Annotated in this window: 45 protein-coding genes and 1 tRNA gene (1 of these 46 running past the window's edge); 17 read left to right on the top strand and 29 right to left on the bottom strand. The window is 70.4% G+C overall.

The features are described 5' to 3' along the window. From IFR11_RS07400 to IFR11_RS07380, 5 genes are all read right to left on the bottom strand, one after another. On the bottom strand, positions 1–791 hold the 5' portion of the coding sequence (locus IFR11_RS07400) for an FAD:protein FMN transferase (RefSeq protein ID WP_191915720.1). The gene continues 88 nt to the left of window position 1, outside the view; only the first 791 of its 879 coding nucleotides appear in the window; the start codon lies at positions 789–791; its stop codon lies beyond the left edge, outside the window. 5 nt (positions 792–796) lie between these two features. Further along, on the bottom strand, positions 797–1,291 hold the full coding sequence (locus IFR11_RS07395; protein ID WP_070409654.1) for an FMN-binding protein: 495 nt from the start codon (positions 1,289–1,291) through the stop codon (positions 797–799). 154 nt (positions 1,292–1,445) lie between these two features. Next, positions 1,446–2,480 (bottom strand): ribose-phosphate diphosphokinase, encoded by a 1,035-nt coding sequence (locus tag IFR11_RS07390; RefSeq protein ID WP_055839665.1) that lies wholly within the window; start codon positions 2,478–2,480, stop codon positions 1,446–1,448. Further along, the gene (gene glmU / locus IFR11_RS07385) at positions 2,470–3,918 is read right to left on the bottom strand and encodes a bifunctional UDP-N-acetylglucosamine diphosphorylase/glucosamine-1-phosphate N-acetyltransferase GlmU (RefSeq protein ID WP_191915719.1); all 1,449 of its coding nucleotides are present in this window, start codon (positions 3,916–3,918) and stop codon (positions 2,470–2,472) included. Before glmU ends, IFR11_RS07390 begins: the two co-directional genes overlap by 11 nt. Before the next feature lies 1 nt (position 3,919). Further along, a tRNA-Gln gene (locus IFR11_RS07380) sits at positions 3,920–3,991 on the bottom strand. A 138-nt stretch (positions 3,992–4,129) separates the two neighbouring features. On the opposite strand from IFR11_RS07380, the gene IFR11_RS07375 reads away from it, so the two are divergent. Together IFR11_RS07375 and IFR11_RS07370 are read left to right on the top strand one after the other, a co-directional pair. Next, entirely contained in the window at positions 4,130–4,582 is a 453-nt protein-coding gene (locus IFR11_RS07375) for a MarR family winged helix-turn-helix transcriptional regulator (protein ID WP_181016034.1), read from the top strand. Further along, positions 4,579–5,091 carry a hypothetical protein gene (locus IFR11_RS07370; RefSeq protein WP_055839671.1) on the top strand — a complete coding sequence of 171 codons (513 nt, stop codon included), beginning with the start codon at positions 4,579–4,581 and terminating at the stop codon, positions 5,089–5,091. Before IFR11_RS07375 ends, IFR11_RS07370 begins: the two co-directional genes overlap by 4 nt. Before the next feature lie 46 nt (positions 5,092–5,137). Here IFR11_RS07370 and IFR11_RS07365 read toward each other — a convergent pair whose 3' ends face one another. From IFR11_RS07365 to IFR11_RS07335, 7 genes are all read right to left on the bottom strand, one after another. After that, positions 5,138–6,931 (bottom strand): ABC-F family ATP-binding cassette domain-containing protein, encoded by a 1,794-nt coding sequence (locus tag IFR11_RS07365; RefSeq protein ID WP_055839674.1) that lies wholly within the window; start codon positions 6,929–6,931, stop codon positions 5,138–5,140. A 104-nt stretch (positions 6,932–7,035) separates the two neighbouring features. Then, positions 7,036–7,968, bottom strand: a complete 933-nt coding sequence (locus tag IFR11_RS07360; RefSeq protein WP_055839677.1) for an ABC transporter substrate-binding protein — start codon at positions 7,966–7,968, stop codon at positions 7,036–7,038. After that, positions 7,965–8,747, bottom strand: a complete 783-nt coding sequence (locus tag IFR11_RS07355) for an ABC transporter permease (RefSeq protein ID WP_055839680.1) — start codon at positions 8,745–8,747, stop codon at positions 7,965–7,967. Before IFR11_RS07355 ends, IFR11_RS07360 begins: the two co-directional genes overlap by 4 nt. Then, complete coding sequence (locus IFR11_RS07350) at positions 8,744–9,487, bottom strand: ABC transporter permease (RefSeq protein ID WP_055839683.1); 744 nt, start codon at positions 9,485–9,487, stop codon at positions 8,744–8,746. Before IFR11_RS07350 ends, IFR11_RS07355 begins: the two co-directional genes overlap by 4 nt. Further along, a complete protein-coding gene (locus IFR11_RS07345; RefSeq protein ID WP_191915718.1) occupies positions 9,484–10,308 on the bottom strand; it encodes an ABC transporter ATP-binding protein in 825 nt (274 codons plus the stop codon). Before IFR11_RS07345 ends, IFR11_RS07350 begins: the two co-directional genes overlap by 4 nt. Before the next feature lie 13 nt (positions 10,309–10,321). After that, positions 10,322–10,624, bottom strand: coding sequence for a DUF427 domain-containing protein (locus IFR11_RS07340; RefSeq protein ID WP_055839691.1), 303 nt, complete (start codon positions 10,622–10,624; stop codon positions 10,322–10,324). Between the two features lie 134 nt (positions 10,625–10,758). Beyond that, positions 10,759–11,691, bottom strand: coding sequence for a 4-(cytidine 5'-diphospho)-2-C-methyl-D-erythritol kinase (locus IFR11_RS07335; RefSeq protein ID WP_055839693.1), 933 nt, complete (start codon positions 11,689–11,691; stop codon positions 10,759–10,761). Positions 11,692–11,930: 239 nt separating this feature from the next. Here IFR11_RS07335 and IFR11_RS07330 point away from each other — a divergent pair, with 239 nt between their 5' ends. After that, on the top strand, positions 11,931–13,511 hold the full coding sequence (locus IFR11_RS07330; RefSeq protein WP_191915717.1) for a stealth conserved region 3 domain-containing protein: 1,581 nt from the start codon (positions 11,931–11,933) through the stop codon (positions 13,509–13,511). Here the strand turns inward: IFR11_RS07330 and IFR11_RS07325 are convergent. Together IFR11_RS07325 and rsmA are read right to left on the bottom strand one after the other, a co-directional pair. Continuing rightward, on the bottom strand, positions 13,462–14,397 hold the full coding sequence (locus IFR11_RS07325; RefSeq protein WP_055937824.1) for a phosphodiesterase: 936 nt from the start codon (positions 14,395–14,397) through the stop codon (positions 13,462–13,464). The genes IFR11_RS07330 and IFR11_RS07325 overlap by 50 nt on opposite strands. A gap of 239 nt (positions 14,398–14,636) precedes the next feature. Continuing rightward, on the bottom strand, positions 14,637–15,476 hold the full coding sequence (rsmA, locus tag IFR11_RS07320) for a 16S rRNA (adenine(1518)-N(6)/adenine(1519)-N(6))-dimethyltransferase RsmA (protein WP_191915716.1): 840 nt from the start codon (positions 15,474–15,476) through the stop codon (positions 14,637–14,639). 57 nt (positions 15,477–15,533) lie between these two features. Here rsmA and IFR11_RS07315 point away from each other — a divergent pair, with 57 nt between their 5' ends. Beyond that, the gene (locus IFR11_RS07315; RefSeq protein ID WP_055839905.1) at positions 15,534–16,994 is read left to right on the top strand and encodes a sugar porter family MFS transporter; all 1,461 of its coding nucleotides are present in this window, start codon (positions 15,534–15,536) and stop codon (positions 16,992–16,994) included. Positions 16,995–17,136: 142 nt separating this feature from the next. Here the strand turns inward: IFR11_RS07315 and IFR11_RS07310 are convergent, their stop codons facing one another. From IFR11_RS07310 to rsmI, 3 genes are all read right to left on the bottom strand, one after another. Further along, complete coding sequence (locus tag IFR11_RS07310; RefSeq protein ID WP_055839907.1) at positions 17,137–18,021, bottom strand: TatD family hydrolase; 885 nt, start codon at positions 18,019–18,021, stop codon at positions 17,137–17,139. A 74-nt stretch (positions 18,022–18,095) separates the two neighbouring features. Next, a complete protein-coding gene (metG, locus tag IFR11_RS07305; protein WP_191915715.1) occupies positions 18,096–19,688 on the bottom strand; it encodes a methionine--tRNA ligase in 1,593 nt (530 codons plus the stop codon). Between the two features lie 47 nt (positions 19,689–19,735). After that, the gene (rsmI, locus tag IFR11_RS07300) at positions 19,736–20,554 is read right to left on the bottom strand and encodes a 16S rRNA (cytidine(1402)-2'-O)-methyltransferase (protein ID WP_070409642.1); all 819 of its coding nucleotides are present in this window, start codon (positions 20,552–20,554) and stop codon (positions 19,736–19,738) included. 23 nt (positions 20,555–20,577) lie between these two features. Here rsmI and IFR11_RS07295 point away from each other — a divergent pair, with 23 nt between their 5' ends. Next, on the top strand, positions 20,578–22,149 hold the full coding sequence (locus IFR11_RS07295) for a phospholipid carrier-dependent glycosyltransferase (protein ID WP_191915714.1): 1,572 nt from the start codon (positions 20,578–20,580) through the stop codon (positions 22,147–22,149). Position 22,150: 1 nt separating this feature from the next. Then, positions 22,151–22,912 carry an AAA family ATPase gene (locus IFR11_RS07290; RefSeq protein WP_191915713.1) on the top strand — a complete coding sequence of 254 codons (762 nt, stop codon included), beginning with the start codon at positions 22,151–22,153 and terminating at the stop codon, positions 22,910–22,912. A 1,117-nt stretch (positions 22,913–24,029) separates the two neighbouring features. Here the strand turns inward: IFR11_RS07290 and IFR11_RS07285 are convergent. From IFR11_RS07285 to IFR11_RS07255, 7 genes are all read right to left on the bottom strand, one after another. Continuing rightward, positions 24,030–24,422 (bottom strand): hypothetical protein, encoded by a 393-nt coding sequence (locus IFR11_RS07285; protein WP_156459489.1) that lies wholly within the window; start codon positions 24,420–24,422, stop codon positions 24,030–24,032. Between the two features lie 70 nt (positions 24,423–24,492). Further along, entirely contained in the window at positions 24,493–31,323 is a 6,831-nt protein-coding gene (locus tag IFR11_RS07280) for a PA14 domain-containing protein (protein ID WP_192040458.1), read from the bottom strand. A 222-nt stretch (positions 31,324–31,545) separates the two neighbouring features. After that, complete coding sequence (locus IFR11_RS07275; RefSeq protein WP_191915711.1) at positions 31,546–32,514, bottom strand: NAD-dependent epimerase/dehydratase family protein; 969 nt, start codon at positions 32,512–32,514, stop codon at positions 31,546–31,548. Next, positions 32,511–33,521 (bottom strand): GDP-mannose 4,6-dehydratase, encoded by a 1,011-nt coding sequence (locus tag IFR11_RS07270; protein ID WP_191915710.1) that lies wholly within the window; start codon positions 33,519–33,521, stop codon positions 32,511–32,513. Before IFR11_RS07270 ends, IFR11_RS07275 begins: the two co-directional genes overlap by 4 nt. A gap of 284 nt (positions 33,522–33,805) precedes the next feature. Then, entirely contained in the window at positions 33,806–35,620 is a 1,815-nt protein-coding gene (locus IFR11_RS07265) for a thioredoxin domain-containing protein (RefSeq protein WP_441005411.1), read from the bottom strand. A gap of 10 nt (positions 35,621–35,630) precedes the next feature. Next, entirely contained in the window at positions 35,631–36,467 is an 837-nt protein-coding gene (locus tag IFR11_RS07260; RefSeq protein ID WP_191915709.1) for an aldo/keto reductase, read from the bottom strand. 52 nt (positions 36,468–36,519) lie between these two features. Next, the gene (locus IFR11_RS07255) at positions 36,520–37,911 is read right to left on the bottom strand and encodes an aminotransferase-like domain-containing protein (protein ID WP_191915708.1); all 1,392 of its coding nucleotides are present in this window, start codon (positions 37,909–37,911) and stop codon (positions 36,520–36,522) included. A 129-nt stretch (positions 37,912–38,040) separates the two neighbouring features. Between IFR11_RS07255 and IFR11_RS07250 the strand changes: the two genes are divergently transcribed. The 10 genes from IFR11_RS07250 to IFR11_RS07205 all read left to right on the top strand — a co-directional run bounded on the left by IFR11_RS07250 (position 38,041) and on the right by IFR11_RS07205 (position 52,144). After that, positions 38,041–38,889, top strand: coding sequence for a nitrilase-related carbon-nitrogen hydrolase (locus IFR11_RS07250; protein WP_055839742.1), 849 nt, complete (start codon positions 38,041–38,043; stop codon positions 38,887–38,889). A gap of 1 nt (position 38,890) precedes the next feature. After that, on the top strand, positions 38,891–40,327 hold the full coding sequence (gene hydA / locus IFR11_RS07245; protein ID WP_070409633.1) for a dihydropyrimidinase: 1,437 nt from the start codon (positions 38,891–38,893) through the stop codon (positions 40,325–40,327). A 10-nt stretch (positions 40,328–40,337) separates the two neighbouring features. After that, positions 40,338–41,366 carry a TIGR03842 family LLM class F420-dependent oxidoreductase gene (locus IFR11_RS07240; protein ID WP_055839749.1) on the top strand — a complete coding sequence of 343 codons (1,029 nt, stop codon included), beginning with the start codon at positions 40,338–40,340 and terminating at the stop codon, positions 41,364–41,366. Beyond that, positions 41,363–42,337 (top strand): ABC transporter permease, encoded by a 975-nt coding sequence (locus IFR11_RS07235; RefSeq protein ID WP_342030262.1) that lies wholly within the window; start codon positions 41,363–41,365, stop codon positions 42,335–42,337. The genes IFR11_RS07240 and IFR11_RS07235 overlap by 4 nt, the downstream gene beginning before the upstream one ends. Then, complete coding sequence (locus tag IFR11_RS07230; protein ID WP_191915707.1) at positions 42,334–43,140, top strand: ABC transporter ATP-binding protein; 807 nt, start codon at positions 42,334–42,336, stop codon at positions 43,138–43,140. Before IFR11_RS07235 ends, IFR11_RS07230 begins: the two co-directional genes overlap by 4 nt. Before the next feature lie 109 nt (positions 43,141–43,249). Next, positions 43,250–44,032: an ABC transporter permease gene (locus IFR11_RS07225; protein WP_191915706.1), complete on the top strand. Its 783-nt coding sequence runs from the start codon at positions 43,250–43,252 to the stop codon at positions 44,030–44,032. 68 nt (positions 44,033–44,100) lie between these two features. Continuing rightward, on the top strand, positions 44,101–45,273 hold the full coding sequence (locus IFR11_RS07220; RefSeq protein ID WP_191915705.1) for an ABC transporter substrate-binding protein: 1,173 nt from the start codon (positions 44,101–44,103) through the stop codon (positions 45,271–45,273). A gap of 148 nt (positions 45,274–45,421) precedes the next feature. Further along, positions 45,422–46,660, top strand: coding sequence for an LCP family protein (locus IFR11_RS07215; RefSeq protein WP_055839762.1), 1,239 nt, complete (start codon positions 45,422–45,424; stop codon positions 46,658–46,660). A 31-nt stretch (positions 46,661–46,691) separates the two neighbouring features. Beyond that, positions 46,692–47,879 carry a glycoside hydrolase family 3 N-terminal domain-containing protein gene (locus tag IFR11_RS07210; protein WP_055839765.1) on the top strand — a complete coding sequence of 396 codons (1,188 nt, stop codon included), beginning with the start codon at positions 46,692–46,694 and terminating at the stop codon, positions 47,877–47,879. Positions 47,880–47,956: 77 nt separating this feature from the next. After that, positions 47,957–52,144 (top strand): DUF3418 domain-containing protein, encoded by a 4,188-nt coding sequence (locus IFR11_RS07205; RefSeq protein WP_191915704.1) that lies wholly within the window; start codon positions 47,957–47,959, stop codon positions 52,142–52,144. A gap of 50 nt (positions 52,145–52,194) precedes the next feature. On the opposite strand, the gene IFR11_RS07200 is transcribed toward IFR11_RS07205, so the two are convergent. Continuing rightward, complete coding sequence (locus IFR11_RS07200; protein ID WP_055937877.1) at positions 52,195–52,686, bottom strand: MarR family winged helix-turn-helix transcriptional regulator; 492 nt, start codon at positions 52,684–52,686, stop codon at positions 52,195–52,197. A gap of 39 nt (positions 52,687–52,725) precedes the next feature. On the opposite strand from IFR11_RS07200, the gene IFR11_RS07195 reads away from it, so the two are divergent. Beyond that, a complete protein-coding gene (locus IFR11_RS07195; protein ID WP_191915703.1) occupies positions 52,726–53,580 on the top strand; it encodes a DMT family transporter in 855 nt (284 codons plus the stop codon). Positions 53,581–53,641: 61 nt separating this feature from the next. Here the strand turns inward: IFR11_RS07195 and IFR11_RS07190 are convergent, their stop codons facing one another. The 4 genes from IFR11_RS07190 to IFR11_RS07175 all read right to left on the bottom strand — a co-directional run. After that, entirely contained in the window at positions 53,642–54,475 is an 834-nt protein-coding gene (locus IFR11_RS07190) for a DUF2807 domain-containing protein (RefSeq protein WP_191915702.1), read from the bottom strand. Continuing rightward, positions 54,472–55,137 (bottom strand): LuxR C-terminal-related transcriptional regulator, encoded by a 666-nt coding sequence (locus IFR11_RS07185; protein ID WP_191915701.1) that lies wholly within the window; start codon positions 55,135–55,137, stop codon positions 54,472–54,474. Before IFR11_RS07185 ends, IFR11_RS07190 begins: the two co-directional genes overlap by 4 nt. Then, the gene (locus IFR11_RS07180) at positions 55,125–56,480 is read right to left on the bottom strand and encodes a sensor histidine kinase (protein WP_055839772.1); all 1,356 of its coding nucleotides are present in this window, start codon (positions 56,478–56,480) and stop codon (positions 55,125–55,127) included. Before IFR11_RS07180 ends, IFR11_RS07185 begins: the two co-directional genes overlap by 13 nt. A gap of 64 nt (positions 56,481–56,544) precedes the next feature. Then, positions 56,545–57,671: substrate-binding domain-containing protein (locus IFR11_RS07175; protein ID WP_199771190.1), on the bottom strand; the 1,127-nt coding region annotated here is incomplete at its 5' end.

The raw sequence follows: 57,671 nt of genomic DNA, 5'->3' as shown, positions 1-57,671 counted from the left end.
GCGAGCTCGGGCCCGCCGTCGAAGAACAGTGCCGTCGCGAGGGCGTCGGCCCGCATCGCGGTGTCGGCGAGCGCCCAGGTCGCCGCGAACGCGCGCACCGGCGCTCCCGTGCGGGCGTCGAGGACGTGATGGAGCCCGTCTCCCCACGCGCGTCGGTTGATCGCCGAGGCGCACAGCGCGCCGTCGACCACGGTGGCCACGCCGATCGCGCGCGTCGAATCGTAGGGGTGCTCGAGGGCGACGCGGATCGGGGCCCCGCTCGCGGCCAGGTCTCCCGACCCGTCGACCACGACGTCGCCGTCGACGTGACGGCGCACCGTGTCGTGCACGAGGTCGACCAGCCGCCCCTTGCCGAGGGCGCCGACGTCGATCGTCGCGGGTGCGCGCAAGGCGAGCTGATCGCTCCCCCACGTCAGGGTGTCGCGCCACGACGGTGCGGGCTGCGGCTCACCCCGGGGGGCGAGCGTGAGTCGCGCGTCGTAGCCCAGACGGGCCAGCGAGTCGCCGACCAGCGGGTTGACCGCCCCGCCCGTCGCGGCGTCGAGCTCGTCGTACATCGAGAGCATGGCGTGCGCGTCGTCGGGGGCGGGCACGGATGCCGCCCGGCCCTCGGCGAGGGCCGACACCAGCGAGTCGTCGCGGAATCGCGACCACTCCCGGTCGAAACGCTCGACGACGCCCGACACCGCGTCGCGGGCGATCGAGGGCAGGGGGTGTGCCGTCTCGATCGCCCACGACGTGCCGATCGCGTCGAAGACCCAGGTCGAGCCCGTCGCGGTCGGAGTGGACACGAGGGTCAGGCCTTCGCCTCGGTCTTGATGGTGTCGACGGCCTTCATGAATCCGCCGCTGGTCAGCGACGAACCGGCCACCTTGCTCACCGAGATCTCGTCGAGCTTCTTGCCGACGACCTCGTCCTTGATCCCGCCGATGAACTCGCCCTGGTAGCGCTGCGATTCGGCCGCCTGCGGGTCGCCCGTCACCGTGACGTCGGTGACGGTGTCACCGGCCAGGACGAGGGTGACGTCGATGGTCTCGACGCTCTCGGGGGTGGCGTACTGACCGGTGGCCTCGTACGTGCCGTCCGTGTAGGTCCCCGCGGCCGTCGAGCCGCCGGCGGCAGCGCTCGCGGTGGCGTTGGGGGCAGCGCTCGCGGCGCTGGTCTCGGCGGGGGCCGCGGCGTCGGTGGTGGTGGTACCGCCGGAGCATCCGGCGAGGGTGACGATTCCGGCGACGCCCAGCAGGGCGGTGCCGATGCGGACGGGACGGGGTACGGCTGTGGTGCGGATCATGAGGGTCCTCCTTCGGTCGTGCCTCGCGGCGCGTTCGTTCTCACGGTAGGGACACGACCTTGGTGGCGTTCCGGTTCACACCTTTGTGCGGGCTGTGAACGAGGACGCGAAAACCCCCGCCTCGAACCGCGGGCGGGGGTTTTCGAACGGTCGCTTACGCGTCGCCGCCGAACATGCTCGTGACCGAGCCGTCCTCGAAGACCTCGTGGATCGCGCGGGCCAGCAGCGGAGCGATCGGCAGCACCGTGAGCCGGTCGAAGCGGCGCTCGGGCGGCAGCGGGACGGTGTCGGTGACGACGACCTCGTCGATCGCGGCATCCTGCAGTCGCTCGGTGGCCGGGTCACTGAAGATCGCGTGGGTGGCGGCGACGATGACCTTGCGGGCACCAGCGGCCTTGAGCGCCTGCGCGGCCTTCTGGATCGTGCCGCCGGTGTCGATCATGTCGTCGACCAGCAGGCAGGTGCGGCCGTTCACGTCACCGACGATCTCGTGCACCGAGACCTGGTTGGCGACCTTCGGGTCACGGCGCTTGTGGATGATCGCGAGCGGCGCGCCCAGGCTGTCGGACCAGGTGTCGGCCACGCGCACGCGGCCCATGTCGGGCGAGACGACCGTGAGGGTCTCGCGGTCTTCGCCGGTGAGCGTGTGCTGGAAGTGCTCGAGCAGCACGGGCTTGGCGAAGAGGTGGTCGACGGGGCCGTCGAAGAAGCCCTGGATCTGCGCCGCGTGCAGGTCGACGCTCATGATGCGGTCGGCGCCGGCCGTCTTCAGCAGGTCGGCGACGAGACGGGCACTGATCGGCTCACGGCCGCGGCCCTTCTTGTCTTGCCGCGAGTACGGGAAGTACGGAGCGACGACCGTGATGCGCTTGGCCGAGGCGCGCTTGAGCGCGTCGAGCATGATGAGCAGCTCCATGAGCCACTCGTTGACCGGCGGCCCGAAGGACTGGATGACGAACACGTCGCACCCGCGGATCGACACCTCGAAGCGGGTGTAGATCTCGCCCGAGGCGAAGGTGCGGTGCTCGGTGGGGGCCAGTTCGGTGCCCAGGTGATGGGTGACCTGTGCGGCGAGGTCGAGGTGCGAGCGTCCGGACGCGACGACCAGCCGCTTCTTCGTCTTGGCGACGAGGCCGGGGGCGATGCCGTTGTCGCGGTCGAGATCTACACGATTCTTCTTACGAGCCATCGGCCGCTTCCTGTTCAGCCCGGGCCCGCGCGGCCACGTCGGCCGCCGCAGTGCCCGGTCGGTTCTTCTCGACCCACCCCTCGATGTTGCGCTGGGGTGCCACGCTGAGCGCCAACGCACCGGCGGGGACGTCCTTGCGGATGACGGCGCCGGCGCCCGTCTTGGCGCCGTCTCCAATCGTAACCGGCGCGACGAAGACGTTGTGCGAGCCGCTGTGCACCTCGTCGCCGATCACGGTGCGGTGCTTGGTGAGATCGTCGTAGTTCGCGGTGATCGCTCCCGCGCCGAGGTTGACGCCGCGACCGATGTCGGTGTCGCCGATGTACGACAGGTGGGGCACCTTGCTTCCCTCGCCGATGGAGGAGTTCTTCACCTCGACGAAGGTGCCGACCTTGCCGTTCACGCCGACGCGCGCGTTGGCGCGCAGGTAGGCGAAGGGGCCGACGGTGGCTCCCGCTTCGACGACCGCGAGCGTTCCATCGGTGCGCGTGATGGTGGCGTCCTCGCCCACCTCGCAGTCGACGAGGGTGGTGTCGGGTCCGATCGTGGCGCCCGAGGCGATCACGGTGGCACCGCGCACGTGCGTGTTGGGCAGGATCGTGACGTCGGGGGCCAGCGTCGCGGTGACGTCGATCCAGGTCGTGGCCGGGTCGACGACGGTGACGCCCTCGAGCTGCCACCGGCGCACGGTGCGGGCGTTGAGGGTGCGCCCCGCCTCCGACAGCTGCACACGGTCGTTGACGCCGAGGGCCGCGGAGGCATCGGGGGTGACGGATGCCGCGACCCCGAGCTGCGCGTCGCGGAGGAGCCCGATCACGTCGGTGAGGTACTTCTCGCCCTGGGCGTTCGCGGTCCCCACGAGCGCCAACTGCGCGCGCAGCGGCGCGGCCTGGAAGACGTAGACGCCCACGTTGATCTCGGTGACCGCGGCCTCGTCGGCCGTGGCGTCTTTCTGCTCGACGATGCGGCGGACGCCGTCGGCGTCGTCGCGGATGATGCGGCCGTAGCCGAACGGCTGGTCGACGCGGGCGCTCAGGAGGGTGACCGCCGACCCTCCCGTGCGGTGAGTGGCGAGCAGCTCGGTGAGCGTTCCGGTCTCGAGCAGCGGCACGTCGGCGCTCAGCACGAGCACGTCGCCCTCGAACCCCTCGAGCGCCTCCAGCGCGGCCTCGACCGCGCGGCCGGTGCCGGGGACCTCGTCTTGATCGACGACGACGACACCCGGGGCGAGCTCGGCGACGGTGTCGGCGACCAGCTGCCGCTCGTGTCGCACGACCACGACGATGCGCGCCGGGTCGAGGGACGCCGCGGTGTCGAGCACGTGACCGACGAGCGGACGACCACCGACGGGGTGCAGCACCTTGGGGGTGCGCGACCGCATGCGGGTGCCTTGACCCGCGGCGAGGACGACGACGGCGAGCTCGGTCGGTGTTGTCATGCTCCGCCGCCAGGATTCGAACCTGGACCTAACAGCTCCAAAGGCTGTCGTGCTGCCGTTACACCACAGCGGACCGTGCCCGCGGGCACCGGTCAAGTCTGCCAGACGACGCCGTCTCGCACGGGCGGCGCGACGCGACCGCGACGGCTCTCGACATAATGAGACGGTGAGCCGGGACAGCGACGAGGTCGACCGCATCGTCGATGCGTGGATGCATCAGCGCCCCGACCTCGATTTCTCCCCCCTCGAGGTGCTCTCGCGCGTCGCACGCTTGTCGCGTCACCTCGACATCGCGCGCAAAGAGGCGTTCCGGCGCAGCGACATCGAGTCGTGGGAGTGGGACGTGCTGTCGGCGTTGCGCCGTGCCGGCGAGCCGTATCAACTGAGCCCCAAGCAACTGCTGCAACAGACCCTGGTCTCGAGCGGCACCATGACCAATCGCATCGACCGACTCGTCGCCCGCCGTTTCGTGCGGCGCGAGGCCGATCCGCAGGACGGACGGAGCATCCTGGTGACCCTGACCGAAGACGGACGCGTACGCGTGGATGCCGCGATCACCCGGCTCGTCGATGCCGAGGCCCTGCTGCTCGAGGGACTCTCGCGCGGCGACCGCGATCGCCTCGCGACGCTGCTGCGCAAGCTCAGCCTGGGGTTCGACGCATGAGCGCCCCGGTCGAGGCGCCGTCGGCGTGGACGCGCGTGAAGGCGTGGTTCGACGTGCGCTTCCGCTCTCCCGCCGCCATCTACGGCTTGATCGTGTTCGCCGCCTTCGTCACCATCGCCGACGACCACGCCGAATCGGTGTGGGAGGTGCTGCTGACGTCGACGGGTTCGCTGTTCGTGTTCTTCATCGCCCACGTCTTCGCGCACACGCTCACCGAGCACGCCACGCACGGCCTGCGCCACGCCACACGCGAGGGCATGCGTCACGGCGCGGGCATGCTCTACGCGTCGGTGCCCGCGATGCTCGTGCTCGTGTGGGCCGGCGCCACCGGCGTCTCGGTCAGCGACGCGGCTGAGCTCTGCGGGTGGACCACGTTCCTCGTGCTCGCGCTCCTCGGGTACAGCGCCTACCGGCGCCGAGGCGCGGGTCTGCTCGGCCGCCTGCTCGGGGGCTTCGCCACGGCGTGCCTCGGCATCTTCATCGTGCTGCTCGAGCTCGTCATCCACTGAGTCCCGCGCCGCCGCGCGCGGCACGTGGCGGGACCGGTGGCCGGAGTCAGCCGATGGCTTCGGTGAGCTCGAACCACGTCATCTCGAGCTGGTCGCGCTCGCTCTCGAGCTGCGAGATGCGCTGCATCTCCGTACCGAGGCCCACGTAGTCGCCCTGGTCGTGGTCGGCCAGAGCAGCCTTCGCCTTGTCGATCTGCTGCTGCAGCTTCTCGATGCGTCGTTCGGTGGCCGAGGCCTCTTTCTGCGCGGCGCGCAGCTCGGCGCCCTGCAGCCCCGGAGCCGTCGCCACGGTGCCGGATGCCGCGGACCGCGAGGGCTCGGCATCCTGGAGCGCGCGCAGCCGCAAGTATTCGTCGACGCCCCCGGGAAGGTGGCGGAGCTTGGCGTCGAGGATCGCGAACTGCTGATCGGTGACCCGCTCGAGGAAGTAGCGGTCGTGCGAGACCACGATGAGCGTGCCCGACCAGGAGTCGAGCAGGTCTTCCATGGCCGCGAGCATGTCGGTGTCGAGGTCGTTGGTGGGCTCGTCGAGGATCAGCACGTTCGGCTGGTCGAGGATGACGAGCAGGAGCTGCAGGCGCCGCTTCTGACCACCCGAGAGGTCTTTCACGGGCGTCGAGAGCTGGGCGCTCGAGAAGCCGAGGCGCTCGAGGAGTTCTCCGGGGGTGAGCTCCTTCGCCTTCGAGCCCGTACCGAACGAGTACGTCGTGCGCAGATTCGCGATCACCACGCGGACGGGATCGTTCATGTGCTGCTCGAGCTCGTCGAGGCGCTGGGTGAGGGTGGCGACCTTGACGGTCTTGCCGCGCTTCACGCGTCCGCTCGTGGGTTCGAGCGAGCCGGTCACCAGGTTCAGCAGCGTCGACTTGCCGGCGCCGTTGACGCCCAGAATGCCGGTGCGCTCCCCCGGTGCGATGCGCCACTCGATGTCTTTCAGTACGGTGTGGTCGCCGTACGTCACCCCGACATCGAGAAGGTCGACGACGTCTTTGCCGAGGCGCGCGACGGCGAGGGACTGCAGCGCGACGCGGTCGCGGATCTCGGGCACGTCGGCGATGAGCTCGTTGGCCGCATCGATGCGGAACTTCGGCTTCGACGTGCGCGCGGGGGCACCGCGGCGCAGCCACGCGAGCTCTTTGCGCGCGAGGTTCTGCCGACGCTGTTCGATCGTCGCGGCCTGGCGGTCGCGCTCGACGCGCTGAAGGATGTAGGCCGCGTACCCGCCCTCGAAGGGCTCGACCAGGCGATCGTGCACCTCCCAGGTGGCGGTGCAGATCTCGTCGAGGAACCACCGATCGTGCGTCACGACGAGCAGGCCGCCGGCCGAGGGCGCCCACCGCCGCCGGAGGTGCCCGGCCAGCCAGGTGATGGCCTCGACGTCGAGGTGGTTCGTCGGCTCGTCGAGGAAGAGCACGTCCCAGTCGCCCGACAGCAGCTGGGCCAGTGCCACGCGACGGCGCTGCCCGCCCGAGAGGTCGCCGAGGCGCGCGTCCCACGGCAGGTCGCCCAGGAGTCCGGCGATGACGTCGCGCGTGCGCGCATCGCCCGCCCACTCGTGCTCGGCGCGCTCGCCGACGACCGCGTGGCCGATGGTCTCGTCGTCGTCGAGGGTGTCCTGTTGATCGAGCACGCCGACGGTCACACCGCCGCGCACCGTCACGCGCCCGCCGTCGGGCTCACGGATGCCGGCGAGCATACCGAGCAGGCTCGACTTGCCGTCGCCGTTGCGACCGACGATGCCGATGCGGTCGCCCTCGTTGACGCCGAGCGAGACGGAGTCGAAGACGACCTTGGTCGGGTATTCCAGGTGCAGGGCTTCGCCCCCGAGCAGATGTGCCATATCCGTCCCAGGCTACGCGGTGCGCGGGCTCGCGCGCTCTGCGCGAGGAACGACGGAGGCCGCCCCCGAGTGGGGACGGCCTCCGATGTTCGGGGTGAGCGGCCTTAGCTGAGACCGGCCTGCGAGAGCCAGTCCGCGGCGGCGGTGCTGGCCGACGCCTGCTCGCTGCCCTCGACGCGGTCGCGCAGATCGATGAGATCGTCGGTCGTGAGCTTGGCCGAGATGGCGTCGAGCGCGTCCTTCAGCTCCGGCGTGTCGATCGACGTGCTGAGCAGGGGAAGCACGTTCTGCGCGGCGATGAGGTTCTCGGGGTCCTCGAGCACGAGCAGGTTCTCGGCCTTCAGCGCCGGCGACGTCGTGTAGATGTCGGCGACCTGCACCGTGTTGTCGACGAGGGCGCGGACGGTGTCGGGGCCACCGAAGTCCTCGTAGGGCACGAAGGTCACGTTGCTGACGCCGTACACCGACGCGAGGCCCGGGAGGCCGTAGCCCAGCTCCGCGAACTGCGGGTTGGCGCCCAGGCTGAAGGGCTGGACCTTGGCGAGGTCGCCGATCGAGGTGAGACCGTTCGCCTGCGCGTACGACTGGGTGACGACGTAGGCGTCCTTGTCCTCCGCGGCGGCGGAGGCGTAGACGGTCAGGTCGTCCTTGGACACGGCATCCGTCAGCGCGGCGTCGACGTCTTCGGTCGTGCGCTGCGTGAAAGCGGTGTCGTAGTACGCCAGCAGGTTGCCGTTGTACTCGGGGATCAGGTTGATCGAACCGTCCTGCAGGGCGGGGATCGTCTGCTGGCGCGGTCCGATGTTGAACTTCGTCTGCACGTCGAAGCCCTTGGCCTTCAGGGCCTGCGCGTAGATCTCGCCGAGGATCTCGCTCTCGGGGAACGCGAACGAGCCGACGACGATGGTGCTGGAGTCTCCTCCGGCATTACCGGTTTCGGGAGCGGTGGGATCCGCCTGCGAACACCCTGCCAGGGCCACGACGGCCCCGACCGCGATGACGCCGAAGGCGACCCGGCCTTTACTGAAAATGCTCATGCTGTGACATTCCTCTCTTGGGTTGGTGTTTCCACCACCGTCTCGGGACGGGACGCCCGTCGACGGAATCTGTTGCCGCGACCCCCGGAGACTGCTCCGGGGCCGCGGGTGAGTCGTTGCACGATCGCGAACAGCGCGTCCACCACGAGCGCGAAGGCCGTCACCAGGATGGCTCCGCCCAGGATGCGGTCGTAATCGTTGAGGCCGATGCCGCTGCTGATGATGCGGCCGAGCCCACCGAGACCGGCGTACGACGCGATGACCGCGGTGGCGATCACCTGCAGCGTGCCCGCACGGAGCCCGCCGATGATCAGCGGCAGGGCCAGCGGAATCTCGACGCGCGTGAGGATCTGCATCTCGGTCATGCCGATCGAGCGCGCCGCGTCGATGGCCGGTCGCGACACCGACTCGAGACCGGCGTAGGCACCCGCGAGGATCGAGGGGATCGCCAGGAGCACGAGGGCGACGGTCGTTCCCCAGAAGATGCCGGAGTTCCCCTTCACCAGGGCGCCCAGCACCATCGTGAGGAAGAACAGCACGCCCAGGGTCGGCAGCGCGCGCATGGCGCCCGTGAAGCCGATGACGAACTGTCGGCCGCGACCGGTGTGCCCGATGTAGAACCCGAGCGGAAGGGCGATCGCCGCGGCGATGACCACCGCGACCACCGTGTACAGCAGGTGCTCGAGGAGTCGGTCTTGGATGGGCAGGGGCGACACTCCGCCGGGCTGCCAATTCTGCGGCGCGAAGATCCACGCGATCGCGTCGAGGAAGAGATTCATGCGCGGCCCCTCGGAGACACTTCGTCGGCCGCTGCGGTGGGCTCGGTGCCCCCGGCAGCAAGGGGGGCGGCCACGACGGCGCGCTTGCCACGCCGCTGGGCGGCACGGTCCACCCTCGCCCAGGGCATGAGTATCCTGCCTGCGGCGACGAGGATGAGATCGAACAGCAACGCGATGAGCAGGGTGGCGACGATACCGACGCCGACCTCCTCGAGGTTGTTGCGCTGCTTGCCGTTGGTGAACAGGTAGCCGAGGTTCTCGGAGCCGATGAGCACGCCCACCGAGACCAAAGCGATCGTCGAGACCGAGACGACGCGCAGTCCCGCCAGCATGACCGGGCCCGCCAGGGGAAACTCCACCTGCCAGAACCGCCGCCAGGCCGAGAAGCCCATCGCGGTCGCCGCCTGCTTCGTCTCGGCCGAGACCGAGAAGAACGCGTCGGAGGTGGCACGCACCATGATCGCGACGGCGTAGATGGTCAGCGCCACGATGAGGTTGGTATCGCTCAGAACGCGCGTTCCGAGGATCGCGGGCAGGATGACGAACAGCGGCAGCGACGGGATCGTGTACAGCAGGCTCATGGCCGTGATCACCGTGCCGCGGGCGAAGCGGCCCGTGAGGGTCACCCGTCCGAGCGGGATCGCGATGAGGAACCCGAGCACGATCGGGATGATGCTCAACCGGATGTGGTTGAGGGTCAGATCGACGACCAGGGGGAAGTTGCCCCAGAGCCACGTCACGACAACGGCTCGTCTCTGAGCGCACCCTGCGTGCGTCCCGAGGCATCCACCACGACGGTGCCGTTCTCCGTCTGCTTGAGGTGGAGCGCCCGCTTGCCCTTGACCGCGCCGATGAAGCTCGCGACGAAGTCGGATGCCGGATTCTCGACGATCTCGCTCGGGCTTCCGACCTGCGCGATCTTCGCACCCTTCTCGAGGATGACGACCTGGTCGCCGAGCAGGAAGGCTTCGTCGATGTCGTGGGTGACGAAGACGATGGTCTTGCCGATCTCGCTCTGCAGGCGCAGCAGCTCCTGCTGCAGTTCGTCGCGGACGATCGGGTCGACGGCACCGAACGGCTCGTCCATGAGCAGGATGTTGGGGTCGGCGGCGAGCCCGCGGGCGACGCCCACACGCTGCTGCTGCCCACCCGAGAGCTGGCTGGGGTAGCGGTCGGCCATCGCGGTGTCGAGCCCGACGGTCTTCATCAGCTCGAGCGCGCGCGCACGGGCTGCCTTGCGGCTCTGCCCCTGCAGGACCGGCACCGTGGCGATGTTGTCGGCGACCGTGAAGTGCGGCAGCAGACCGGAGTTCTGCATGACGTAGCCGATGCTGCGGCGCAACTGCACCGCGGGCTTGCCGCCGATGTCGTCGCCGTCGATCGCGATCTCGCCCGACGAGGGCTCGACCATGCAGTTGATCATGCGCAGCAGCGTCGTCTTGCCGCACCCCGACGATCCGACGAACACCGTCGTCTTGCGCGAGGGGATCACCAGACTGAACTCGTCGACGGCACGCGTGCCGTCGGGGAAGACCTTGGAAACGGTCGAGAATTCGATCATCTGCGTGCCCGACTCAGTCGGAGACCACGACCTTACGGTCGAATGCGACGTAGCCGGCGAAATCCTTGCCGACGCGGTCGACGGCGCCGGGGCGAAGGTCGGGGTACGACCACGCTCCGTCGGTGAGCTCGGCCCCGTCGAGCGAGATGGTCCAGTACTGGGCCGCACCCTTCCACGGGCAGGTGTACGCCGTGGGGCTCTGCTGGAGCGCGCCCTCGCGGACCGCGGCCGGCGGGAAGTACCAGTTGCCTTCGATGGACGCCAGGTCGTCACGGTCGGCCTCGGCGATGACGACGCCGTCGAGTACTGCCTTCATGGGGTCCCCCTTCGTGGTACCCCGCGGGTACGGCACCCTGCGGTGGCGATCCACCTCGGTCGAGGCTACCCAGGCGGAAATCACGCCAAGGCCAGATTGCCCTGTGTGACACGCTCGGGTATGGTGCCCGCCGGTCAGGCGACGCGGGCTCCGGCGACCGGACCGTGCACGTGGAGGGCGACGAGGCCGGCCGCGCTCAGGGTGATCTGAAGATCCAGGGCGGAGGCTTCGTCGGCGGCGAGGAAGGCCAGCGTGGGGCCCGACCCCGACACGATCCCCGCGAGGGCCCCGGAGCTCTCGCCCCGTTGCAGCACGCGCGCCAGGTCTGGACGCAGGTGCAGAGCGGGCGCCTGGAGGTCGTTGCGCAGGGTGGCGGCGAGCATGCGGGCGTCGCCCTGGCGCAGGGCGTGCAGCACGTCGGGGTCGACCGCGGGATCGCGGGGTGCGGGCCCGATGTCGACGGCGTTGCGCTCGCGGTGCGCGTCGAGCTCGCCGTAGACGACGGGCGTCGACATTCCGACCTCGTTGGGCACGAGCACCCAGTCGAAACGACCGCGCGCGAGAGCGGGACTCAGTTCGTCGCCACGCCCCGTTCCCACCGCCGTGCCACCCAGCAGGGCGAAGGGGACGTCGGCCCCGAGGCGGGCGCCCAGTCGCGCGAGTTCGCTCGACGGCATCCCGAGCCCCCAGAGCGCATCGCACGCCACCAGTGCCGCCGCGGCGTCTGCCGACCCGCCGCCCATTCCTCCCGCGACGGGGACGGCCTTTCGCACCGCGAGGTGCACGCCCCGATCGATCCCCGCCGTCTGGGCGAGCAGGCGCGCCGCCCGCACCGCCAGGTTGCGTCCGTCGGTGGGCACGCCGTCGACGTCGACCGGTCCGCGCGCGGCGACCTCGAGCGTGATGTCGTCGGCCGGTGTCGCGACGATCTCCTCGTACAGCGACACGGCTTGGAAAGCCGTCGCGAGCTCGTGATATCCGTCGTCCTGAACGTCGCCGACCTCGAGGAAGACGTTGATCTTCCCGGGCGCGCGCACGCGGACGGATTCGGACGACGCGGGGGTCATCGCCCCGCTCGCAGAACCGTGCGCCCGGCCGCGTCGCCGTGTGCGAAACTGGAACGTCGGCCCGCTTCCCGCCGTCGCTCACGCGAGGTCACGGGAAGGTCCGGGCCGGAACGCGCGATTCGAGTCACTCTTCGACAGTAGCGCGCCCCCCGTGTCGATCGGCGCCGCCGCCGAAACGCGACCGAAACGCCGGAACCATACGGTGTCCGAATCCCGTCCACCCCTTCCGAGGAGGCAGCATGCGCCCGATGGTCCCCCTGTCGATCGACGCCGATCCCTGGCGCGCCCTGCTGTCCCGGTCCGATATCCGGATGCACGACGGCATCCTGCACGTGATCGACGACACCGCCCCGCCCGCCCTCGCGGAACGCGAAGACCTGCTCACCGCGGCCGCTGCCATCGAGGCCGCGGGCGTGCGCGTGATGCTCGTTCGCGATGCCAACCGTCGCCCCAAGCTCGTCGTCGACACCGCCGACGCGATCGCCGCGATCGCCGCCCTGTGCGATCCCGACCTCGGTCCGGTGTATCTGAAGGCACGCGGCGAAGACCCCGTCCCGGCGCACAGCGTCGTGCCCGCACCCGGGACCGTCCAGGCGTACGCCGTCTTCCGCCCCCGCACCTCTTCGGAGGGCTCGTACCGCTACGGCGCGGCACTGGCTCCCCGCTTGGAGCTGTGGCGTTTCGGCAAGACGACCATCGAAGCGCCCCGCCCCAGCGCCCTGACCCGACGTCGCTTCGCCGCGGCCGATCTCGACCTGGTCGAGGTCGAGCGGTACGGCCGCACGTGGACGACGGTGTCGGGCATGTTCGATCCGCACCCCAACGAGTTCACCGCCGACGTCGACATGGTCTTCTCGTGGGTCGACGGCTCCTCGAGCGAGTTCCAGCGTCAGCGTGCCGCGCGCATGCAGGGCTACGTCGTGGGCGACGGCGACGACAACGCCGCCCGCTACCGCCAGGTCGACGAGCTTCGGTATGCGCTGCGGAGCGTGCACATGTACGCCCCGTGGGTGCGTCGCATCTTCATCGCGACCGACTCCCCCACTCCCGAGTGGCTCGCCGACCACCCCAAGGTCACCATCGTGCGCAGCGAGGAGTTCTTCGCCGATCCGTCGGTGCTTCCGACGCACAACTCCCACGCCGTCGAAGCCCAGCTGCACCGCATTCCCGGGCTCGCCGAGCACTTCCTCTACAGCAACGACGACATGTTCTTCGGTCGTCCGGTCACTCCCGAGCTGTTCTTCAGCGGCGGGGGCGTGAGCCGGTTCGTCGAGAGCGGAGTCCGCATCGGCAGCGGCCCGTCGCACGTCGACCGCTCCGGACACGACAACGCCCTGCGGGTGAACCGCGCGCTGCTCAAGGAGCACTTCAACCGCGTCATCACGCTCGACCTCGAGCACTGCGCGACGCCGCTGCGCCGCTCGGTGGCCTTCGAGCTGGAGCAGGAGTTCGCCGAGGACTACGCGCGCACCGCCGCCAGCCGGTTCCGTTCGGCGACCGACATCTCGGTGACCAACAGCCTGTACCACCACTACGCGCTGGCGACGGGTCGCGCGGTCATCACCACGCAGCCGCGGACACGGTACGTGCAGACCACGCAGCTCGATTCGCTGCGCACGATGGAACGCCTGGTCTCGCGGCGCGACACCGACATGTTCTGCCTCAACGACGGCAGCGTGCCCGAGATCCCCGAAGAGGTGCGCGTTCCCGCCCTGCGCGCCTGCCTCGAGCGGTACTTCCCGGTCGCCGCTCCGTGGGAGAAGCCGTCGGTCAGCGCAGAATCGGCAGCGGCGTCGTCGGCGGCGACACCCGTCCGCTGAGCTCGCGCGCGCTCGGCACCAGGATCCCGGCGTCGCGTAGGCGTCGCTGAGACTCGGCGGCGTCGACGTACTGCAGGGCCTCGGTGGCCGCCAGCGGCACGACCGAGTGCACGATCGTCTCGTCGTAGATGTGCACGGTGTTGAAGCCCTGCGCCGCGTCCTGCGGCCGGGTTCCCCCGGCGGGCACCATGAGGTCCTGCGTGTAGCAGGTGGCCGAGGCGACCGACACCGGGATGCCGGCGAAGGTGGCGAACGTGGAGTAGTGCAGGTGACCGGCGAGGATCGCCCGCACGTCGGTGCCGCGCAGCACGTCGGCGAGGCTCCGCTGATCGCGGAGTTCGACCGAGGCGGCGAGGTCGAGAACGCTCGGCACGGGCGGGTGGTGCATCGCCAGCACGGTGCCCAGCGGGGCCGGGGTCGCCAAGACGTCGGCGAGCCAGGCCAGCTGTGCGGTGCTGACCTCGCCGTGGTGCGCGCCGGGAACCGAGGTGTCCAGCGTGACGATGCGCAGTCCGTCGAACTCGTCGACGCGGTCGACGGGGGCTGCAGGGTCGGCGCCGTCGTCGGGCAGCAGGTGCGAGCGGAAGGTGGCGCGATCGTCGTGGTTGCCCATCACCCAGACGACGCGGGCGTCGAGGCGCTCGGCGAGGGGGTCGACGAGCGCGCGGACGCGGTCGTACGCGTCGGCCTCACCGAAGTCGGCGAGGTCGCCCGTGAAGACGAGCGCCTGCGGGCGGATGCCGGAAGCCTCGATCGACGCGACGGCTCGGGCGAGATACGCCTCGGCGTCGACCCTGTCGTAGAGCCGGCTTCCTCCCGCACGCAGGTGGGTGTCGCTCAGGTGCAGGAGCACTCGCTCAGCGCGGGGATACTCGGCGTAACGCATCTCGTTCCTCTCGGGCCGTCGGGTACGACCTCGTCACCGGCGTGATGCTCCCGGTTGGCTCGAAATGTTACCGGCATGTTTCGCGAACGCGTGATGAACACGGTGCGAATTCGCCCAGATGCCCCTCGATTTCGGTGCGAGAAGCGCGGCACGACCGCGCCCCCTCGGGCGGATCGGCGTCCACCCGGCCGACCGTGCCCCGCGCCGAGCGCCGCCGCCCGACGCGGAACCGCCGCGCGTCAGAGGGCGGCGATGCGGGCGTAATCCTCGACCGTCAGCTGCTCGCCGCGCAGCGTGGGGTCGACGCCGGCTCTCTCGAGCTGGGCCGATGCCTCGGCCGCGGTTCCCCCCAGCACGGTGGACAACGCCTGGCGCAACATCTTGCGGCGCTGCTGGAAAGCGGCATCCACGATCTGGAACGTGCGGCGCCGGTGCTCCTCGGAGCCGCGTACGTCGGCGTCGCGTTCGAAGGCGACCAGCACGCTGTCGACGTTCGGCACCGGCCAGAACACCTGGCGCGACACGGTGCCGGCGAGCCGCCACCGTCCGTACCAGGCCGCCTTGACGCTCGGCGCTCCGTACACCTTCGACCCGGGCGGGGCGGCGAGCCGCTCCCCCACCTCGGCCTGCACCATGACGACGCCGCTGCGCAGGTACGGGAACGTCTCGAGGAAGTGCAGCAGCACCGGCACCGAGACGTTGTAGGGCAGGTTCGCCACGAGGACCTCGGGCTCCCCCGGCAGCGACTGCACGCGTAGCGCGTCGGCGTCGATGACGGTCAACCGGTCGGCGGGCACATCGTGCGCTGCGGCGGTGGAGGGAAGACGCTCGGCGAGGCGGTGGTCGATCTCGACGGCCACGACCGAGGCACCGGTCTCGAGGATCGCGAGGGTGAGCGAACCGAGCCCGGGACCGATCTCGACGACACGGTCGGATGCCGAGACCCCGGCGACGTGGACGATCTTGCGCACGGTGTTGGCGTCGACGACGAAGTTCTGCCCGAGCTTCTTGGTGGGGGTGACGTCGAGGTCGGCGGCGAGCCGGCGGATCTCGGCGGCACCGAGCAGGGAAACGGGCATTGTTCCACTGTAGTCAGCCTCGCTGCGCGCTCCGGGCGACAGGAGTAGCGTGTGCGGGTGAGTCAGACCCAGTCGATCCCCGCGAATGCTTTCACCCTGCGCAGCCCCTTCGGTCGACGAGCCGTGGTGCTCTCGATCGCGGCGGCCGTCGGCGGCTTCCTCTTCGGATTCGACTCCTCCGTCATCAACGGCGCCGTGCAGTCCATCGAGACCGAGTACACGAAGGCTCCGACCCTCACCGGCTTCGTCGTCGCGATCGCGTTGATCGGCTGCGCGGTGGGCGCGATCGCCGCCGGCGCCCTCTCCGACCGCTTCGGTCGTCTGAAGGTCATGATGATCGGCGCCGTGCTGTTCTTCGCGTCGTCCATCGGGTCGGCGCTGACGTTCAGCGTGCTCGACCTCACCATCTGGCGCGTGATCGGCGGGCTCGGCATCGGGATCGCCTCGGTGGTGGCTCCGGCCTACATCGCCGAGGTGGCCCCGCGTCAGATCCGCGGCAGCCTGGCGTCGTTGCAGCAGCTGGCGATCACGCTCGGCATCTTCGCCGCCCTGCTCAGCAACGCCGTCCTTGTCGGCATCGCCGGTGGCACCGCCGACAACCAGCTCTGGTGGGGGCTCGAAGCCTGGCGTTGGATGTTCCTCATCGGTGTGGTGCCGGCAGCGGTCTACGGTCTGCTGGCCTTCACGATGCCCGAGTCGCCGCGCTTCCTGCTCGCGCGCGGACGCACCGACGAGGCGCGGGCCGTCTTCGCCCGCCTCGTTCCCCCGGCCGACCTCGAGAAGACCCTCACCGAGCTCACCAACGGCCTCGAGGCCGACCGCCGCAACAAGAGCGCGTCGCTCGCGGGCAAGGCCCTCGGACTGCAGCCGATCGTCTGGATCGGCATCATCCTGTCGGTGTTCCAGCAGTTCGTCGGCATCAACGTGATCTTCTACTACTCCACGAGCCTGTGGCGGGCGGTCGGCTTCGACGAGAGCAACTCGCTGCTCATCGGCGTGATCACCTCGGTGACGAACGTGCTCGTGACCCTGATCGCCATCTGGCTCGTCGACCGCGTCGGCCGCAAGCCCCTGCTGCTGGTGGGCTCGGCGCTGATGGCGCTCTCGCTCGGCACGATGGCCCTGGCGTTCTCGTTCGCCACGGGCTCGGGGCAGGACGTCTCGCTCCCGGGTGCCTGGGGTCCGGTCGCGCTCGTCGCCGCCAACCTCTTCGTCGTCGGGTTCGGCGCGTCATGGGGACCGCTCGTGTGGGTGCTGCTCGGCGAGATCTTCCCCAGCCGCATCCGCGGCAAGGCCCTCGGCGTCGCCGCCGGCGCGCAGTGGCTGGCCAACTTCCTCGTGTCGTGGACCTTCCCGCAGCTCGCCGACTGGTCGCTCACGATCACGTACGGCGCCTACGCGTTCTTCGCGGCGCTGTCGTTCGTCTTCGTGCTGTGGAAGATCCCCGAGACCAAGGGCATGGAACTCGAGCAGACCGAAACGTTGTTCGTACGCAAGCCGAAGAAGCAGAAGAGCTGACAGGATCCCTCCATGACGAACAACTCGAAGTCCCACGAAGAGATCCGCGAAGAGCGCGAAGCGGCGCAGAAGGAGAAAGACCGTCTCGAGCGCGCCGAAGAGGCGCGACTCGACGACGAGAAGCGCTGAACCCTGCGCCGGCCTAGAACTCCCCGTAGACCTCGAGCGTGTTCGCGGCGACCTGCGCGGCGAGCTCGTCGGCATCGATCCGCAACTCGGCCGCCAGGAACCGCAGCGTCACGGGGATGAGGTACGGCGCGTTCGGGCGGCCGCGGTAGGGCGCCGGGGTGAGGAACGGGGCGTCGGTCTCGACGAGGATGCGCTCGCGCGGCGTGACGGCCAGCGCGTCGCGCAGGTTCTGCGCGTTCTTGAACGTGACGTTGCCCGCGAACGACAGGTAGTACCCGCGGTCGGCCGCGATGCGCGCCATGTCGGCGTCGCCCGAGAAGCAGTGGAACACCGTCTTGTCGGGAGCGCCGACGCGCTCCAGCGTCTCGAGTACGGCCTCGTGGGCGTCGCGGTCGTGGATCTGCATGGCGATGCCGTGCTTCTTCGCCAGAGCGATGTGCGCCTCGAACGACCGCATCTGCGCCGGGATGCCGTCGGCCTCGGTGCGGAAGAAGTCCAGGCCCGTCTCGCCGATCGCCCGCACGCGCGGCTCGGCGGCGAGCTCGTCGATGACCGCGATCGCGGCATCCAACTCCCCCGCCCGCTCGTACACGGGGGCCTCGTTGGGGTGCACGGCCACGGCCGCGAGCACACGCGGGTGCGTGCGCGCCGCCCACGCCGACCACCGCGACGAGTCGATGTCGCCGCCGGCCTGCACGACGCCGTGGACACCCACCGCCAAGGCCCGCTCCAGCTGCTCGTCGAGCGACAGTCCGGTGTCGCCGTCTTCGATCTCGAGGTGCGTGTGGTTGTCGTAGACGGGCACGCCGAGCGGCTCGGGCGCGGGCGGGTAGCTCACGTCGCGGCGCCCGTCGACCGAGCGCTCACGCACGTACTGGCTGGGATCGACGCCGTCGATGGTTCCGCGAGGGCGCTCGACGGGCGTGGAGCCGGCGGGGGCGGACCCTTCGACCGGCTCAGGGGTCACGGGCGTCACGCCTGCTCGACGCGCGGGAACAGCGGCGACAGGCCGGCGACCGACGTCCCGGCCTGCAGCACGCCCCAGGCTCCCGCTTCGCGGAGGGGCTGATCGCGCACGCCGCCCAGGCTCTCGGCGGCACCGAGGGCGGTCCACAGCTTGTCGGTCGCGACGGGCATGACGGGCGACAACAGCACCGCGAGGGCGCGCAGTCCCTCGGCGGCGGTGTACAGCACGGTGCCGAGGCGCTCGCGCTTCGCCTCGTCCTTCGCCAGCGCCCACGGCTCGTTCTCGGTGATGTAGCCGTTGAGCGCGTCGACGATTGTCCAGATCGCCTGGATCGCCTCGTCGATGCGGAACCGCTCCACGGCCGCGTCGGCGGAGGCCGCGGCATCCGCCACGATCCGCTGGATGGCGAGATCGCCCTCGGCGTACTCGCCGGCCGGGGGCACGATCCCTGCGAAGTACTTCTCGATCATCGCGGTGGTGCGGGATGCCAGGTTGCCGAAGCCGTTGGCGAGTTCGGCCTGGTAGCGGGCCGACAGGTCTTCCCACGAGAACGAGCCGTCCTGGCCGAAAGCGATCGCGGAGAGGAAGTAGAAGCGGTACGCGTCGGAGCCGAAGACGTCGGTGATCTCGGTGGGCGCGATGCCGGTGAGCTTGGATTTCGACATCTTCTCGCCGCCGACGAGCAGCCAGCCGTGCGCGAAGACGCCGCGGGGCACGTCGAGGCCAGCGGCCATGAGCATCGCCGGCCAGATGACGGCGTGGAAGCGCAGGATGTCTTTGCCGACGACGTGGAAGGCGGGCCAGCGGCGGGCGAACTCCTCGGCGACCTCTCCGGTGACCGGGTCTGTGCCGTAGCCGACGGCGGTGGCGTAGTTGAGCAGCGCATCGACCCACACGTAGATGACGTGCGAGGGGTCCCATGGAACCGTGATGCCCCAGTCGAAGGCCGAGCGCGAGATCGACAGGTCTTTCAGACCGCTGCGCACGAACGACACGACCTCGTTGCGCGCCGACTCGGGGCGCACGAAGTCGGGCTCGGTCTTGTACAGCTCGAGCAGGCGGTCCTGGAACTCGCTGAGCTTGAAGAAGTAGTTCTTCTCCTGCAACAGCTCGAGCGGCTTGGAGTGGATCGCGCAGACCTTGAGCCCCTCGAACGGCCCGGTCCCGTCGACGATCTCGGCCTCGGGCTTGAACTCCTCGCAACCCACGCAGTACAGGGCCTCGTACTCGCCCGCGTAGATGTAGCCGCGGTCGAAGAGTGCCTGCACGAACTGCTGCACGCGCTCCTCGTGACGGGGCTGCGTCGTGCGGATGAAGTCGTCGTTGGCGACGTCGAGGGTCTCGAGCAGCGGGAACCACGACTCGGTGACGAGCTTGTCGACCCACTCCTGCGGGGTCACGCCGTTGGCGGCGGCCGCGCGCAGCATCTTCTGGCCGTGCTCGTCGGTGCCCGTGAGCATCCAGGTGTCGTCGCCCGCCTGGCGGTGCCAGCGCGCGAGCGTGTCGACGGCGACGGTCGTGTACCCGTGCCCGATGTGGGGCAGATCGCTGGGGTAGTAGATCGGCGTCGTGATGTAGAAGGATCGGCCGGAAGTCACCTGAGGATTCTACGGGGGCGCGCCGACGCGCCCGACCGCGTGACGCGTCAGCGTTTGACGGCCAGTCCCGCCTGGTACAGCTCGCGCGAGGAGTGGCCGGTCAACGACGCCACCTCGGCCGCGGCCTCTTTGAGTCGCGTGCCGCCGCGCACGAGTTCGAGCACCTGGGTCACGGCATCCGGGAACGCGACCTCGCGCGCACTGGCGCCGCCCACGACGATCGCGATCTCTCCGCGCACGCCCTCGGCCGCCCAGGCGGCGAGTTCGGCGAGGGTTCCGCGCTTGACCTCTTCGTACAGCTTGGTGAGCTCGCGGCAGACCGCCGCGGGGCGATCCGCGCCGAAGGTGGCGGCGAGGTCGTCGAGAGTGGATGCCAGCCGCGACGGCGACTCGAAGAACACCAGGGTGCGTTCCTCCGACGCCAGCTGCGCGAAGGCGCGACGCCGGTCGCCGGGCTTGCGGCGGGGGAACCCCTCGAAGGCGAAGCGGTCGGTGGGGAGTCCCGCCACCGCGAGGGCGGTGACGACCGCACTCGGACCGGGCAGGGCGGTGACCGTGACGCCGGCGGCGGCCGCCGCGGCGACCAGACCGTAACCGGGGTCGCTGACGGTGGGCATGCCCGCGTCGCTCAGCACGAGAAGGTCGTCGACGCGCGCGAGCTCGACGAGTTCGGCGGCGCGCTCCTTCTCGTTGTGATCGTGCAGGGCGATCAGGCGAGGACGGTTCTCGACGCCGAGGCCGGCCATGAGCCGCTGGGTGGTGCGCGTGTCTTCCGCCGCCACGACGGTGGCGTTCTCGAGCGCTTCGATGAGACGCCGCGAGGCGTCACCCAGGTTGCCGATGGGCGTCGCCGCGAGGATGATCACCGTTCCACCTTAGGCTGGGGGCCGTGAGCACCGTCGGCCCTCCTCTGCTGGCCCCGATCGAGCGAACGCGACTCGACCGGTGGCGTGACGCGATGCTCCTCGATCCCCGGGGTCTGCGCGTGTGGCGATGGCTGGCTCCCGCCCTCGTCACCGTCGTGGCGGCCGTGCTGCGTCTGATCGACCTCGGCAATCCGCACCAGCTCGTGTTCGACGAGACCTACTACGTGAAGGACTCGTGGAGCCAGTGGGTGCTCGGGTATCCCTCGACGTGGCCCGAGGGCGCCGACGCCAGCTTCGCCGCCGGTGACACCGACGTCTTCACCGGCATCGGCAGCTACGTCGTGCACCCCCCGCTCGGACGCATCCTGCTCGGCGCCGGCATGGCGGTGCTCGGCCCCGACTCCGCGACCGGATGGCGCCTGTCGGCCGCGGTCTTCGGCACGGCCACGGTGCTGCTGATCTACCTGTTCGCGCGGACGCTGACGCGATCGATTCCGCTGGCGACCGTGGCATCCGGTCTCTTCGCCATCGACGGCCTCGGCATCGTGCTGAGCCGCATCGCGCTGCTCGACATCTTTCTCACGTTCTTCGTCGTGCTGACGTTCTGGTTCGTCGCCCTCGATCACCGGCGCACCGGCGATCGTTTGGCCCGTCTCGTCGCGGCGCGCGAGGGCGATCCGCCCCGGTGGGGGCCGATCCTCTGGAACCGCCCCTGGCTGCTCGCCGCGGGTGCCGCAGCGGGAGCCGCGACCGGCGTGAAGTGGTCGGGCCTGTACGTGCTCGCCGGGGTCGGCATCTACGCCGTCGTCACCGACGCGCTCGCGCGCCGCCGCGCGGGTGTCGTGCAGTGGCCGATGGATGCCGTGCGCCAGGGCCTCGCCTCGTTCGTGCTGCTCGTGCCGGTCGCCGCCGTCGTGTACCTCGCGAGCTGGTCGGGCTGGCTGTTCACCTCGGGCGGGTACATGCGCGGCCTCGCCGCGTCGGCGAGCGGGTTCTGGTCGTGGGTGCCGCAGCCCCTGCAGAACCTGTGGGCCTATCACCAGGCGATGTACAACTTCCACGTCGGGCTCGTCACCCCGCACAGCTACGCCAGCCCCGCCTGGCAATGGCCGTTGCTCATCCGCCCGACGTCGATGTATTGGCACCAAGACGACTTCGGGGTGAACGGCTGCGCCCTGCCGGACGGCTGCACCGAGGCGATCTCGAGCCTCGCGAACCCGCTCATCTGGTGGGCCGGGGTCGCGGCATCCGTGTATCTGCTCGTGCGGTTCGTCATCGTGCGGGACTGGCGCCACGCGCTGGTGCTGACGGGGCTCGCCGCCACCTACGTGCCGTGGCTGCTGTACCCCGAGCGCACGATCTTCCAGTTCTACACGGTGGCGATGCTGCCGTTCCTGGTGCTCGCGCTCGCATTCGCTCTGCGTGACATCGCTCAGGGGACGCGCGGCATGTCGCGCGCGGGCGGTCAGGGTGTCGTGCTCGTCTTCGTGGTGGTATGCGTGGGGATCTCGGCGTTCTGGTACCCCGTGTGGGCGGGGCTGCCGGTGCCGTACGAGTTCTGGCGCCTGCACAACTGGCTGCCCACCTGGATCTGACGTGAGCCGCGGCGACGAGTGGCTACACGACCCGCGGCCGGTGCAGCGGGTGAAGCTGTTCCGCGATGCCCCCGTCGACCACACCGCGTGGCCGGCGACCGTGCCGGCGGTGGCGCAGTTTCTCGACGTCGCGGCGGGCGACGGGTGGGAGTTCGGTCCCGGCGTCACTTTTCTCGTCGGCGAGAACGGTTCGGGCAAGTCCACCCTCATCGAGGGCATCGCCGAGGCCGCCGGGCTTCCCGCCGAGGGGGGCTCGACGAACGGCGGCACCGAGACCCGCCGCAGCGAAAGCGCCCTCGGCGAGTGGCTGCGTATCGAGCGCAGCCCCCGCGCGCCGCGCTGGGGCTTCTTCTTACGCGCCGAGACCATGCACGGCTACTACTCGTGGCGCGAAGAACTGGGCGGCCCGGCGCCGAGCTTGCACGAGATGAGCCACGGCGAGTCGTTCAACGCCCTGCTCGACGAAGCCCTCGACCACGAGCACTACGTTGCGGGCCTCGCGTGCCTCGACGAGCCCGAGGCGGCCCTGTCGTTCTCGTCCACGCTGCGCTGGCTGGCGTCGCTCGACCGCATGCGCTCACGCGGAACGCAGGTCATCTGCGCCACCCACTCCCCCGTGCTCGCCGCCCTGCCGGGGGCGACGATCCTCGAGCTCGGCGAGTGGGGCATTCGCGAGAGCGCGTGGGAAGACCTGGAGCTGGTGCGATTGCACCGGGGATTCTTGGACGCGCCGGGACGGTACCTGCGGCATCTGCTGGAGTGAACGAGCGGGTTCAGCCCCGATACCCCACGAGGCAGGCCTCTGGCGGACTCCCGATCCGCTCAGTCCACGAGCATCGTCGTCATCGCCAGGCGGAGATTGCCTCTGGTCGTGACGCAGGATGACCGGCGGACGTCGGAGCAACAGGCGACGACTGGGAGCGGATACGGAGTTGTCCGGCCTTCGTCGGAACTCCACTCAATTTGTCGGTAATCGTCGCTTGGGGCTCCATCTCGGGCCGGGTGGACAAACGTCATCCGCGCACCCTTGGGTACCGCATTACTGGGCTATTCATACTGTGATCGACGTCGCCTCGGACCTTCGCCCGCTCCCACATCCAGCCCAAGCCAGCGATTTACCCGCTCTGCCTCCGCACGCGCGGAGCCAAGGGACGTGAGAGAACCATCTAAAAAAAAAGGTTGTCCTGAGTTTCGAGCTGCACGACCCCACTCTGCAAGGATCCGCTCACAACGGGCCAGCAAAGAATGTAGAACCACCCTTCTTCTAACACCCCCGTCGCTCGCCTTATGGAGCTACGCGAGTAGGAGCGTGTCCGCCACCACGAACGAGCCACCAGCATCTCGCTCTCAAGAAAGACTCCTACCCACCAAACACGCAGCCACGCCCAAACAAGACCCACGATCACAGGAAATACAGGAAGGATCAACAACAAAATCTTCTCAATGGGTCGTCCAATGCTTGCAATCAGAGCCCCTATCGGAAACCAAATCAAAATCAACGTCATCACGAAAAGGCGAAAGACGCGGCCGTTCCTTGTTCTTCGATCGATACTCATTACCGCAACAACTTTCACTCAGTAGTATCGAATTTTGCCTTGTCGACTACCTCGAGCGTAGGTGTTCACCGGTGCAGCACGTTTCCCGGGAGCCTGAGGCCGTGATCGTCTCTGCAAGACGTCCTGACCAACGCGCGATCGTATTGGCAGGCCTCAGACTTGCCCTTGTACAGGCGCCCGCGACGATCGCGCCGGGGGCTTCTGGACGCGCCAGGACGGCATCTGCGGCGTTTACCTGAGAAGGGGATACCGCGGACACGTTGTCGTTGTCCACCTAGCCTTGGCAGAGCCGTCCGCCTGGTACGCCGTCCACAACGCCTGCGCTCACTGCAAAGGATCGAAGTCCGAGCGTGTCAATGCAATCCCCGCGGCCTCCCGGATTCGACGAGCGACCGCTCGGACGGTTACTTGCCTTCCGATGGTTCCGGGAAAATCGCGCGCCTCGCCCTTCACTCGGATCTTCACAACCGCCACTGCACCCGCAAGGGGCAGCCAACCGATCGATCCCCACGAGAACATGCCGGCGTACCGAACTATAGAAACTCCTTCGATCTCAGCCAGAAGCATGACCGATGTTCGGAACCAGCCACGAACAATGACCGATTCCGAAGTTAGCCAAACACCCATGAACCACGGACGAACCAACCAGAAGACCGTGACGAGAAGCAGCCAGAGTGCAGATTTCGTGCCCGGCAAGCTCCAGTCATACGTGAGCATTGGCGCGCTGAATGCCGCCGCAAAAAGGCACCCTCCGACGCGAGCCCCGCGGGCAGAACCTGGTATGCGCTCAATATACATAGGCCCGCATCCATCCTCCGCTACGCTTTGTTGCTTGCGTACCAAAAACGTTCACTCGCCAACCGGTTACCAACGGACGTACGGCGTCACCCATCCCGTTGTTGGCAACGTTGAACACCGCGGTTAGTGGTACTTCTAGTTGTGTGCGAACAGTGCGGGAGATCGGCCGCACTTCGACGCGGGTCGTTACTCGGCCAAGCTGTGCGATCGCTCGGGCCCCCACTGTTGCCTGAAGCGTGGAGGCGGCAGCTTTGAAGACGGCCTTCATGCCTATGCTTCCCGCGACCGCGCCTGCGGCGGAGACAGCTGCGTCGCCGAGCCGTCCCTGCGCCACATAGGCCAAGGTCTCCACGACTCCGCAGGCAGCGCCCACTAGTCCTGGGACGAACCCGCACGCGAACAACGCTGCCTTACCAGCCGGTGAGTCGGTGATCGCGCGCCCGATGTCGTGCCACCAGGCCCGCCCGCTGAGGTCGTTTTTCTCGACCGGATCGGTGGGCCAGACGTAGTCGTTGTCGACGCCGCCCTCGACCGGGTCGACTTGCAGGAACCGACCCAACGCCGGGACATACAAGCGGGCGCCCATCTCGACGATCAGCGCCGTCTCCAACGCCTCGGTCAGCTTCTGCGCCCCCTGATGCCACCCCGTCGTCCCACTCACCGCACCCGACTCATTCGCCGCCCCCGTACCCAGCGCGAGCGTGTCGGGGTCGAGGGGCTGACCGAACGGGTCATACAGCAGCACACCCGACGCCGACGAACCATCCCCCGTCGTCACCGTGTGACCCTGCAACGACGGATACGACCACGACGCCGCCCCCGACGCGGGAATATCGACCGTCACCCCACCCGGAAGCGACAAGAACACCACCGGCGCAGCATCCCCCGACAGCACCGCCCACGGACTATCCCCCGCACCCGCATACACGTACCGGGATGTCACTTCGGGAGCATCCCCCGCCGGGTCCACGGTCCGCGACACGACACGACCGGACGCATCCCGTGTCAGGGACACCTTCGATCCCGCGTACGTCCGTGTCCCCACGTGACGGTTGTCGGCGTCGTACGAGAACAACAGGTCCGACAATCGCGTCGTGTTGCCGCGGAGGTCGTACGTGATCTCGTCGGCGTTGAAGCCGTCGGCGATGTGCGACGCACCCGGACCCGCACCCCACACCGGGTTCGACACCAGACGGTCAGCCCAGTCGTAGCAGTACTCCGCCGTCATCACAGCCGTCTGCGACGACCCCGGCGCCGTGTACCGATCAACGTATCGCGTGCGGTTACCCGATGCACCCGCGGAGGTGTTCGGCCCGCATCCTCCCGACGACGCGAACTCGTACGACAGCTCATGCCCCGGGATGTTCGCGGAGACGAGGCGGCCTGCCGCGTCGTAGCCGTAGGTGGAGTCGAACGACTGCCCGTCTTGCGAGATGCTTTCTCGCACGATCCGCCCCGCGACCGACCGGGTCACCTCATCGGTGATCGACGCCGATGACGGGAACGACCACGTCTGCGCCCCGATCGTGCCGCGCGTGTCATCCCACGACACGCCCAGCGCCGACCCACCCAGGTACGACACCTGCGCGAGGCGCTGCTTCGCATCGAACGACGCCGCCGCATACACCTGCCCATCGAACGTCACCGTCGTCGTCTTACCATCGCGGTCGTAGGCGAACGCCGTCGTCGACGAGGCAACGCCGGGACTGGCCGTCGTCACGTGCAGCACGCGGCCGGTGAGCGATTCGTAGACCGGCGTCGTGACGACACCCCACACATCGGTGTACGAGACAACGCGCCCCAGCAGGTCAGTGGTTGTCGTCGTCGCCGACGTGAGCGACCCGGGCACAGGGGTTCCGATCACCGTCACCGAGAGTCCCGCGGGCGTCGGAGCATAGGTCGTCGTGACCGTGTCGGTTGCGACATCGTCCCCGCCCGCCGAGACCTCCTTCACCGTGCGACCACGCGCATCTACCGTCGTGCACGACCACGCCTCGTCGCCGGTGACCCGTGTGCCGACGGTGCGACCCATCGCGTCATAGACATACGACGTCACGATCGCGGGCCCGCTGTCAGGTATAGGCCCGGTCGACGACTTCAGCATCCCGAACTGACGCGTACCCGCAGGAACGCCGCACGTGTCTTCCGACAGCTGCTCGTCGTCGCCGTAATAGGCGCGCGTCGTGCTCTTGGCATCCGAGATCGAACCGGACGCCGTCACAGCCGGCAGAGCCTTCGACTTCTGCCGCAGCCACCCGGCGCCGTTCACCGTCTCGGACACCACAGTGCTCTTCAACGCCAGACCGCCGGGGTCGACCGTCGAGGCCGACACCTGTCCGACAATGGGATCTTGATACGTCGTCTCGGTCACGATCGACGGGGCCGCAGCCCCCGCGACAGACGTGGAATCGTCCATCGTCGAGCGGGTCACGAGTCCGTAGTCGGGGCGCAGCTGACTTCCGGGCACGGCCTGGAACGACCCCGCCCCCGGCGGCTTCCACTGGAGATCGACACGCGCGCCGCCCGCGTTCTCGTAGTACTCCACCCGCACGCGGCGCACGTCACCCTCGCCCACCGTGAACGCGACGCTGTCGGCGGCCGTCGGCCCTTGATCCACCCAGCGGTCGATCATCAGGACGTCGTCGAGCCAGACACGCGAGCCGTCGTCGGTGCTGGTACGCAGCTGATACGTCCCGGCCTGAGGGAAGGTGATCAGACCGGTCGCACGCAGAGAGAAGTTGTCTTGAGAGACCGTCCCCGCGATCGGCGAGCCCCCACCCCAGTCCTTCTCGAACGTCCCGTCCGCCGGACCCACACCCAGGGCGTACGCATCGGGCTTACCCGAGAGCTTGCGCGTGTTCGAGTAGTACGCGACCTGCAGACCGTTCAGCCCACCGTCGTACACGGTTCCGGTCGACGACGGCACGACACCGCAGCCCGCCACCTCCACCGGCCGGTCGACCGGGCGCCCGTCGGCACCGAAGCACCCGACCGGCGCAGCTCCATAGGCCGCGACCAGCCGATCGGTGCGGTCGTACACCTTCGTCGACACCAGGCCCGTGGCGTCGGTGATGCGCCGCACGAGGTCTTTCGCAGCATCCCATTCCTGGCTCGTCGACACCCCCATCGCGCTCGTGGATGCCGTCTGCCGCCACGCCGCGTCATAGGTGACCGTCTGAGAGACCCCGGCCAGACCCGCCACCGACACCGTCGTGCGTCCGTCACCGTACGAGTACCTGCGCGTCGGACGCTCAGCTGCCGTGACGCCATCCGGCGCCGGGAGCGTCACCCCCGTGGCACGCATGCCGTCATAGTTGATCGACGTCGACGCAGGATCGTCCGCCCCCGCCGCGGCAGGGACGGGGATGCTGTCGTTGGCCGTGGCATCCCGAATCTGACTCAGAAGGCCACCGGCATTGTCGTAGCCGAACAGCGTCGACTCGTCACCCGGGTCGAGGATCGCCGCGAGCTGGGCGTTGCCGTTGTAGAACAGCCTCGACTCGGAGCCGTCGGGATAGGAGATCCGGCAGAGCATGTCGACCGGGGCCTTCGCGTAGCCCGCGCCCGACTGCTCGGGGCAGGATGAGCGGTCGCCGTTCTGATACCCAAACACGACCTTGCGCGTGTACTGATCGCCGCTCTTCGACACCGGATCCACGATCTGCGTCGCAACGCCATTGGCGTTCAAGATCGGCTGCGGTGCGGCAGCCTTGCGGACATCTTCGGGCGGCGTGGCCGACGCGACGCGTCCCTCCTTGGTGAACTGGTAGACAGTGCCGTCCTCATCGGTGAACACGACCCAGCCGTTGCCGTCCAAGGAGAGAACGCCGTACTCACCCGTCGGCGGCGTGTACCCTCCCGCGGCCGCCTTCGTGTACGTGTGCGTCTTGCCGGTCACATCGGTCAGCACCACCGATGCGTCGGTGGTCTGCGCCGATACCCATGTCGCGGCGGCACCGGCCAGCGGCACCGACGCACCCCAACCCTGGGGAAGGGTCGTGACACGCTTGGTGAACCATTCGGGCGAGACGTTCACCCGCGTGGGCGAAGACGCGCCATCGGGGGTGTACTCGACCCAGAGATCGACGTACGACAGACCCACCTCTTCGTAGTACTCCACCTGGAGGGGCTTGGCACCGCCGACACCCGTCACCGTGTCTGCCGCGGGGGTCGTCCATCCGCCGCCCTGCCAGCGGTCGATGAGCGTGCGCCCGTCGTAGGTGACTCGGATGCCATCGTCGTGCGTCGCTCCGAACCGCACCGAGCGCCCGATGAACTCCGACGGCAGGGTCACGAAACCGGTCCATCGCGCGAGGAAGTGATCAGCCGGGAGCGCCTCGGCGGGAGAACCGAGCCCCCACCGGAAGGACACGGCCGAATCGGTGCGCACGAACGCCGCGGTCTTGTCGGCGAAGGTGTACCCGCCGGGTGAGGTGGGCGGCACGCCGCCGGAGCGGGCATCGAAGTACTCGCCGAGCAGGCCCCGATTCGCGCCCGGCACCTCTTGCGAGTTGTAGGTGAACGACATCCCCATGGCGCCCCCGAGGGTCTGCACGGCCGGGGAGGCGAACGAGACGTTCACGTTGCCGTTCGCGAGGTTCGTCGTCACCGCGCCGGCGGAGTCGTACGGAGACGGCCCCGACGCGCCGAGCCGCAGATCCGTGCGCAGTCGACGCACCCAACCGTTCTCGGTGTTCGTGTCCTGCCCATCGTTGGTGGTAACCGTCCACGAGTACACCCCGCCGTCTTGCAGGGTTCCCGGCGGGACGGCCCACGAGGCGACCCCGTTCGCCGCCGTGATCCAGCCGGACGTCACCACGGCTCCCGATCGCGCATCCTGACCCGTCGCGATCTTGAACTGGTACCTCATAGAGCCGCCGACCCCGTCGGTGTCGGCGACGGCTCCAACGCGCAGGCTCGGGGTCAACGTCGTCACCGTGGCCGGCGTCTCGGTGACCGCGCTGCCCGGCGCCGCCGTCGCTGCATCCGGCAGTGGCACGTTGTTCGTCGTGAAGCTGTACACGGGCGACTGGCGATACGTCGATTGGCCCCACAGATCGTTGAGGTCGTCGACGACCGAGACGCGCCAGTAGTACGTCGTGCCCGTGCGCAAGACACCAGAGGGCACTTGATACTGCGTGCCACCCTCCCACCCGCGCCCGGCGACGAGGTTCGTCATGCCTGGGTCGGTCGCGAGCTCGAAGGTGTACTGCTGCGCGCGGTTGCCGGGATTCCAGGCGTTCAAACCGAGCATCGGAGTGAGCGAGACGCCCCCGCCGCCGTCGGCCGGACCCCACCCGCCCACCGACGGGTACCCCCACGACTCGACCGAGAGCGCTGACTGAACACGCTTCAGGGAGTAGCTCGACCCCTCCCACCCCCCGATCATGAACGCCGGACGGTCTCCGATACGCAGGTTGCTCGCCAGCCGGGCCACGATACCGTCGCCCTCGATCTCGGCCGCATCGGTCGCCAAGTTGAAGTAACCGAGGTGGGAACCCGTCCCATGGTACGAGAAGCCGCTCGCGTGCTGGACCCATCCCTGCTGCCACGAGGTCGTGCCGTCACCGTCGTATCCCACAGCCATGTTCGCGGCCGCGATGAACTGCCCGGGCAGGTTGCCGTAGTCGTACGAAACGACCGAACGCCAGTATTGGTTTCCGTTGCCCTCGCGCGTATTGCCGATCATCTGCGCGCCATGCCAGACCGTTCCGTTGGACTTGTACGCGGTCGCGCCGTTGGGAGTCATCACCGTCGGGTCGATACGCACGGGGTACACACGCGCGGGGTCGCGCAGCCACTCACGATCGGCGCGCAGGGTGTAGCGCCACGAACCGTCGCTCGCCTTCCACAGCGCGACCTTGAGGGCCACCTCGGTGTCGCCCGACTCGCCCTCGACTCCGCTGGAGTCGGTGGCGATCGGGGTGGGGATCATCAGCACCTCGGCGCCCGATCCGTCGGTGAACACGACGGAGTCCGCCTCGCCGAGCGCCGGGGTGAGAGATCCGGCATCGATACGCCACGTCCACGACGACCGAGACACGGGAGCGGCGTCGAGCACGAGCGACTCCTTGACCCCACCCGGCTCGACGCGGTACTCGAGGTCAGCACCGCCCGTCACGTCTCGGTAGGTGAGTTCCTCCCAGTCGTCCCACCACCAGAACGGGGCGGCGACCTCGCCGGCCTCAGCGCCGACGAGAGCGAACGAGACGTCGTGGCCCTCGCGCGAGACCGTCACCGAGGGGGCTTCGTCGGCGCCTCCACGAAAGACGGGGCTGAGCGGGTGGTCGTCGACCGTCCAGTCCGCGCCGTCGCGCGACACCGACGTGTTCACGTCGACCCACGTTCCGTCGTCGTTCTGCGCCCGCTCGGGTGTGGACGACACGCGTGTGACGGTCGACCCCGTGCCGCTGACGTACCGCGTGGTGTCCTCGGTTTCATCGACCGGGCGAAGACCGGAGGTGGGGACGCGGCGTCGCTCCCACTCATCCACGGCAGCGCCCACGGGCGGCGGTTCGATCGCGGGCACCACCGCCGGCTCGGCGCCGTCTGCCACGTCGGTGCTCGCCGGAATGGCGAAAGACCCGTCGGGAAGCGCCGGGGGCGGTGAGGGCTCGTCGGACGCCGCCAGCGCCGGAGCGTCAGCGGTCGAGGGCGCGGCCGCGGACACGACCACACGTGGGACCGCCATCGCCGCGTCGAAGGGAACGGCCGTCCCCACCATCAACACCACCGTGGCGACGATCGAACCGGGCCAGAGACGTGAAGAGAGGAACATGCCCACCCCCGAAGGTGCCGCCGACGTGGCGGTGAACGTCACCCGAGGACTCAGGTTGCGCCGAGGTTAGGCATCAGGCTTTGTCGGGTTCGCGCTGCTTCCGCGTCATTCCGCGGCTCGAACGACCGCACTTCACCCGCGCGACGGGAGATCGGCGTTCTTCGCTCGCCCGCTCTTCGCCCGCGGCGGATACAGGAACGGCCGCCGCGCGAGGAGAGTCCGCCGGCCCCACGGCGTCCGGCGCCCGCCGACGTGCAGTCCGGCTCAGGCGCTCCGCAGCGCCGATTCGTCGGACGGCGGCCACGCTGCGCCCGCCCCATCGAGGCTCACCACGGCGTCCGCGATGCTCGTCTCGAAGGCGAGGAGCGGTTGCCACCCGGTCTCGGCGCGCAACCGAGACGCGTCACCGCGGATCGACGCCGGGTCGGAGGGACGGATGCGATCGGGATCGACGCGTAGCGGGGGGATCTCGCGCCCCACGGCGGCGCAGATCGCAGTCACGACGTCGCGGCCGGAACGAGCCACACCCGAGGCGACGTTGTACAGCGAATGGGTCAGGGCCGGCGCGTCGGCGAGCGCGAGATAGGCGCGGGCGACATCGCGCACGTCGGAGTAGTCACGGCGGGTGTCGAGGTTGCCGACGGTGAGCGGCTCACCGGGGGCGGATGCCGTGAGCTGGCGCGCCAGGTCGGGCACCAGGAAGCCGGGACCCTGCCCGGGACCGAAGTGGTTGAACGGTCGCGCCACCACCGCGTCGAGTCCGCGCGCGCGATAGAACGCGATCTGATTCTCGACGAGGATCTTGCTGACGACATACGGCGATGAGAATCCGATCGGCGAGGACTCGTCGCGCACCGACTCGCCGGCGGAGGCCGCGTAGACCGCGCCGGAACTGACCGCCACGATCCGCCCACCGCCGCCGTCACGCAGCGCCGCCTCGCACAGTACGGTCGTCATCGCACTGTTGTCGGCGATGTACTGCTGCGGTCGGTCGAACGACGCACCGACGGCGGCGAGACCGGCCAAGTGCACGATGGCGGCGTCCGACGGCGCCGACGCCGGCCACTCGTGCCGCAGGTCGACCCCCGCATAGCCGTCGAGCGCCTGCTCGATCCCGGATGCCGCCCGCTCGGTGCGGCCGATACCGAACACCGACCATCCGGCCTCGGCGGCCGCTCTCGCCAGGTGACCGCCGACGAAACCGCCGACGCCCGTGATGACGAGGCGTTTCATCCCGCGGCGACCGGCGCGGCGCTGAGGGCCAGGTCGTGCGCGACCATGCGACGCGTCATCTCGGGGAGGTCTACGCGGCGACGCCAGTTGAGCACGCTCTCGGCCTTGGCCGGGTCGCCGAGCAGCACGTCGACCTCTGCGGGTCGGAAAAACGCCGGGTTCTGAACGACGTAGGGGCGCCACTCGTCGATGCCCGCCGCGGTAAACGCCAGCGTGAGGAAGTCCTCGATCGAATGGGTCTCGCCCGTGGCGAGCACGAAGTCGTCGGGCTGGTCGTGCTGCAGCATGCGCCACATGCCTTCGACGAAGTCGCCCGCGTATCCCCAGTCGCGCCGCGGCGTGAGGTCACCGAGTTCGAGGTGGGACTGGCGGCCGGTCACGATGCCCGCGACGGCGTCGGTGATCTTGCGGGTGACGAACTCGACGCCCCGTCGCTCGCCCTCGTGGTTGAACAGGATGCCGCACGAGACGAACATCCCGTAGCTCTCGCGGTAGTTCGTCGCCGCCCAGTGGCCGAACAGCTTGGCGACGCCGTAGGGGCTCCGGGGGTGGAAGGTCGACTGCTCGGTGTATCCGGTCGCGGGGCGGTTGTAGTCGAGACCGCCGAACATCTCGGAGGTGGACGCCTGATAGACGCGCGTCGACCCCGCGCGTCCCGCCAGGCGCACCGCCTCGAGCACGTGGAGCACACCCTTGCCCGTGACCTCGGCGGTGAGGAGCGGGTTGTGGAAGGAGTACCCGACGTGGCTCACGGCACCCAGGTTGTACAGCTCGTCGGGCTGGCTCACCTCGACGGCGCGGATGAGGGACGTGAGGTCGGTGAGGTCGCCCTCGATGAGGGTGACGGCGGGGAACTCGAGCGCGAACGCGTCGCGACGCGGGTTGCGCTGCCCACGGACGAGACCGAAGACGTCGTACCCCTTCGCCAGGAGCAACTCGGTCAGGTGTCCCCCGTCTTGCCCCGTCACTCCGGTGATGAGAGCTCGGGGCGGCGTGTTCGTGGTCATGGGCGGGTCCTCTTCTGCCGGATCGGGGGCGCCGGACAGGGCGCACCGTCGAGATCCTGCGCCCACCGCGCCGGCCTCCGCGGGCGTGCCCGCGCCGAACGTCCCGGGTGAAGAAGGTCATGCCCGCCCGTTGCCGCGGTAGTCGCCCCCGGAGGCGAAGGACCGCGCGGGCGCTGTTCATCCGGGCTCTCACCCGGCGTCGGACGGTCCGCGGACCACCGCGCGGGGGTCGGAACGCACCGGCCGCGCGCAGCGGGGAAACGCGCGGAGAGGGCGGACCCGCCTCAGACCAGTCGCGCCGGATCCGTCGTCGGCAACGCGCACGTGAACGCGCGGCAGTCGTACGCCGTCGCCTCGCCGGCCAGGGCAATCTTGCCTATGAACAGCTCGAAGCCCGCCGCGGCGAACGCCTGGGCCTGTGCCGGCGACGCGACGACCACCACGTCGGCGGCGACGCGGCGCGCCGCGTCGGCGATCTCGGCATCCGAGTCTCCGACCACGACCACCTGGCGCGGGGCGGCGGCGAGTCCGAGGGCCACCTCGAGGATCGCGCCGTGCGCGAGCGGCGCGGCGAGAGCCGCGTCGGCGGCCACGCGCACCAGCGTGTCGGCGGCTTCGCGATAGCGCTCCCCCGCGCCCAGACGCCACAGGTCGAGAGCGGCAGCGGCGAACACGGACGGGCCCGAGGGAGCGGCTCCGTCGCTGGGAACCCCGCGCGGCTGCATCCCCTGCGCGGTCAGCACGGGATCCCCGCCGCCGGGGGGAGCGATGCCGTCGTCGCCGAGGCACAGATCGATCAACGCCCGGGCCCGCTCGGCGTAGGCCACCTCGCCGGTCGCGCGGGCGAGGGCGAGCAGACCGCGGGCGAAGCCGCCGTAGTCCTCGAGCGTCGCGGGCGCGGCGGAGCGGATCTCGTCGAGCGAGGCGCGGCGGAGCGTCCCGTCGTCGGCGACGTTGTTCTCGAGCACGGCGTCGGCGGCCCAGCGGGCGGCCTCGACGAAACGGGGGTCGGTGCGCGTGCCCGCCGCGGCGAGCGCGGCGATGGCGTGGCCGTTCCAGCCGGTGACGACCTTGGCATCCAGAGCCGGCGGAGCCAGCCCCGCCCGCTCTTCGGCGGACGCGCGGTAGTAGCCGCCCTCGTTGCGCGCGCCGTCGATGATCGACTCGGAGTCCTGGGCCGCGGCGATCCCCCCGGAGGGGAGTTGGAGCACGTCGACCAGGAAGCGCGCGGCGTCGGTGGCGGTGACCTCGTCTCGCGCGGCGAGCGCGACCTCGACGAGGCCCGCGTTGTCGGTGAGCATGCGCTCGAAGTGGGGCACGCTCCAGTCGCGGCGCGTGGCGTAGCGGAAGAAGCCGCCGTCGATCGTGTCGTGCATCTCGGAGTCGCGCATCGCCGCCAGGGCACGGGATGCCACCGGTGCGGCCTCGGGGGCGGCGTCGACGAGCGCGGGGTGCTGCAGGAATCGCAGCACCGGGGTGTTGGGGAACTTCGGCGTCTCGAACGCCGGGCCCGCTGCGAAACCGGAGTACTCGCGGTCCTCGCGTGCGGCGACGGTGCGGGCTGCCGCCGCGAGCTGGTCGAGCGTGGGCGGCGCGTCTGCGGCATCGGTCGCCGCGGCGGCGAGCGCGTCGCGTAGCGAGGAGCCGGTGGCATCCACCTCGTCTCGCCGCAGGGTCCACGCTTCGCGCACCGCGGCGAGCACCTGGCGGAACGACGGCTGCGGGGGGCGGGGAGCGGGAGGGAAGTACGTGCCGGCGTAGAAGACTCGCCCCTCGGGAGAGGCGAACACCGTCAACGGCCACCCCAGATGGGGAGTGAAGGCGGAGGCGGCGTCGAGGTAGGCGGCGTCGACGTCGGGATGCTCCTCGCGGTCGACCTTGATCGACACGAAGCCGTCATCGAGGACGGCAGCGGTCTCGGCATCCTGAAAAGACTCGCGCGCCATGACGTGGCACCAGTGACAGGTGCTGTACCCGATCGAGATCATCACGGGCACGTCGCGGCGCGCAGCCTCGGCGAACGCCTCGGGCCCCCAGGGGAACCACGAGACGGGATTGTCGGCATGGGCTCGCAGATACGGGCTCGAGGCGTTCGCCAGGCGGTTCAGGTCAGTTCACCTCATCGGGGTGCGAGCCCACGCGGCCCGAGCCGTCGCCCGGGTCGACCTGGTCGATCGCGGCCATCTCGTCGGCGGTGAGCTCGAAGTCGAACAGGTCGAAGTTCTCTTCGAGTCGCTCGCGGCGCACCGACTTGGGGAACACGATGAAGCCGTGCTGGATGTGCCAGCGCAGCACCGCCTGGGCGGGCGACTTTGCGTGGGCTTCGGCGGCGTTCTTGACCGCGGGCAGCTCGAACAGGTCGTACTTGCCCTGGCCGAGGGGGCCCCACGACTCGATGTGCATGTCGTGCTCGGCGCCCCACGCGGCGATCTCGCGCTGGCTGAGGGCGGGGTGCAGCTCGATCTGGTTCACCACGGGGGTGACACCGGTCTCGGCGACGATGCGGTCGAGGTGCGGCACCAGGAAGTTCGAGACGCCGATCGAGCGGGTCTTGCCCGCCTCGCGGATCTCGATGAGCTTCTGCCACGCGTTGAGGTAGTTGTCGGCCTGCGGGGTCGGCCAGTGCACGAGGTACAGGTCGACCGCGTCGAGTCCCAGCTTCTGCAGGCTCTCGTCGATCGCGGCGTGCGGGTCGTCGCCGTCGTGGCGCGAGTTCCAGAGCTTGGTGGTGACGAAGAGCTCGTCGCGCGGGATGCCGCTGGCGGCGATGGCCGCACCGACGCCCTCTTCGTTCTTGTAGATCGCCGCGGTGTCGATGTGGCGGTAGCCGACCTCGAGGGCCTCGGTCACCGCGCGTTCGGCGTCGTCGGCGGGGACGAGGAACACGCCGTAGCCGAGCTGGGGGATGGAGTTTCCGTCATTGAGCTGCACAGAGGGAACGGTCATGGCATCCACCCTAGGAGGCGCCTCCGACATCGGATCCGGGGGTTGACGGCCCCTACGACAGCGGAGGAGCCGAGGCCGCCCGGGCGAGCGCGTCGGCGACGAGCCGCACGTTCTCGGTGACCGATCCCGCTGTCACCCGCACCCGCTGCTGCGCCGACGCGTCGGCGAGGAACGGACCGCCCGCGGCGACCGCGATGCCCTCTGCGGCGAGGTAGACGAGGGCGGCGCGCTCGTCGCGGACGGGCAGCCACAGGTTGATCCCGTCGGGTGCGCCCATGTCGATGCCGAGGCGCCGCAGGGCCGCGGCCATGCGATCGAGCCGATCGCGGTAGATGAGGCGGGCCGTGCGGACCGGCGCGATGGAGCGCGGGTCGGTGAGCAGTTCGAGCAGCACCGACTGCAGGAGCCGCGACGTCCACCCGGGTCCCAGCATGCGACGGCGCACGATCCGCTCGACGATGTGAGCGGGTCCGCCCAGCGCGGCGATGCGCAGATCGGGGCCGTGCGACTTGGAGAAACCGCGCACGTGCACGACCTGGGCGGGGATCCACCGCGCGAGGGTGACCGCCGGGGCGGTGGCGATGAGGGCGGAGTGGTCGTCTTCGATGACCGTCACCGCGCGTCCTCCGGGAACGGTGAGCAGCACGTCTGCCAGGCGTCGCGCCCGCTCCGCCGACATCGACACCCCGGTGGGGTTCTGCGCCCGGGTCTGCAGCACCAGCGTCGACGGACGCTGCGCGAGCACGCGGGCCAGGGAGGCGGGGAGGATGCCGTCGGCGTCGCTCTCGAGCGGGATCACGACGCCGCCGGTGGCATCGACCAGGTCGAAGATGTACGGGAAGCCCGGTGACTCCACCGCGACCCGGTCGCCGAAGCGCACCACCTGCTCGACCGTGCGGGAGATACCGTCGAGCGCCCCGTCGACGACGGTCAACGCCTCGACCGTGCGCACCGGCCAGTCCTCGGCGAGCACGTCGTGCAGTTCGGGGAGCACGGGCAGGTCGTGATAGCGGCCGGTGTCGGCGCGAGGTCGCGCGCGCGAGAGCGCCCGCTCGATCGAGGGGAGCATCGCCGGATCCGGCGTGCCGAGCGACAGATCGAGACGGATGCCGTGCGCGCCCCGTCCGCCGAGTCCGCTCGGGGTGGGTGTCGGTGGCATCGCCCGCTCGCTCGAGGACATTCCTCGTACCCGTGGACTCAGCCACTCGCGACGCTCGGAGCGCACGAAGGTGCCCGAGCGACCGCGAGAGGTGACGACTCCCGCCTGGGCGAGCGCGCGCCAGGCCGCGGCTACCGTTCCGGTGGACAGCCCCAGGTCGGCCGCCATCTGCCGGACGGTGGGAAGGCGCTCCCCCGGCCCGAGCGTGCCGTCGGTGACGAGACGGGCGATCTCGGCGGCGAGCCCCGCGGCGGAGCGGGACTCGAGGGCGCGGGGCGAGAGCATCCGGCTCCAATTAACGACGAAGTCACCCGACGAAATCGTCGGGAAATGTTCAGGCGCGACAGTAACAGAACGACCCGCACGAATGCGACCACTCGCACTCCCCGGCGGGGCAGAGACCGAGGAGGACCCATGACGACGGTGCGAGCGGCCATCACGCAGACCACGTGGACCGGTGACAAGGAATCGATGCTCGACAAGCACGAGCAGTTCGCCCGCGACGCCGCAGCCCGCGGCGCCGAGATCGTGTGCTTCCAGGAACTCTTCTACGGTCCCTACTTCGGCATCACGCAGGACCAGAAGTACTACCGCTACGCCGAGCCCGTCGACGGGCCGATCGTGCAGCGCTTCGCCGCCCTGGCCAAGGAGCTGGGACTGGTCAGCGTGCTCCCCATCTACGAAGAGGCGCAGACCGGGGTGTACTACAACACCTCCGTGCTCGTCGACGCCGACGGCACCGTGCTCGGCAGCTACCGCAAGAACCACATCCCCCACCTCGAGAAGTTCTGGGAGAAGTTCTACTTCCGCCCCGGCAACCTCGGCTACCCCGTGTTCGAGACCGCCGTGGGCAAGGTCGGCATGTACATCTGCTACGACCGCCACTTCCCCGAGGGCTGGCGAGAGCTGGGCCTGAACGGCGCCCACATGGTGTTCAACCCCAACGCCACCAAGCCCGGGCTGTCGAACCGCCTGTGGGAGGTCGAGGGGCCGTGCGCCGCGGTCGCCAACGGTTACTTCGTGCTGCAGCCCAACCGCGTCGGACGCGAAGACAACGAGTACGGCGACGAGGCGGTGTCGTTCTACGGCAGCAGCCAGGTGATCGACCCCCGCGGCAACCACGTCGGCGCGATCGGCTCGGCCGAGCACGAAGAGCTGCTCATCCGCGACCTCGACATGGACCTCGTTCAGCAGATGCGCGACGACTGGCAGTTCTACCGCGACCGTCGTCCCGACACCTACGGCGAGATCGTGGAGGCCTGACATGGCCACCACCCTGATCACGGGCGGCACGGTGGTCTCGGCGACCGGGCGCACCGCCGCCGACGTGCTCCTGGACGGCGAGACGATCGCCGCCGTGCTGTCACCCGGGTCGACCCTGCTCGGCCACGACCTCGCGGCATCCGTCGACGCCGTCATCGACGCCACCGGCAAGTACGTCATCCCGGGCGGGATCGACGCGCACACGCACATGCAGCTGCCCTTCGGCGGTACGAGCGCCTCCGACACGTTCGAGACGGGCACTCGCGCCGCCGCGTGGGGCGGCACGACGACCATCGTCGACTTCGCCGTGCAGCGCGCCGGCGAGCGCGTGCAGGACGGCCTGGCGCACTGGCACGAACTCGCCGCCGGCAACTGCGCGATCGACTACGGCTTCCATCAGATCGTGGGCGGAGTGGATGCCGACTCTCTCGCCGCACTGCCGGGCCTGATCGACGAGGGCATCTCGAGCTTCAAGATGTTCATGGCCTACCCCGGCGTCTTCTACGCCGACGACGCCCAGATCCTGCGGGCGATGCAGGTCGCCGCCGACACCGGACTGCTCACGATGATGCACGCCGAGAACGGTCCCGTCATCGACGTGCTCGCCGAACAGCTCATCGCCAAGGGCAAGACCTCGCCGTACTTCCACGGCGTCGCCCGCGCCTGGCAGATGGAGGAAGAGGCGACCCACCGCGCCATCATGCTGTCGCACCTGACCGGCGCGCCGCTGTACGTCGTGCACGTCAGCGCCAAGCAGGCGGTGGAGCAGCTCGCCTGGGCGCGCGACAACGGCCAGAACGTCTTCGGCGAGACGTGCCCCCAGTACCTCTACCTGTCGCTCGAAGACCAGCTCGGCGCGAACAGCGAGCAGTGGGGCGACTTCGAGGGCGCCAAGTGGGTGTGCTCCACCCCCCTGCGTTCGAAGGACGAGGGCCACCAGCACCACATGTGGCAGGCGCTGCGGACGAACGACATCCAGATGGTCTCCACCGACCACTGCCCCTTCTGCATGAAGGACCAGAAGACGCTCGGCCAGGGCGACTTCCGCGCGATCCCCAACGGCATCGGCTCGGTCGAGCACCGGATGGACCTCATGTACCAGGGCGTCGTCACGGGACAGATCACCCTCGAGCGCTGGGTGGAGCTGACCAGCACCACTCCCGCGCGCATGTTCGGTATGTACGGCAAGAAGGGCGTCATCGCGCCCGGTGCCGACGCCGACGTCGTCGTCTACGACCCGGCCGGGCACACCTCGATCGGCGTCGGCAAGACCCATCACATGAACATGGACCACTCCGCGTGGGAGGGCTACGAGATCGACGGCCACGTCGACACCGTCATCTCGCGCGGCAAGGTCGTCGTCGACGACGGCGCGTACCTCGGATCCCCCGGCGACGGGCGATTCGTCAAGCGCGGCCTGAGCCAGTACCTGGTCTGAGAGGAACCCCATGGATTTCGGTGTCGTCCTGCAGACCAATCCCCCCGCGGCCCGCACGGTGCAGCTGTCTCAGCTGGCCGAGGCGCACGGCTTCAGCCACGTGTGGACCTTCGACTCGCACCTGCTGTGGCAGGAGCCGTACGTCATCCACTCCGCCATCCTCGCCGCCACCCGCCGGGTCACCGTCGGCCCGTTCGTGACCAACCCCGCCACCCGCGACTGGACGGTCACGGCCTCCACCTTCGCGACCCTCAACGAGATGTACGGCAACCGCACGATCTGCGGCATCGGCCGCGGCGACTCCGCCGTGCGCGTGACCAACGGTCGGCCCACCACGCTGAAGGCCCTCCGGGAGTCGATCCACGTCATCCGCGAACTCGGCAACTCCCGCGCCGTGGAGTACAACGGCGCGACGCTGCAGTTCCCCTGGAGCCGCGGGTCGGAGCTCGAGGTGTGGGTCGCCGCCTACGGACCGCTCGCGTTGAAGCTGACCGGCGAGGTGGGCGACGGCTTCATCCTGCAGCTGGCCGACCTCGACATCGCCGAGTGGATGATCCGCACCGTCCGCCGCGCGGCCGAAGACGCCGGGCGCGACCCCGACGAGATCTCGTTCTGCGTCGCCGCCCCCATGTACATCGGAGACGACACCCCCGAATCCCGCGCGCACATGATCGAGCAGTGCCGCTGGTTCGGCGGCATGGTCGGCAACCACGTCGCCGACATCGTGGCGAAGTACGGCGGCGACTCGTCGGTGCCCGCCGCGCTGACCGACTACATCGCGGGGCGCACCGGGTACGACTACAACTCGCACGGAAAGAGCAACAACGACCACGTCGACTTCGTGCCCGACGAGATCGTGGAGCGCTTCTGCGTGCTCGGCACCGCCGAGGAGCACATCGCCAAGCTCGAGAAGCTCCGCGCCCTCGGGGTGACGCAGTTCGCCGGGTACCTCCAGCACGACAACAAGGAGGAGACGATGCGCGTCTACGGCGAGACGGTCATTCCGGCGCTCACTCCCCCGGTGACGGCGAAGCGGTGACCGACCAGGTGCTCGCGCCGGGGACGACCACCGCGGTCGTCCCCGAGGAGCGGATGCCGCGGGGCGGCCGTTCCTCGCGCGGGCGCGCCACGGTGATCCGCGTCGGCTGGGGAGTGCTCGGGATCGCCGCGGTCGTGGCGGGGTGGGAGCTCTACAAGCTGCTCGGACCCGCCGACGGCGTGACCGTCGGAAGTGACGGATCGGCCGGATCGGGCGTCATCCTGCTGCCGCGCAGCCACGATCGCGCCATGCCGCACGTGGGAGACATGGTGGTGCGCATGTTCGCGCCCACGAGCGGAGGAAACACCCCGCCGCTGATCGTGTCGGTCGCGGGAGCCGCCGGCATGACGCTGGGCCTCGCCGCCCTCGGCTGGGTGATCGGCGTCGTGGTCGGCTCGCTCCTGGGCGTGGCGATGCAGCGGTGGCGTCTCGTCGAGGCGGGGCTGCTCCCCTGGATCGTCGTGAGCCAGATCGTGCCGCTCATCGCCTTCGCTCCGGTGGTCAACGCCATCGGCACGCAGGTCGACCGCTCCGGATTTCCCTGGCCGCCGTGGCTCTCGGTGGCCCTGATCGCGTCGTACCTGGCGTTCTTCCCCGTCGCCGTCGGCATGTTGCGAGGCCTCTCGGCCCCGGATGCGATGCACCTCGACCTCATGCGGGCGAGCTCCGCCGGGTGGTGGCAGACGCTGGTGCGCCTGCGGCTGCCCGCGGCCGTTCCCCACCTGCTGCCGGCGCTGCGCCTCGCCGCCGCGTCGGCGGTCGTCGGCGCGGTCGTCGCCGAAGTCTCGATCGGCCTGCGGGGCGGCATCGGGCGCATGCTCATCCAGCTCGCCGGCCAAGCCTCATCCGACCCGGCGGCCCCCTGGGCCCCGACCTTCGGCACCGTCGTGATGGGACTCGTCGCCGCCCTCGGCGTCGCCCTCGTCGGCGTCGCACTACACCGCTTCCGTCGCGGGGAGGACACCGCATGACCGCTCAGACCGCCACCGACCTCGCCGTCCGCGCCGCGGGCGTCGGCAAGGTGTTCCCCAGCGCCGGAGGCGAGGTGACCGCGCTCACCGGCGTCGACCTCACCGTCGCCGCCGGTGAGTTCGTCTCGCTGATCGGACCCTCCGGCTGCGGCAAGTCGACGCTGCTGCGACTCATCGCCGACCTCGACAGTCCGACCGGCGGCGAGCTGACGCTGTACGGGAAGTCGGCGCGCCAGGCGCGACTCGACCAGGACTACGGCATCGCCTTCCAGCAGGCGGCGCTGCTGCCGTGGCTGACGGTGGCCGCGAACATCGCTCTCCCTCTCGACCTGCACAAGTGGCCCCGCGCCCGCCGCGACGCCCGCGTGACGGAGCTCGCCGAACTCGTCGGGCTCACCGACTTCATCGGGCGCTACCCCGACCAGCTCTCCGGCGGCATGCAGCAGCGCGTCGCCATCGCCCGCTCCCTCGCCGCGCAGCCCCGGCTGCTGCTGATGGACGAGCCGTTCGGCGCGCTCGACGAGATGACCCGCGAGCGGCTGCAGTCCGAACTCGCGCGCATCGCCGCAGAGACCGGAGCCGCCGTGGTGTTCGTGACGCACTCCATCCCCGAGGCGGTGTTCCTCTCGGACCGCGTGGTCGTCATGAGCCCCCGACCCGGACGGATCACCGACGTCATCGACACCCGCCCCGGCCGCGAGCGCGACGACGACCTGCGCGAGTCGTCGGAGTTCTTCGCCCGCGTCACCGCCGTGCGCGAAGCGTTGCACGGCACCCCCGTCCACCGGGCGAACGAGCGATGAGCGGGGTGCGGCTCATGGCGCGGAAGTGCGTGGCATCCGGGGTCTCGATCAGCGCATCGGATGCCGTGACCCGGCGCGCCGTGGCCTCGCTTCCCGCCGGAGGTGGTCGATGAACGCCACTCCCCTGCCGGGCTGGGCGCGCCTGGCCGCCCCCGTCGTCGTGGGTCTCGCGGGGTTGCTCGCCTGGTACGCGTTCGTCGCCTCGGGCAGCGCGCCGCGCATGCTGCCCGACCCGTTCGCCGTCGCGACCGAGCTCGTCGCGCGCTTCCCCCTGGTGGGGGAGGCCGCCGGCACCACCGGCACCAATGCCTTCGTGGGGCTCCTCGCCGGAACCGTCGTCGCCGTGCTGATCGCCGCCCTCGCCGCAACCTGGCGACCGGTCGACGGCATGACCGCCCCGCTGGTCGCGGCCCTCGCGGTGGTGCCGATCGTCGCGCTCACCCCCATCCTCAACACGATGTTCGGGGCCTCCAGTCAGTTCGGCCGGCAGGCCGTGGCCGGGATCGCGGCGTTCGTGCCGGTGTTCGTGAACACGCTGAGGGGCCTGCGCCAGACCCGGCCCGTGCAGCGCGACCTGTTCCGCGCGACCGCCGCCACCGGCGGACAGACCTTCCTGCGTCTGACCCTCCCCACCGCGCTGCCCTACCTGCTCACGGGCGTGCGGGTCGCGGCATCGCTCGCCGTCATCTCCGCCCTGGTCGCCGAGTACTTCGGCGGTCCCGCCGACGGCATCGGCACCGCCATCGCGACCTACGCCAAGTCGGGCCGCGCGGCCCTGGCGTGGGCGTTCGTGGGCGGCGGTATCGCGATCGGTCTCATCTTCTTCGCCGTGACCGCGCTGCTCGAACGCGTCGTCGCGCGACGCCTCGGCGCGCTACGCCCGCCCGGCTGACCGGCATCCCGGTCCTGACAGAGCCTGCACCACCACGACACGCTCCACCCGAACCGGAAGGACCATCCATGAGACACAGCACCCGTCGCGCCCTCGGCGCGGTCGCCGGGGTCGCCGTCGCGGCCCTCACACTGTCGGCCTGTTCGGGCGGAGGCTCCGAACCCGCGGCATCCGAGGGCGACTTCGCGCCCCTGACCTCGGTGAAGCTGCAGCTGCAGTGGCTGCCGCAGGCGCAGTTCGCGGGCTACTACGTCGCCCTCGACCAGGGCTACTTCCAGGAGGAGGGCTTCGACGACGTCGAGGTGCTGCCCTCGGGCGGCGACATCGTGCCGCAGGACGCGCTCGTCGCGGGCGATGTCGACTTCGCCGTCGCCTGGGTGCCGAAGGTGCTCGGCACGATGGAGAACCAGGGGGTCGAACTCACCGACATCGCGCAGGTGTTCCAGAAGTCGGGAACCACCCAGGTGTCGTGGAAGGGCTCGGGCATCACGAGCGTCGACGACTTCGAGGGCAAGCGCATCGGCTCGTGGGGCTTCGGCAACGAGTGGGAGATCTTCGCCGCGATGGCCGACAAGGGCCTCGACGCCTCGACCGTGCAGATCACGACGCAGGACTTCTCGATGAACGCCCTGCTCGACAAGGACGTGGATGCCGCCCAGGCGATGACCTACAACGAGCTCGCGCAGCTGCTCGAGACGGTCGACCCCGCCACCGGGAAGCTGTACACGATGGACGACATCGACGTGATCTCGTACGAGGACACCGCCGGAGCCATGCTGCAGGACGCCCTCTGGGCCGACACGCAGCGACTGGCCGACGACCCCGCCTACGCCGACGCCGCGAAGCGCTTCCTCAAGGCCGTCGTCAAGGGCTGGGTGTACGCCCGCGACAACCCCACCGAGGCCGCGGACATCACGTACGCCGCCGCGACCGCGCCGGGCGTCGACGCGTTCCCCGTGGGCCCCACCCACCAGCTGTGGCAGATGAACGAGGTCAACAAGCTCATCTGGACCGGCGGCGACTTCGGCATGATCGACACCGCAGCCTGGGACAAGACGGTCGCCGGAGCGATGAAGGCCGTCAACCAGGACGGTCTGAACCTCATCACCACCGAGCCCGCCGACACGGCCCACTCCAACGAGTACATCGAGGCGGCCCTGTCGGAACTGAAGGACGAGGGGGTCACCGTCGACGGCGACTACACGCCGATCGAGGTGACGCTCACCGAGGGCGGTCAGTAGGACCCCACCGACGGGGCGGCCGGGTCACCGGTCGCCCCGTCGGCGTGCGTGACGGCGTGCGGCCCCGCCCGCGGCCGGGCCGTTCTCACGGGTTCGCCCCGACGCGCCGCGCACAGGTGGGCGCGGGTCAGCGTGGTTGACTGACCCGATGCAGAGCTCGCCCCCCGCCCAGCGCTCGCGGGTCCGCCCGGCATCGCCTCGTCGGCGGTGGATCAGAATCATCGCCCTCACCGTCGCCGTCGTCGTCCTGGCCGCGCTGGTCGTGGGCGGCTACACGGCGTGGTCGCTGTCGCAGAGGCTTCAGGATGCCGCGGTGCCCCTCAACGACCCGCCCTCTCAGGCTCCGTCGCTCAGCACCTACGACGAGCCGTTCTCGCTCCTGGTCGTGGGCACCGACGAGTGCGACGATCAGGTCAAAGACGCCTTCGGCGAGCGCTGCACCGACCCCGGCGCCGAGGGCAACCGCAACGACGTCAACCTGCTCGTGCACGTCTCGACGAACCCGCGGCGCGTGACGGTGGTGTCGTTCCCCCGCGACCTGCAGGTCGCGATCCCGGACTGCACGCGCGAAGACGGCTCGGTCTCGTCGGGCGTCGGGAAGGCCTCGATCAACACCGCGTACGAAGCGGGCGGGCTGACCTGCGTCGCCGACACGGTGTCGGATCTGTCGGGCCAGCCGATCCCGTTCGCCGCGAAGGTCAGCTTCGGCAACGTCGTGAACATCACCGACGCCGTCGGTGGGGTCGAGGTGTGCATCGGCGGCGACGGCATCGACGACTACGACGCGGGCATCGCGTGGGAGCCCGGGCTGCGCGTGGTGAAGGGGTACGACGCCCTGGCGTTCCTGCGCACCCGCAAGGGCATCGGCGACGGCAGCGACCTCGCGCGCATCGGCAACCAGCAGCAGTACCTCTCGCGGCTTCTCAACAAGCTGCGCAGCGACGAGGTGCTCTCGAACCCGGTGACCTTGATCGGCCTGGCCAACACCGCCGTCGACAACATCACCCCGAGCGAGAGCCTCGCCGACCCGCTGCGCCTCGCGCAGCTCGGCTACACGCTGAAAGACGTGCCCCTCGGCGACGTCACCTTCGTGCAGTACCCCGTGGTCGACGACCCGTCCGACACCAACCGCGTGATCCCCGACGACGCGGCGGCGGCCGTGCTCTGGGACGCCCTCGCCCGGAACGCTCCCCTCGCCCTCACCGGTGAGGCGGGAGCCAACGGCGGCGTCGAGATCGATCCGTCGCAGCCGCAGCCGGCACCCGTCGAGACGACGCCGGCACCGGATGCCACGACGGCGACGCCGGCGCCGGAGGTCGTCGAGCTGCCGGGCAACGTCAGCGGGTCGAAGGCCGACCAGTCCACGTGCTCCGTCGGAAACGGCTGATTCCCGGGCGGGGCAGACGGGGGCGTCCCCGATGGGAGACGATCGAGGGGTGAAGAACGCCTCGCGCTCCGCGGTCCTGCTCGTGCTCACCGCCCTGACGTTGACCGGCTGCGTGCCCCCACCGGCTCCGGCGCCGAGTCCGACGGCATCCCCGTCACCGACGCCGACGCCGACGGTCACACCGACGCCGACAGCCACGCCCGACCCGGCGGCGGCTCTCAGCCTGGAAGACAAGGTGGGTCAGATGTTCATGGTCGGCACCTCGGTCGACGGAGCCGATCCGACCACCCTCGCCGCCGTGACCGACGATCACATCGGCGGGATCTTCCTGCACGGACGATCGGATGCCGGGACGCAGGCGACCGCCGCGCTCGTCGGCGGATTCACCTCGGCCGTCGCCGCCGGCGACCCCGAGCTGTGGGTCGCCACCGATCAGGAGGGCGGGACCGTGCAGGTGCTCTCGGGCCCGGGGTTCGACGAGATCCCCTCGGCCGTCGACCAGGGCGGGCAGGACGACGCCACGCTGCGGGCGAACGCGGCGACCTGGGGCGCGCAGCTCGCGCAGGCGGGCGTGAACATGAACCTCGCCCCCGTCGCCGACATCGTCACGAGCCCCGAGACGGCGGCATCCAATCCCCCGATCGGCGAGCTCGCGCGCGAGTACGGCTACGACGGCGCCACCGTCGCCGCGAAGGCCGGGGCGTTCGCCGACGGGATGCGCGACGGCGGCGTGCTGCCGACGTTCAAGCACTTCCCGGGCCTCGGTCACGTGGGCGAGAACACCGACACCACGGCCGGCGTCACCGACGACTTCGTCACCGCCGACGGCGCCGACGTGGGCGTGTACTCGACCGTGCTGCCCGCTGGTCCCGCGGTGGTCATGCTCTCGACCGCGGTCTACGCCAAGATCGACCCCAACGCCCCCGCCGCCTTCTCGCCCACCGTGGTGGGTGTGCTGCGCGACACGGTGGGGTTCGACGGCGTCGTGACGACCGACGACCTCTCGGCCGCCCAGCAGGTGCAGGCGTGGTCGCCGGCCGACCGGGCGACCCTCGCCGTCGAGGCGGGGATCGACCTGCTGCTGGTGTCGGCCGACTCGTCGGTCTACCCCGAGATGCGACAGGCGGTGCTCGCCCGGGCGCAGGCCGACAGCACGTTCGCGGCCAAGGTGGACGCCGCGGCCTCCCGCATCCTCGCGCAGAAGGCGTCGATGCCCTGACGGGTCTCGGCGCTCCGCCCGCATCCGGGGGGGGGGCACGGCACCCGACGGCGGACACCGCGATAGGCTCGAAGGCTGTGTCTGTCGAACCCGTCATCGTCTACCCGCCCGAGCTGCCCGTCAGCGCCGCGCGGGACGAGATCGCGCGCGCCATCCGCGACCACCAGGTCGTGATCGTGGCCGGGGCGACGGGCTCGGGCAAGACCACGCAGCTGCCCAAGATCTGCCTCGAGCTCGGGCGCACCTCGATCGCGCACACGCAGCCCCGCCGCATCGCCGCTCGCACGATCGCCGAGCGCATCGCCGAAGAGATGCAGGTGCCGCTGGGCTCCACCGTCGGGTACAAGGTGCGCTTCACCGACAAGGTGTCGGCCGACACGCGCGTCGCGCTGGTGACCGACGGCATCCTGCTCAACGAGATCCACCGCGACCGCCTGCTGCGCCGCTACGACACGATCATCGTCGACGAGGCGCACGAGCGCTCGCTGAACATCGACTTCCTGCTCGGGTACCTGCGCCGCATCCTGCCGAAGCGCCCCGACCTCAAGGTCATCGTCACCTCGGCCACCATCGACCCCGAGAGCTTCGCGCGCCACTTCGCCGCTCCCCCGGCCGAGCCCGGCGGCGATCCGGTTCTCGCGCCGGTGATCGAGGTGTCGGGCCGCACGTATCCGGTCGAGATCCGCTATCGACCGGCCGGTGGGGCCGAGATCGTCGAGGGTGCGGGCGAAACTCCTGAGGATGGGGATGCCGACGGCACGGACGCCGCGTCATCCCGCCGCCGCGAGGCGTCCGGCGCGCAGAAAGTCAGGAGTTCGGCCCGGCCCGCCGCCAAGCCCGGGCGCGACGCCGACGACATCGACGAGGTCGGAGCCGTGGTGGCGGCTCTGCGCGAACTCGACCGGGAGTCGTCGGGCGACGTGCTCGTCTTCTTCCCCGGCGAGGCCGAGATCCGCGATGCGGCGGATGCCATCCGCGGGGCGTACCGAAACGGCGCCGCGCCCACCGAGGTGCTGCCGCTGTACGGACGCCTCTCCGCCGCCGAACAGCACCGCGTGTTCGAGCGTTCGAGCGTCGCCGGTGTGCGCCGCCGCGTCATCCTGGCCACGAACGTCGCCGAGACGAGTCTCACGGTTCCCGGCATCCGGTACGTCGTCGACACCGGCACCGCGCGCATCTCGCGCTACAGCAACCGCTCGAAGATCCAACGCCTGCCGATCGAGGCCGTCTCACAGGCCTCGGCGCAGCAGCGTTCGGGCCGCGCGGGACGCACGTCGCCGGGCATCGCGATCCGCCTGTACTCCGAAGAGGACTTCACCCGGCGTCCGAAGTACACCGAACCCGAGATCCTGCGCACCTCCCTGGCATCCGTCATCCTGCAGATGCTCTCGCTCGGTTTCGGCGACATCCAGGCCTTCCCGTTCCTGACCCCGCCCGATTCGCGGGGAGTCAAGGCGGCGTTCGACCTGCTCGTCGAGCTCGGCGCGGTGAAGCTCCCCGCCCGCGGCGAGTCGGGAACGCCCCGTCTGACCGAGATCGGCCGCGAGATCTCGCGCCTGCCGATCGATCCCCGCTTCGCCCGCATGCTCATCGAGGCGCGCCGCAACGACGTGCAATCCGAGGTGCTGGCGATCGTGTCGGGCATGTCGATCCAAGACGTGCGCGAGCGCCCCGAGGAGCGCCGCGACGAGGCCGACCGGTTCCACGCACGTTTCACCGACCCCACCAGCGACTTCCTCTCGCTGCTGAACCTGTGGGAGTACCTGCAGGAGAAGCAGGCCGAGCTCGGATCCAGCGCCTTCCGACGCCTCTGCCGCAGCGAGCACCTCAACTACGTGCGCGTGCGCGAGTGGGTCGACGTGCACCGGCAGCTGCGATCGTTGGGCGGCGAGCGCGGCTCCGGCGACGGCGGGCGCGGCGGTGAGGGCGGGCGCGGGCGCGGCGGTCGGAACCATGTCCCACTTTCGGCTGTCTCAGACCCCTCCAGGCCGCATGATTCGGGACACGGCTCACACGAATCGGGACGAGGTTCGCACCGCGGCCCCCAGCAGGACGCCTCCGCCCCCGAGGGCCACGCCGCCGGCGATGCCATCCACCGCGCCATCCTGTCGGGGCTGCTGTCGCACCTCGGCATCCTGGATCCACGCACCGTCGCGCAGGCCAAGGATCGCAAGGCACCGGGAGAGGCCCGCCCCACCAAGGGCGAGTACATCGGCGCGCGCGGTGCGCGATTCGCGATCTTCCCGGGCTCCGGGCTGAAGAAGCGGCGTCCGTCGGCGGTCATGGCCGCCGAGCTCGTCGAGACCTCGCGGCTGTTCGCGCGCACGGTCGCCGCCGTCGACCCGGCGTGGGCGGAGGAACTCGCCCCCGACCTGGTGAAGCGGTCGCTGAGCGAGCCGCACTGGTCGAAGGATGCCGGGGCCGCCGCGGCCTACGAGAAGGTGACGCTCTTCGGGGTCGAGCTCGTCGGCCGACGCCGGGTGCAGCTCGCGCGCTTCGATCGTCCGCTCGCGCGCGAGATGTTCGTGCGGCACGCCCTCGTCGAGGGCGAGTGGGACCCCTCGGTGCTCGACAAGCGGCTCACCGCGTTCCTGCGTCGCAACCAGGAACAACGCCGCCTGCTCGAGAAGATCGAGGAGCGCGAGCGCCGCCGCGACATCCTCATCGGCGACGAAGCGGTCTTCGCGTTCTACAACTCGCGGATCCCCGCCGACGTCAGCGACGTACGCTCGTTCGAGTCCTGGTGGAAAGACGCCTCGAACCGCACGCCGCACCTGCTCGACCTGCGCGAATCCGACCTCACCGGCGACCGCGCGCAGGGCGATGACCGGGCTTTCCCCGCCCGGTGGCAGCAGGGCGACCAGACGCTGAACCTCGCCTACCGTTTCGAACCCGGCGCCCCCGACGACGGCGTGACGGTCGTCGTCCCCCTGCCGTTGCTCGCGCAGCTGCGGCCCGACGGCTTCGACTGGCAGGTGCCGGGCATGCGCGACGAGCTCGTCACGGCGCTGCTGCGCGCCCTGCCCAAGACCATCCGCCGCAACGTCGTGCCGGCCGCCGACTGGGCCGAGAAGTTCAGCGCCGAGCTGGCGGAGAAGGGGCCCGAGCAGGCCAACGGCCTGCCCCGCACCACGCTCGTCGACTCGCTCGCCGCGCTCGTGCAGCGCGTCGCCAACCAGCGCGTGAGCGCCGCCGACTTCGAGCTCGAGCGCGTCCCCGGTCACCTGATGGTGTCGTTCCGCGCGGTCGACACCCGCGGCCGCGCGATCGGCAGCGACCGCGACCTCGGCGCCCTGCAGCGCCGCCTGGCCGACAAGGCGCGCTCGAGCGTCGAGTCGACCATCGCGCGCCCCTCGACCCGCGCGTCGGCGCGCGTCGCCGAGGCCTCGCCCGCGTTCGCTTCGCGCGCGAAGCTCACGACCTGGGACCTCGACGAGCTGACCGAGGTCGTCGACACGCCGGTCGCCGGCGGGGTCGTGCGCGGCTACCCGGCTCTCGTCGACGAGGGCGACAGCGTGGCACTCCGCGTCGAGGCGACCCCCGAGGACGCCGCGCGGAACACCCGCGCCGGTATCCGCCGGTTGATGCTGCTCGCCGTGCCCTCCCCCGCGACGTACGTTCTCGATCACCTCACCGCGAACGAGAAGCTCGCGCTCGCGGCATCCCCGTACCAGAACGCGAAAGCGTTGATCGAGGACGCGCGCGTGGCCCTGGCCGACGACATCCTGCGGCGCGAGACCCCCTCGGGCCTGGTGCGCACCCGGGCCGACTTCGAGCGGGTGCGCGACGCGTTCTCGGCGGCGTCGGTGGACCGCACGTTCCAGACCGTGTCGCTCGCGGCGAGGATCCTGCTCGGCCAGCGCGAGGTGGAGCGGGCGATGAAGGATGCCGCGTCCATCACCCTGCTCGGAGCCCTCAACGACGTGCGGGGGCAGCTGAAGGGCCTGCTGTTCTCGGGGTTCCTCTCGCACGCGGGCCTGCCCCGGCTGCAGCACTACCCGCGTTACCTCGCGGGTGCTCTCGACCGGGTGAAGACCCTGTCGGACAACCCCGGCCGCGACCGCCAGCGCATGACCGAGTACGAACGGACCGCCGCCGGTTTCGTCGAGGCGGGGGGTGTCATGCCCCTCCCGGCGGACGCGCCGGCGAACCTCGTGCAGACCCGCTGGCTGCTCGAGGAGCTGCGCGTGAGTCTCTTCGCCCAGCGCCTCGGCACGGCCGAGCCCGTGTCGCCCCAGCGCATCGCCAAAGCGCTGAAGTCCTAGTCCGCGCCGACCCGACCCGGCCCGGCCCGCGGCGCGGGAGGCACGGGGGCTCAGACGCCCAGAGCGCTCCCCCACTCGCGCAGCAGCGACTCCAGGGCGCGGCGCTGGGCGGGAGTCAACGACGCGAGCAGGCGCTGCTCGTTCGCCGCGTGCGCGACCACGGCCTCGTCGATCACCCGGCGGCCCTCGGCGGTGAGCGAGACCACGCGACCGCGACCGTCGCCGTCGCTCGCGCTGCGCGACACGAGACCGGATGCCAGGAGCCGATCGACGCGTTTCGTCACCGCGCCGGTGGTCACCATCGTGTGGCGCGCGAGCTCACCCGGGGCGCAGGCGTAGGGCTCGCCGCCTCGGCGCAGGGCGGCCAGGATGTCGAACTCACCCTCGCCCAGACCGAAGCGTCGGAAGACGCCGAGCAACTCGGCCTCGAGGTGATCGGTGATGCGGCTGAGGCGCCCGAAGATCTGCATCGGTGAGGCGTCGACGTCGGGGCGTTCGGCGGCCCATTGCTCGACGATCCGGTCGACGTGGTCGGCATCCATGCCCCCACTATATCTTCCGCGGAAGCTATAGTGCCTTCCATGGAAGATAAATGGCGTCTCGTCGCCGTCACCGCGGTCGCCCCCATCGCCTGGGGAGCGACCTACGTGGTCACGCGACATCTTCTGCCGGCCGATGCCCCGCTCTGGGGCGCGGCGCTCCGCGCCCTCCCCGCCGGTCTGCTGCTGTGGGCCCTCGCCCGCCGCCGGCCGCGCGGCAGCTGGTGGTGGAAGGCGCCGGTGCTGGGGCTGCTCAACTTCGGCGCGTTCTTCGTCCTCGTCTACCTCGCCGCGCAGCTGCTGCCCTCCTCGATCGCCTCGTCGGTGATGGCGCTCTCGCCACTCACCCTCGCGGGTCTCGCCTGGCCCCTGCTCGGCCAGCGCCCGACCCTGCGCTGGGCCGCGGGAACCCTGCTCGGCGTCGTGGGTGTCGTGCTCGTGGTGGGCTGGAGCACCGGAGTGGTGCCGGCGCTCGGGGTGGTGATCTCGGCCACCGCGCTGCTGGTGTTCTCGCTCGGCGGCATCCTGGCCACGCGCTGGAGCGACGAGGTGCCGCTGCTCGCGACCACCTCGTGGCAGCTGATCGCGGGCGGACTGGCCCTGACGGTGGCGGCCGTCGCCGTCGAATGCGCACCGCCCCGGGTGGACGCCGCGGGGATCGCGGCCTACGCGGGCATCGCCGTCGTCGCGACCGCGCTCGCCTTCGTCTGCTACTTCACGGGCCTGCGTCACCTGCCCGCCGGCACGGTGGGACTGATCGGACTGCTCAATCCCGTGACCGGGGTGCTGCTCGGCGTCATGGTCGGCGGCGAGTCGCTCGCGGTCGCGCAGATCGCCGGGATCCTCCTCGTGCTGGCCGCCATCGCCGCCTCGCGCCCCGCCCGCACCCGCGCGTGAGTCGCCGGTGTTCGTCGCCCGCGAGCCGAGCGGGGCGACGAATACCGGCGACTCACGCGGTTCAGGACGTCAGGGACACCTGCCCCAGCTCGGCCTCGACGTCAACGACCAACGTCGCCGACGGTGAGGTGCGCAGGCGATTGTCGACGTTGCCGAGGCCGCCGTCGATCGTCACGTCGTACGCGTCGTCGGGCAGGGTGACGTCGGCCGAGCCCGCGGTGACCTTCACCGTGGTGCGGGCGGGCGCGACCCCGTCGAGGGTGGCGGACAGGTTTCCCCCGGCCACCTCGAACGTCGCGGTGTCGACCCCGGTGAGCGTCGTCGACGCGGCACCACCCGCCACCGAGACGTCGAGGGTGCGCGCGCTGCCCGACAGATCGACCGTGCCTCCGGCCAGTTCCACGGTCAGCGACGCCAGGTCGATGTCGAGATCGAGCGCGCCGCCGGCCACGTCGATGCGAGCGTCGAGATCGGTGGTCGCCGACGTGCGGGGCAGGGTCAGGGTGGCCGAGGTGGCGTCGCCGGCCCATCCGACGAGTCCCGCCCGGGGCGAGCTCACCCGCAGGGTGTCACCGTCGCGCTCGAACGTCCACCCGCTCGAGTCGCGCCCACTCGTGTCGAGCCGGGCGTCGGCGACGTCTCCGTACTCGATGGTGAGCGCCCCACCGGCCACCTCCACGTCGAGGTCGGTGAGACCGTTCGTCGAGGTCTCGCCCGCGTCGACGGCGGTGCCGCTGTCGCGGAAGGTCGCCGCCGCAGACACGCCCGTGCCGACGACCGCGCCGAGGAGCACGCATCCGCCCACGACGATCGTCGCGATCGAGACGGCGAGGGCCGTGCCGCGGCGGCGGGGAGGGGCCGGCGGGGTGGGATCGAGCGGGGGCTGAACGGTCATGAGGTAGCTCCAGTGTGGTCGTGGCCCAGGTGGACGAGGGCGGCGATGACGCGGCGGTTGCCCGTCTCGCCCTGCTCGAGGCCGAGCTTGGTGAAGATGGCGGTGATGTACTTCTCGACGCTGGCCTCCGAGACGAACAGCGCCTGCGCGATCGACTGGTTCGAGCGTCCCTCGGCGATCAGGGCGAGCACGGAACGCTCGCGCTCGGTGAGGCTCTGCAACCGCTCGTCGCGGCGACGCCGCGCCAGCAGCTGCCCCACGACCTCGGGGTCGAGCACCGTCGCCCCGCCGGCGATGCGGACGAGCGCGTCGAGGAAGTCCCGCACGTCGGCGACCCGATCCTTCAGCAGGTAGCCGAGCGCCCCCTGCCCGTCGGCGATGAGGTCACTGGCGTACTGCTCCTCGACGTACTGCGACAGCACCAGCACGGGGAGTCCCGGATGCCGCGACCTCAGCGCGATCGCGGCGCGGATGCCCTCGTCGGTCCAGGTCGGCGGCAGCCGCACGTCGAGGATGCAGAGTTCGGGTGCGGTCTCGGCGACCGCGGCCTCGAGGCCGTCGGCGTCGGCGAGGGCGGCGACCACCTCGTGGCCGTCGTCGGCGAGCACGCGCACGAGCCCCTCGCGCAGCAGCACGCTGTCTTCGCAGATCAGGATGCGCACGGTACGTTCACCTCCACCGTCGTCGGACCGCCCTGGGGGCTGTCGATGCGGGCCGTGCCGCCGGCGGCGGTGACGCGGTTGACGATGCCGTCCAGGCCCCCGCCGGGGACGATGCGCGCACCGCCCAGCCCGTCGTCCTCGACCCGGGCCCACAGGGTCCCGTCTTCGCGCAGGCGCACGTGCACGCGGCATCCGGTCGCCCGGGAGTGCTTGGCGGCGTTGGTCAGCGCCTCGGCGATCGAGAAGTACACGGCCGCCTCGGCCGGACGGCTGCAGCGGCGCGACAGGCGCACGTCGAGGGTGACCGGGATGTGCGAGCGCGAGGCGAGCGCCGAGAGGGCGGCATCCAGTCCGCGATCGTCGAGCACCGAGGCGTGGATGCCGCGGGCGAGCTGGCGCAGTTCGGTGATGGCCGACTTGGTCGAGGCGTGCGCTTCGGCGACGAGCGCCTTCGCGGCCTCGGGGTCGTCGTCGATCTTGGTCTGGGCCAGGCCCAGCGTCATGCCGATCGAGACGAGGCGCGGCTGGACGCCGTCGTGCAGGTCGCGTTCGATGCGCGTGCGCTCCACCTCGGCGGCGCGGACGGCTCCGGCACGGCGGGTATCGGACGTCCGTGCCTGCTCCTCGAGCTGTGCCTCGCGGGAGGGGACGAGGATGGCTCGGGCGATGACCCCGTGCAGCACCGCCAGGCCGACGATCGCGGCGAGCGACGCCACGAAGACGAGGAGTCCCACGAGCGGGGCGGCGACCCCCTCGAGGGGGACGAAGCCGAGCAGCCGCGTGTTCGACCACCCGAAGATCGGGCTGATCATCAACGCCAGGCCCCAGGCGGCGAGGCCGGCGACGGCGAGCGTGATGATTCCCAGCAGCGTCGCGATGGTGAACGAGGCCACCGCGCGCCACTGCCCGGGGTCTTTCGCCTGCAGCCAGATCGTGTCGAGGACGCCGACGAATCCGGGGCGGGGGCTCCGCCGTGGACGCAGCGGCGGCAGCCCGAAGCCGTAGAGGCCGTCGAGACGCGCCCGCTCGAACCAGGCGATGGCGAAGAGGACGTAGACGAAGGCGACGAGCACGATGACGCCGACGAAGAGGGCGGCGAGCAGTCCGAGACCGGCGCCCAGCATGCCGAACAGGGCGCTGAAGACGGCGGGGCCGATGAGGCCGAGCGCGGCGAGGTGCGCGGCGGCACCGGCGACCCGGCCGGGAGAGGCGACGCGGATGCGCGGCGGGGTCGGCGCAGCCGTGACGGCCGCGGGTGCCGACGCGGGCGCGGTCGTGCTCGCGGCGGGGTCGGTGCCCGAGGGCGCCGGCGGAGGAGGCGGAAGGACGGATGCCGTGGTCATGGGTTCCACGCTAGGGGTGAGCCCCGCGGGGGCACCGCCCGGCCAGCCCCCGTGCGCGTTCGGGTTATCCCGAAAGGTCGTCGGCGCGCAGCCAGCCGGTATCGACCAGGGCCGTGTCGACGTCGTCGGTCCGGAGGATCTCGGGCGACCCGCTCGTCACGCCGGCCTCCGGCGCGCGGCGGGCCAGGAGGGCGTCGATCGCGTCGACGGTCGGCGGTACCAGGGCCCGCGGGTCGGCGAAGACGGTCGCGGCGATCGCGCCGTCGTGGAGCGCCCGCGCCGTGACGGTGTCAGCGCCCGAACCGACCACGAGCGGGGCCGGCGCAGGAGCAGCCGTCGACGAGGGAACGGGGGTGGGAGACGGCGAGGCGTCGTCGTCGACCGGCGGGTCGGTGGTCACCGCGGTCACGACCCCGCGCGTGACGGCGTCGCCCAGGGCCAGCAGTGCGGTGGGGGCCGGGTCGGAGCGGCCGAGCGCGCGAGCACGGTCCTCGGCCGCGTCGGCGACGTCGAGGGGATCGTCGGCGACCGCCGCCTCGTCCCACGTCGCCCCCGCCACGAGGGTGAGACGCTCGTCGGCGGCGGCCGGAGCAAGGGTCGCCACGGCAGCGTCGTACCGACGCCGTTCCCACGCGTCGTCGGCCGTCGCCGCGAGCACCGCGACTCGGGCGGGCGCGACGACCGGAGCGGAATCGTCGGGGCTCATCCCCGCGTCGGGCCCGGTGCTCTCGTCCGGGTCGGAGCCGGCGTCGGGCTCGATCGTCGCCCCGGCGTCGGACCCGGCATCCGGGGTCGCCTCGGACAGCTCCGCGAGCAGAGCCTCGGCCTGCGCGCGACCCAGCTCCTCCGGCTCGACGACCGCGGTGAAGGCGACCACGTAGGCGGTGGAGGTCCGCCCGAAGAGCACGACGGGGTCAGCCCCCTCGGACGGGGGCGCCGCCGCGGAGACGTCGCCCGGCAGGGGCGCCACGATCACGGCATCCGCACCCTTCGTGCGCATGTTCTGCACCTGAGCGACCTGCGTGCGGGCGTCGTCGGCCGCGAACTGCAGGTCGACGCGATAGCCGCGGTCGCGCAGAGCCGCGGACAGGGCGTCGCCGGCCCGCATCCACTCGGCGTCGGCGGGCGAGGGAAGAGCGATACCGATCACCCCGGCACCGTCGCTCGTCCCCGTGGTGCGCGCGGTCGTGG

Source organism: Microbacterium sp. CFBP 8801, from assembly GCF_014839455.1.
Taxonomy (GTDB): Bacteria; Actinomycetota; Actinomycetes; order Actinomycetales; family Microbacteriaceae; genus Microbacterium.
The sequence above is the reverse complement of the archived record's forward strand: the minus strand, read 5'-3'. Positions and strand labels throughout refer to the sequence as shown.

What these genes read in the sequence shown, in the direction of transcription:
- IFR11_RS07395 (WP_070409654.1), bottom strand. Translation starts at nt 1,291, where the DNA reads ATGATCCGCACCACAGCCGTACCCCGTCCCGTCCGCATCGGCACCGCC.
- IFR11_RS07390 (WP_055839665.1), bottom strand. Translation starts at nt 2,480, where the DNA reads ATGGCTCGTAAGAAGAATCGTGTAGATCTCGACCGCGACAACGGCATC.
- glmU (WP_191915719.1), bottom strand. Translation starts at nt 3,918, where the DNA reads ATGACAACACCGACCGAGCTCGCCGTCGTCGTCCTCGCCGCGGGTCAA.
- IFR11_RS07375 (WP_181016034.1), top strand. Translation starts at nt 4,130, where the DNA reads ATGCATCAGCGCCCCGACCTCGATTTCTCCCCCCTCGAGGTGCTCTCG.
- IFR11_RS07370 (WP_055839671.1), top strand. Translation starts at nt 4,579, where the DNA reads ATGAGCGCCCCGGTCGAGGCGCCGTCGGCGTGGACGCGCGTGAAGGCG.
- IFR11_RS07365 (WP_055839674.1), bottom strand. Translation starts at nt 6,931, where the DNA reads ATGGCACATCTGCTCGGGGGCGAAGCCCTGCACCTGGAATACCCGACC.
- IFR11_RS07360 (WP_055839677.1), bottom strand. Translation starts at nt 7,968, where the DNA reads ATGAGCATTTTCAGTAAAGGCCGGGTCGCCTTCGGCGTCATCGCGGTC.
- IFR11_RS07355 (WP_055839680.1), bottom strand. Translation starts at nt 8,747, where the DNA reads ATGAATCTCTTCCTCGACGCGATCGCGTGGATCTTCGCGCCGCAGAAT.
- IFR11_RS07345 (WP_191915718.1), bottom strand. Translation starts at nt 10,308, where the DNA reads ATGATCGAATTCTCGACCGTTTCCAAGGTCTTCCCCGACGGCACGCGT.
- IFR11_RS07340 (WP_055839691.1), bottom strand. Translation starts at nt 10,624, where the DNA reads ATGAAGGCAGTACTCGACGGCGTCGTCATCGCCGAGGCCGACCGTGAC.
- IFR11_RS07335 (WP_055839693.1), bottom strand. Translation starts at nt 11,691, where the DNA reads ATGACCCCCGCGTCGTCCGAATCCGTCCGCGTGCGCGCGCCCGGGAAG.
- IFR11_RS07330 (WP_191915717.1), top strand. Translation starts at nt 11,931, where the DNA reads ATGCGCCCGATGGTCCCCCTGTCGATCGACGCCGATCCCTGGCGCGCC.
- IFR11_RS07325 (WP_055937824.1), bottom strand. Translation starts at nt 14,397, where the DNA reads ATGCGTTACGCCGAGTATCCCCGCGCTGAGCGAGTGCTCCTGCACCTG.
- rsmA (WP_191915716.1), bottom strand. Translation starts at nt 15,476, where the DNA reads ATGCCCGTTTCCCTGCTCGGTGCCGCCGAGATCCGCCGGCTCGCCGCC.
- IFR11_RS07285 (WP_156459489.1), bottom strand. Translation starts at nt 24,422, where the DNA reads ATGCTCACGTATGACTGGAGCTTGCCGGGCACGAAATCTGCACTCTGG.
- IFR11_RS07275 (WP_191915711.1), bottom strand. Translation starts at nt 32,514, where the DNA reads ATGAAACGCCTCGTCATCACGGGCGTCGGCGGTTTCGTCGGCGGTCAC.
- IFR11_RS07270 (WP_191915710.1), bottom strand. Translation starts at nt 33,521, where the DNA reads ATGACCACGAACACGCCGCCCCGAGCTCTCATCACCGGAGTGACGGGG.
- IFR11_RS07260 (WP_191915709.1), bottom strand. Translation starts at nt 36,467, where the DNA reads ATGACCGTTCCCTCTGTGCAGCTCAATGACGGAAACTCCATCCCCCAG.
- IFR11_RS07255 (WP_191915708.1), bottom strand. Translation starts at nt 37,911, where the DNA reads ATGCTCTCGCCCCGCGCCCTCGAGTCCCGCTCCGCCGCGGGGCTCGCC.
- IFR11_RS07250 (WP_055839742.1), top strand. Translation starts at nt 38,041, where the DNA reads ATGACGACGGTGCGAGCGGCCATCACGCAGACCACGTGGACCGGTGAC.
- hydA (WP_070409633.1), top strand. Translation starts at nt 38,891, where the DNA reads ATGGCCACCACCCTGATCACGGGCGGCACGGTGGTCTCGGCGACCGGG.
- IFR11_RS07240 (WP_055839749.1), top strand. Translation starts at nt 40,338, where the DNA reads ATGGATTTCGGTGTCGTCCTGCAGACCAATCCCCCCGCGGCCCGCACG.
- IFR11_RS07230 (WP_191915707.1), top strand. Translation starts at nt 42,334, where the DNA reads ATGACCGCTCAGACCGCCACCGACCTCGCCGTCCGCGCCGCGGGCGTC.
- IFR11_RS07225 (WP_191915706.1), top strand. Translation starts at nt 43,250, where the DNA reads ATGAACGCCACTCCCCTGCCGGGCTGGGCGCGCCTGGCCGCCCCCGTC.
- IFR11_RS07220 (WP_191915705.1), top strand. Translation starts at nt 44,101, where the DNA reads ATGAGACACAGCACCCGTCGCGCCCTCGGCGCGGTCGCCGGGGTCGCC.
- IFR11_RS07215 (WP_055839762.1), top strand. Translation starts at nt 45,422, where the DNA reads ATGCAGAGCTCGCCCCCCGCCCAGCGCTCGCGGGTCCGCCCGGCATCG.
- IFR11_RS07210 (WP_055839765.1), top strand. Translation starts at nt 46,692, where the DNA reads ATGGGAGACGATCGAGGGGTGAAGAACGCCTCGCGCTCCGCGGTCCTG.
- IFR11_RS07200 (WP_055937877.1), bottom strand. Translation starts at nt 52,686, where the DNA reads ATGGATGCCGACCACGTCGACCGGATCGTCGAGCAATGGGCCGCCGAA.
- IFR11_RS07195 (WP_191915703.1), top strand. Translation starts at nt 52,726, where the DNA reads ATGGAAGATAAATGGCGTCTCGTCGCCGTCACCGCGGTCGCCCCCATC.
- IFR11_RS07190 (WP_191915702.1), bottom strand. Translation starts at nt 54,475, where the DNA reads ATGACCGTTCAGCCCCCGCTCGATCCCACCCCGCCGGCCCCTCCCCGC.
- IFR11_RS07180 (WP_055839772.1), bottom strand. Translation starts at nt 56,480, where the DNA reads ATGACCACGGCATCCGTCCTTCCGCCTCCTCCGCCGGCGCCCTCGGGC.